This is a genomic window from Herbaspirillum sp. Her4, assembly GCF_057961335.1.
Genome location: NZ_CM176330.1, coordinates 4,972,723 through 5,030,393, shown reverse-complemented (window position 1 = coordinate 5,030,393; position 57,671 = coordinate 4,972,723). Strand labels below are relative to the sequence as shown.

The 57,671-nt window shown below is 63.2% G+C and carries 47 protein-coding genes (2 of these 47 only partly in view); 33 read left to right on the top strand and 14 right to left on the bottom strand.

Annotated elements, in window-relative coordinates:
• The 18 genes from aroC to ACWFUC_RS22685 form a co-directional block, all read left to right on the top strand.
• Positions 1-861 carry the 3' portion of a chorismate synthase gene (gene aroC, locus ACWFUC_RS22770; protein ID WP_209534444.1) on the top strand. The gene continues 228 nt to the left of window position 1, outside the view, so 861 of the gene's 1,089 nt are visible here — the last part of the coding sequence; its start codon lies beyond the left edge, outside the window; the stop codon is at positions 859-861.
• 175 nt (positions 862-1,036) lie between these two features.
• Positions 1,037-1,858 (top strand): M48 family metallopeptidase, encoded by an 822-nt coding sequence (locus ACWFUC_RS22765; protein WP_205703693.1) that lies wholly within the window; start codon positions 1,037-1,039, stop codon positions 1,856-1,858.
• Between the two features lie 233 nt (positions 1,859-2,091).
• A complete protein-coding gene (leuC, locus tag ACWFUC_RS22760; protein ID WP_034333111.1) occupies positions 2,092-3,492 on the top strand; it encodes a 3-isopropylmalate dehydratase large subunit in 1,401 nt (466 codons plus the stop codon).
• A gap of 36 nt (positions 3,493-3,528) precedes the next feature.
• Positions 3,529-3,660: an entericidin A/B family lipoprotein gene (locus tag ACWFUC_RS22755; protein ID WP_008330868.1), complete on the top strand. Its 132-nt coding sequence runs from the start codon at positions 3,529-3,531 to the stop codon at positions 3,658-3,660.
• Positions 3,661-3,775: 115 nt separating this feature from the next.
• Positions 3,776-4,423 (top strand): 3-isopropylmalate dehydratase small subunit, encoded by a 648-nt coding sequence (leuD, locus tag ACWFUC_RS22750; RefSeq protein ID WP_034333116.1) that lies wholly within the window; start codon positions 3,776-3,778, stop codon positions 4,421-4,423.
• A 116-nt stretch (positions 4,424-4,539) separates the two neighbouring features.
• On the top strand, positions 4,540-5,610 hold the full coding sequence (gene leuB, locus ACWFUC_RS22745) for a 3-isopropylmalate dehydrogenase (RefSeq protein WP_017452965.1): 1,071 nt from the start codon (positions 4,540-4,542) through the stop codon (positions 5,608-5,610).
• A gap of 121 nt (positions 5,611-5,731) precedes the next feature.
• On the top strand, positions 5,732-6,844 hold the full coding sequence (asd, locus tag ACWFUC_RS22740; protein WP_039784953.1) for an aspartate-semialdehyde dehydrogenase: 1,113 nt from the start codon (positions 5,732-5,734) through the stop codon (positions 6,842-6,844).
• Between the two features lie 499 nt (positions 6,845-7,343).
• Positions 7,344-10,058: a motility hub landmark protein FimV gene (locus ACWFUC_RS22735; RefSeq protein WP_489637367.1), complete on the top strand. Its 2,715-nt coding sequence runs from the start codon at positions 7,344-7,346 to the stop codon at positions 10,056-10,058.
• A gap of 163 nt (positions 10,059-10,221) precedes the next feature.
• A complete protein-coding gene (locus tag ACWFUC_RS22730) occupies positions 10,222-11,130 on the top strand; it encodes a tRNA pseudouridine synthase A (RefSeq protein ID WP_489623436.1) in 909 nt (302 codons plus the stop codon).
• A 50-nt stretch (positions 11,131-11,180) separates the two neighbouring features.
• Positions 11,181-11,849, top strand: a complete 669-nt coding sequence (locus tag ACWFUC_RS22725) for a phosphoribosylanthranilate isomerase (RefSeq protein ID WP_489623435.1) — start codon at positions 11,181-11,183, stop codon at positions 11,847-11,849.
• 30 nt (positions 11,850-11,879) lie between these two features.
• Positions 11,880-13,139: a tryptophan synthase subunit beta gene (trpB, locus tag ACWFUC_RS22720; RefSeq protein ID WP_489623434.1), complete on the top strand. Its 1,260-nt coding sequence runs from the start codon at positions 11,880-11,882 to the stop codon at positions 13,137-13,139.
• A 75-nt stretch (positions 13,140-13,214) separates the two neighbouring features.
• On the top strand, positions 13,215-14,012 hold the full coding sequence (gene trpA / locus ACWFUC_RS22715) for a tryptophan synthase subunit alpha (RefSeq protein ID WP_209534439.1): 798 nt from the start codon (positions 13,215-13,217) through the stop codon (positions 14,010-14,012).
• Positions 14,013-14,211: 199 nt separating this feature from the next.
• Positions 14,212-15,081, top strand: coding sequence for an acetyl-CoA carboxylase, carboxyltransferase subunit beta (gene accD, locus ACWFUC_RS22710; RefSeq protein WP_034331674.1), 870 nt, complete (start codon positions 14,212-14,214; stop codon positions 15,079-15,081).
• Positions 15,082-15,362: 281 nt separating this feature from the next.
• Positions 15,363-16,676: a bifunctional tetrahydrofolate synthase/dihydrofolate synthase gene (gene folC, locus ACWFUC_RS22705; protein WP_134222964.1), complete on the top strand. Its 1,314-nt coding sequence runs from the start codon at positions 15,363-15,365 to the stop codon at positions 16,674-16,676.
• 106 nt (positions 16,677-16,782) lie between these two features.
• Positions 16,783-17,766, top strand: coding sequence for an SPOR domain-containing protein (locus ACWFUC_RS22700; RefSeq protein WP_489623433.1), 984 nt, complete (start codon positions 16,783-16,785; stop codon positions 17,764-17,766).
• A gap of 34 nt (positions 17,767-17,800) precedes the next feature.
• Positions 17,801-18,301 (top strand): CvpA family protein, encoded by a 501-nt coding sequence (locus ACWFUC_RS22695; protein ID WP_489623432.1) that lies wholly within the window; start codon positions 17,801-17,803, stop codon positions 18,299-18,301.
• Between the two features lie 95 nt (positions 18,302-18,396).
• Entirely contained in the window at positions 18,397-19,917 is a 1,521-nt protein-coding gene (purF, locus tag ACWFUC_RS22690) for an amidophosphoribosyltransferase (RefSeq protein ID WP_088754955.1), read from the top strand.
• Positions 19,918-20,085: 168 nt separating this feature from the next.
• Positions 20,086-21,327 carry a cystathionine gamma-synthase family protein gene (locus ACWFUC_RS22685; protein WP_489623431.1) on the top strand — a complete coding sequence of 414 codons (1,242 nt, stop codon included), beginning with the start codon at positions 20,086-20,088 and terminating at the stop codon, positions 21,325-21,327.
• A 111-nt stretch (positions 21,328-21,438) separates the two neighbouring features.
• Here ACWFUC_RS22685 and ACWFUC_RS22680 read toward each other — a convergent pair whose 3' ends face one another.
• Positions 21,439-22,035: an LOG family protein gene (locus ACWFUC_RS22680; RefSeq protein ID WP_088754957.1), complete on the bottom strand. Its 597-nt coding sequence runs from the start codon at positions 22,033-22,035 to the stop codon at positions 21,439-21,441.
• A 251-nt stretch (positions 22,036-22,286) separates the two neighbouring features.
• Between ACWFUC_RS22680 and ACWFUC_RS22675 the strand changes: the two genes are divergently transcribed.
• The 10 genes from ACWFUC_RS22675 (at position 22,287) to ACWFUC_RS22630 (ending at position 32,050) form a co-directional block, all read left to right on the top strand.
• Entirely contained in the window at positions 22,287-23,303 is a 1,017-nt protein-coding gene (locus tag ACWFUC_RS22675) for a patatin-like phospholipase family protein (RefSeq protein ID WP_134222960.1), read from the top strand.
• A gap of 103 nt (positions 23,304-23,406) precedes the next feature.
• Complete coding sequence (locus ACWFUC_RS22670) at positions 23,407-24,309, top strand: alpha/beta fold hydrolase (RefSeq protein WP_489623430.1); 903 nt, start codon at positions 23,407-23,409, stop codon at positions 24,307-24,309.
• 136 nt (positions 24,310-24,445) lie between these two features.
• Positions 24,446-25,288, top strand: coding sequence for a 3',5'-nucleoside bisphosphate phosphatase (locus ACWFUC_RS22665; protein ID WP_489623429.1), 843 nt, complete (start codon positions 24,446-24,448; stop codon positions 25,286-25,288).
• 64 nt (positions 25,289-25,352) lie between these two features.
• Positions 25,353-26,228, top strand: coding sequence for a protease HtpX (gene htpX, locus ACWFUC_RS22660; protein ID WP_121044989.1), 876 nt, complete (start codon positions 25,353-25,355; stop codon positions 26,226-26,228).
• An 86-nt stretch (positions 26,229-26,314) separates the two neighbouring features.
• Positions 26,315-26,950: an L-threonylcarbamoyladenylate synthase gene (locus ACWFUC_RS22655; RefSeq protein ID WP_121044987.1), complete on the top strand. Its 636-nt coding sequence runs from the start codon at positions 26,315-26,317 to the stop codon at positions 26,948-26,950.
• Between the two features lie 90 nt (positions 26,951-27,040).
• Positions 27,041-27,700, top strand: a complete 660-nt coding sequence (locus ACWFUC_RS22650) for a site-2 protease family protein (protein ID WP_489623428.1) — start codon at positions 27,041-27,043, stop codon at positions 27,698-27,700.
• Positions 27,701-27,761: 61 nt separating this feature from the next.
• A complete protein-coding gene (locus ACWFUC_RS22645; RefSeq protein WP_489623427.1) occupies positions 27,762-28,961 on the top strand; it encodes a tryptophan--tRNA ligase in 1,200 nt (399 codons plus the stop codon).
• A gap of 163 nt (positions 28,962-29,124) precedes the next feature.
• Positions 29,125-30,003: a 4-hydroxy-tetrahydrodipicolinate synthase gene (gene dapA, locus ACWFUC_RS22640; RefSeq protein ID WP_489623426.1), complete on the top strand. Its 879-nt coding sequence runs from the start codon at positions 29,125-29,127 to the stop codon at positions 30,001-30,003.
• 61 nt (positions 30,004-30,064) lie between these two features.
• Complete coding sequence (gene bamC / locus ACWFUC_RS22635) at positions 30,065-31,246, top strand: NlpB/DapX family lipoprotein (protein WP_134222957.1); 1,182 nt, start codon at positions 30,065-30,067, stop codon at positions 31,244-31,246.
• Positions 31,247-31,264: 18 nt separating this feature from the next.
• On the top strand, positions 31,265-32,050 hold the full coding sequence (locus ACWFUC_RS22630; protein ID WP_121044979.1) for an MBL fold metallo-hydrolase: 786 nt from the start codon (positions 31,265-31,267) through the stop codon (positions 32,048-32,050).
• A gap of 439 nt (positions 32,051-32,489) precedes the next feature.
• Here the strand turns inward: ACWFUC_RS22630 and ACWFUC_RS22625 are convergent, their stop codons facing one another.
• Together ACWFUC_RS22625 and ACWFUC_RS22620 are read right to left on the bottom strand one after the other, a co-directional pair.
• Positions 32,490-32,762: a hypothetical protein gene (locus ACWFUC_RS22625; protein ID WP_075259113.1), complete on the bottom strand. Its 273-nt coding sequence runs from the start codon at positions 32,760-32,762 to the stop codon at positions 32,490-32,492.
• 322 nt (positions 32,763-33,084) lie between these two features.
• The gene (locus tag ACWFUC_RS22620) at positions 33,085-34,212 is read right to left on the bottom strand and encodes a JmjC domain-containing protein (RefSeq protein WP_489623425.1); all 1,128 of its coding nucleotides are present in this window, start codon (positions 34,210-34,212) and stop codon (positions 33,085-33,087) included.
• A 225-nt stretch (positions 34,213-34,437) separates the two neighbouring features.
• On the opposite strand from ACWFUC_RS22620, the gene ACWFUC_RS22615 reads away from it, so the two are divergent.
• Complete coding sequence (locus ACWFUC_RS22615) at positions 34,438-34,980, top strand: FKBP-type peptidyl-prolyl cis-trans isomerase (protein WP_088754969.1); 543 nt, start codon at positions 34,438-34,440, stop codon at positions 34,978-34,980.
• Between the two features lie 164 nt (positions 34,981-35,144).
• Here ACWFUC_RS22615 and ACWFUC_RS22610 read toward each other — a convergent pair whose 3' ends face one another.
• The 5 genes from ACWFUC_RS22610 to ACWFUC_RS22590 all read right to left on the bottom strand — a co-directional run bounded on the left by ACWFUC_RS22610 (position 35,145) and on the right by ACWFUC_RS22590 (position 43,611).
• Positions 35,145-36,086 carry a hypothetical protein gene (locus ACWFUC_RS22610; protein WP_489623424.1) on the bottom strand — a complete coding sequence of 314 codons (942 nt, stop codon included), beginning with the start codon at positions 36,084-36,086 and terminating at the stop codon, positions 35,145-35,147.
• A 54-nt stretch (positions 36,087-36,140) separates the two neighbouring features.
• Entirely contained in the window at positions 36,141-38,822 is a 2,682-nt protein-coding gene (mutS, locus tag ACWFUC_RS22605) for a DNA mismatch repair protein MutS (RefSeq protein WP_489637366.1), read from the bottom strand.
• A 380-nt stretch (positions 38,823-39,202) separates the two neighbouring features.
• On the bottom strand, positions 39,203-40,786 hold the full coding sequence (locus ACWFUC_RS22600; protein ID WP_489623374.1) for a DHA2 family efflux MFS transporter permease subunit: 1,584 nt from the start codon (positions 40,784-40,786) through the stop codon (positions 39,203-39,205).
• A 27-nt stretch (positions 40,787-40,813) separates the two neighbouring features.
• A complete protein-coding gene (locus ACWFUC_RS22595) occupies positions 40,814-42,046 on the bottom strand; it encodes an HlyD family efflux transporter periplasmic adaptor subunit (protein WP_209567201.1) in 1,233 nt (410 codons plus the stop codon).
• 5 nt (positions 42,047-42,051) lie between these two features.
• Positions 42,052-43,611 (bottom strand): efflux transporter outer membrane subunit, encoded by a 1,560-nt coding sequence (locus ACWFUC_RS22590; protein WP_489623373.1) that lies wholly within the window; start codon positions 43,609-43,611, stop codon positions 42,052-42,054.
• Between the two features lie 241 nt (positions 43,612-43,852).
• On the opposite strand from ACWFUC_RS22590, the gene ACWFUC_RS22585 reads away from it, so the two are divergent.
• Positions 43,853-44,455, top strand: a complete 603-nt coding sequence (locus ACWFUC_RS22585; RefSeq protein ID WP_311433549.1) for a TetR/AcrR family transcriptional regulator C-terminal domain-containing protein — start codon at positions 43,853-43,855, stop codon at positions 44,453-44,455.
• Between the two features lie 120 nt (positions 44,456-44,575).
• Here the strand turns inward: ACWFUC_RS22585 and guaD are convergent, their stop codons facing one another.
• The 6 genes from guaD to ACWFUC_RS22555 all read right to left on the bottom strand — a co-directional run bounded on the left by guaD (position 44,576) and on the right by ACWFUC_RS22555 (position 54,461).
• Positions 44,576-45,874 (bottom strand): guanine deaminase, encoded by a 1,299-nt coding sequence (guaD, locus tag ACWFUC_RS22580; RefSeq protein WP_489623372.1) that lies wholly within the window; start codon positions 45,872-45,874, stop codon positions 44,576-44,578.
• A 188-nt stretch (positions 45,875-46,062) separates the two neighbouring features.
• A complete protein-coding gene (xdhC, locus tag ACWFUC_RS22575) occupies positions 46,063-47,130 on the bottom strand; it encodes a xanthine dehydrogenase accessory protein XdhC (RefSeq protein ID WP_489623371.1) in 1,068 nt (355 codons plus the stop codon).
• A 19-nt stretch (positions 47,131-47,149) separates the two neighbouring features.
• Positions 47,150-49,519 (bottom strand): xanthine dehydrogenase molybdopterin binding subunit, encoded by a 2,370-nt coding sequence (xdhB, locus tag ACWFUC_RS22570; protein WP_489623370.1) that lies wholly within the window; start codon positions 49,517-49,519, stop codon positions 47,150-47,152.
• Positions 49,520-49,550: 31 nt separating this feature from the next.
• A complete protein-coding gene (gene xdhA, locus ACWFUC_RS22565; protein ID WP_489623369.1) occupies positions 49,551-51,035 on the bottom strand; it encodes a xanthine dehydrogenase small subunit in 1,485 nt (494 codons plus the stop codon).
• 326 nt (positions 51,036-51,361) lie between these two features.
• Positions 51,362-52,663 (bottom strand): NCS2 family permease, encoded by a 1,302-nt coding sequence (locus tag ACWFUC_RS22560; protein WP_039784743.1) that lies wholly within the window; start codon positions 52,661-52,663, stop codon positions 51,362-51,364.
• An 880-nt stretch (positions 52,664-53,543) separates the two neighbouring features.
• Positions 53,544-54,461 (bottom strand): LysR family transcriptional regulator, encoded by a 918-nt coding sequence (locus ACWFUC_RS22555; protein WP_489623368.1) that lies wholly within the window; start codon positions 54,459-54,461, stop codon positions 53,544-53,546.
• Positions 54,462-54,622: 161 nt separating this feature from the next.
• Between ACWFUC_RS22555 and gcl the strand changes: the two genes are divergently transcribed.
• The 3 genes in view from gcl to ACWFUC_RS22540 are tightly spaced (at most 42 nt apart) and all read left to right on the top strand, a layout consistent with a single transcriptional unit that may run on beyond the window.
• A complete protein-coding gene (gcl, locus tag ACWFUC_RS22550) occupies positions 54,623-56,398 on the top strand; it encodes a glyoxylate carboligase (RefSeq protein WP_489623367.1) in 1,776 nt (591 codons plus the stop codon).
• Between the two features lie 17 nt (positions 56,399-56,415).
• Positions 56,416-57,204 carry a hydroxypyruvate isomerase gene (gene hyi / locus ACWFUC_RS22545; protein ID WP_489623366.1) on the top strand — a complete coding sequence of 263 codons (789 nt, stop codon included), beginning with the start codon at positions 56,416-56,418 and terminating at the stop codon, positions 57,202-57,204.
• Positions 57,205-57,246: 42 nt separating this feature from the next.
• Positions 57,247-57,671: the beginning of a 2-hydroxy-3-oxopropionate reductase gene (locus ACWFUC_RS22540; protein ID WP_343724619.1), read on the top strand. It continues 463 nt past the right edge of the window; only the first 425 of its 888 coding nucleotides appear in the window; it begins with the start codon at positions 57,247-57,249; its stop codon lies off the right edge, out of view.

Below are 57,671 nucleotides of genomic sequence, written 5' to 3'. Positions count from 1 at the left end.
ACCGGCACGCCGATTGCGCTCTTGATCCGCAACCAGGACCAGCGCAGCAAGGATTACGGCAACATCCTCGATACCTTCCGTCCCGGCCATGCCGACTACACCTACTGGCACAAGTACGGCATCCGCGATCCGCGCGGCGGCGGCCGTTCCTCGGCGCGCCTGACCGCCCCGGTAGTGGGCGCGGCGGCCATCGCCAAGAAGTGGCTGTTCGAGAAATACGGCACCACCTTCAAGGGCTGCATGAGCCAGCTGGGCGAGATCGCGATTCCCTTCGAATCCTGGGAGCACGTGCCCAACAACCCCTTCTTCGCCGCCAACGCCAGCATCATCGAACGACTGGAAGACTACATGGATGGCCTGCGCAAGGAGGGCGATTCCATCGGCGCGCGCATCGACGTGGTGGCGCAGAACGTGCCGGTGGGTTTGGGCGAACCACTGTATGACAAGCTCGATGCCGAGATCGCCTACGCGCTCATGGGCATCAATGCCGTCAAGGGGGTGGAGATTGGTGCAGGTTTCGCTGCGGTGGCGCAGAAGGGTTCCGAGCACGGCGATGCGCTGACCCCGGAAGGTTTCGTCGGCAACAACGCCGGCGGCATTCTGGGCGGCATCTCGACCGGGCAGGACATCACGGCGTCCATCGCCATCAAGCCGACCTCCAGCATCCGCACGCCGCGCCCGTCCATCGACAAGAACGGCGAGCCAATCTCGGTGGAAACCTTCGGCCGCCACGATCCCTGCGTGGGCATTCGCGCGACTCCCATTGCCGAAGCCATGCTGGCCCTTGTGCTGATGGATCACGCCCTGCGTCATCGCGCACAATGCGGCGATGTGAAGGTTGAGACGCCGGCCCTGCGCTGAGCGGCCGGAAAGTCCTGCCAGGAAGCCGGCCATCGCACATGCGGTCGCCGGTTTTTTCTTGTCTGAAACAATTTGCAAAGAGCCGGGTCGAAGCGGCTCACGGCTGACTGACGGCAACACGCACGCCAGCAGACCGGGACCCGAGATCAATATCAATTACTCAATGGAGGCGGGCATGGTGCTTAAACCTATCATCAAGAACAGTCTGCTGGCTGCAGCCCTGGTGGGGCTGGTGGCTTGCGAAACCGTACAAACCACGCAGGGCGGTGCCGTCGGCATCGATCGCAAGCAGCAGATGCTGGTGTCCTCGGCCGAGATGGAAGCCTCCTCGGCCAAGGAATACGCCCAGGTACTGGCCGAAGCCAAGAGCAAGGGCCTGCTCAACCGCAATGCCGCCCAGGCGCAGCGCGTGCGTACCATCGCCAACCGCCTGATCCCGCAGACCGGCGTGTTCCGCCCGGATGCGCTGAAGTGGAACTGGGAAGTCAACGTGCTGACCTCGGATGAGACCAATGCCTGGTGCATGCCGGGCGGCAAGATCGCGGTCTATACCGGCCTGATCGACAAGCTCAAGATCACCGACGACGAACTGGCGGCCGTGATGGGTCACGAGATCGCCCACGCCCTGCGCGAGCACGCCCGCGAGCGCGCTTCGCAGCAGGTGGTGGCCAATTCCGCCATTTCCATCGGTGCCGCGCTGCTGGGCCTGGGCGATGTCGGCAAGCAGGGCGGCCAATACCTGTACATGGGCCTGATGGGCTTGCCCAATTCGCGCGCCAACGAAACCGAAGCCGATCGCATCGGCGTGGAACTGGCCGCGCGCGGCGGCTATGACCCCAAGGCCGCCGTCACGCTGTGGCAGAAGATGGCCAGCCTGGGCGGCGATGAGCCGATGAAGTTCATGTCCACCCACCCCTCCAGCAGCGAGCGCATCGCCGACCTGACGGTCTACGCCCAGCGTGTGGAGCCGCTGTACCAGCAGACCCGCAAGCGCTGATCCCGGCGTTTTCGGGAAAGACCGAACCGGCATCGCTTCCTGCACGGAAGAAATGCCGGTTTTTTCATGTCGGCCGCAAGTTCTGCGCTTTTTCTGCTGCCTTGCAGCATTATTCCCTGTTGCTGCGACGCGGCGGAAAACACGGCAGGGAGGTCAGACCTGTCGCTTTATGGCATAATCAAACGCTATTTTTCCCGTTCAGCATCCCTTTCTCGTTTCCGCCGGACCGCAACATGCTCAAGACGCTTTACGACAAACTCTGGGAGTCGCACGTCGTTCATACGGAAGATGACGGTACCGCCATCCTGTATATCGACCGCCACCTGCTCCATGAAGTGACCAGCCCGCAAGCCTTCGAAGGCCTCAAGCTAGCCGGTCGCCAACCCTGGCGGAACTCGGCCAACCTGATGGTGGCGGACCATAACGTCCCCACCACTGACCGCGCCCAAGGCATCGCCGACCCGATCTCGCGCCTGCAGGTCGAAACGCTGGATGGCAATGCAAAAGAATTCAGCCTGACGTACTTCGGCATGAACGACAAGCGTCAAGGCATCGTGCACGTGATCGGCCCTGAGCAAGGTGCCACGCTGCCGGGCATGACGGTGGTCTGCGGCGACTCGCACACCTCCACCCACGGCGCGTTTGCCGCGCTGGCCCATGGCATCGGCACCTCCGAAGTCGAACACGTGCTGGCCACGCAGACTTTGCTGGCGCGCAAGTCCAAGGCCATGCTGGTGCAGGTCGACGGCGCGCTGCCGGCCGGCGTCACCGCCAAGGACATCGTGCTGGCCGTGATCGGCAAGATCGGTACCGCAGGCGGTACCGGCTACGCCATCGAATTCGCCGGGTCGACCATCCGTTCGCTGTCCATGGAAGGCCGCATGACGGTCTGCAACATGGCCATCGAAGCGGGTGCCCGTGCCGGCATGGTGGCCTTCGACGACACCACCCTGGAATACCTGAAGGGCCGTCCCTTCTCGCCCTCCGGTCCGCACTGGGAGCGCGCCGTGTCGTACTGGCGCACCCTGCATTCGGACCAGGGCGCCAAGTTCGACTTGGTCGTCACGCTCAACGCCGCCGAGATCAAGCCGCAAGTCACCTGGGGCACCTCGCCCGAGATGGTGGTGGCAGTCGACGCCCGCGTTCCCGATCCCGACAAGGAAAAGGACCCGACCAAGCGCGACGGCATGGAAAAGGCCTTGGCCTACATGGCCCTCAAGCCCAACACCCCCATTGAAGACATCCGCATCGACAAGGTCTTCATCGGTTCCTGTACCAATTCCCGCATCGAAGACCTGCGCGAAGCGGCCAAGGTGGTGCGTGGCAAGTTCCGCGCTTCCAACGTCAAGCTGGCGATGGTGGTGCCGGGTTCGGGCCTGGTGAAGGAACAGGCAGAACGTGAAGGTCTGGACAAGATCTTCCGCGATGCCGGCTTCGAATGGCGTGAACCGGGCTGCTCCATGTGCCTGGCCATGAATGCCGACCGCCTGGAACCGGGCGAGCGCTGCGCCTCGACCTCGAACCGCAATTTCGAAGGCCGCCAGGGCGCCGGTGGCCGTACTCACCTGGTGAGCCCGGCCATGGCCGCGGCGGCTGGCATTGCCGGTCACTTCGTGGACGTGCGTTCTCTGTAAGCACGGGCTTGTGAATCTTTTCGAGAGAATACAACCATGAAAAAAATCTCCGCTCTGGTTCTGCTGGCCGTCACCCTGGGTGCGCTGGCCGGTTGCAATACCGTCAACGGCTTCGGCAAGGATGTCGAAAAGGTTGGCGAGAAGATGCAGGACGCCAGCAAGAAGTAAGCAGGACAGTGCAACAGGCTGCGGCCAGCGTGTCGCAGCTTCAGTTTTTGAACAGGAAACAGGAAGGGCAGGGCAGAGCAATCAGCAATCGCCCCGCCGACCCGAGGTCAAGCTCATGAATAAATTTATCGTGCATGAAGGACTGGTAGCGCCGCTGGATCGCGCCAACGTCGATACCGATGCGATCATCCCCAAGCAATTCCTGAAGTCGATCAAGCGCAGCGGCTTCGGCCCCAACCTGTTCGACGAATGGCGTTACCTGGACCATGGCGAGCCGGGCATGGACAACAGCAAGCGTCCGCTCAATCCCGATTTCGTGCTCAACCAGGAGCGTTATCAGGGTTCGTCCATCCTGTTGTCGCGCAAGAACTTCGGCTGCGGCTCCTCGCGCGAACATGCGCCCTGGGCGCTGGACCAGTACGGCTTCCGCGCCGTGATCGCGCCCAGCTTTGCCGACATCTTCTTCAACAACTGCTACAAGAACGGCCTGCTGCCCATCGTCCTGACCGAACAACAGGTCGATCACCTGTTCAATGAAGTCAAGGCCTTCCCGGGTTATCGCCTGGTCATCGACCTGGAAAAGCAGGTCGTCAGCACCACCAATGGCAGCGAAGTCTATCCGTTCGACATCAGCGAATTCCGCAAGTACTGCCTGCTGAACGGTTTCGATGACATTGGCCTGACCCTACGCAAAGCCGACACCATTCGTGCCTACGAAGAGAAACACCTGCACGAACAGCCCTGGCTGAGCAACACGATCTGAAGAGGATCGTCGAGACAACAGCAAAGGGCGGTCAGATGGCCGCCCTTGTCGTTACTGTCGTTACTTATTCCAAGAACGTCTTCCAGCACGGCTGGAAACACTGAGAAAGAGAAACCATGAAGATTGCTATCCTGCCGGGTGACGGCATCGGTCCCGAGATCGTCGACGAAGCCGTCCGCGTGCTCAATGCCCTGGACGAGAAGTTCGAGATGGAAACCGCCCCCGTCGGCGGCGCTGGCTATGAAGCGCACGGCCATCCGCTGCCGGACGGCACCCTGAAGCTGGCCAAGGAAGCCGACGCCATTCTCTTCGGTGCGGTGGGCGACTGGAAGTACGACAAGCTGGAACGCGCCCTGCGCCCCGAGCAAGCCATCCTTGGCCTGCGCAAGCACCTGCAGCTGTTCGCCAACTTCCGTCCGGCGATCTGCTATCCGGAACTGACCGGTGCTTCTTCCCTGAAGCCCGAGCTGGTGGCCAACCTGGACATCCTGATCGTGCGCGAACTGAACGGCGACATCTATTTCGGCCAGCCGCGCGGCATGCGCGAAGCGCCGGACGGTCCGTTCAAGGGCGCACGTGAAGGTTTTGATACCATGCGCTATTCGGAACCGGAAATCCGCCGCATCGCCCACGTCGCATTCCAGGCCGCCGCCAAGCGCGGCAAGCGCCTGTGCAGCGTGGACAAGGCCAACGTGCTGGAAACCTTCCAGTTCTGGAAAGACATCGTCACCGAAGTCGGCAAGGAATACCCGGACGTCGAGCTGTCGCACATGTACGTGGACAACGCCGCCATGCAGCTGGTGAAGGCACCGAAGAACTTCGACGTCATCGTCACCGGCAACATGTTCGGCGACATCCTCTCGGACGCCGCCGCCATGCTGACCGGTTCGATCGGCATGCTGCCCTCGGCCTCGCTGGATGCCAACAACAAGGGCCTGTATGAACCTTCACACGGCTCGGCCCCGGACATCGCTGGCAAGGGCATCGCCAATCCGCTGGCGACCATCCTGTCGGCAGCGATGATGCTGCGCTTCTCCTTGAACCGTGCCGAGCAGGCCGACCGCATCGAGAACGCCGTGAAGAAAGTGCTTGCGCAAGGTTTGCGCACCGCCGATATTTATGAAGAAGGCTGCACCAAGGTCAACACCCAGCAGATGGGTGAAGCCGTGGTCAAGGCCCTCGCCTGAGATCAACGTCGCCTGGCCGCGCCCCAACCGGTGCGGCCAGGCGCTTGAAATGCCGGATGGTCCGGCGCAAATGGGTTCAATCTGATTTGTTCACCATGGAAGTTCTAAATAGGGAAAGATGATGAAACTGGTTGGTTTGGTTGGCTGGCGTGGAATGGTGGGTTCGGTCCTGATGCAACGCATGCAGGATGAAGGTGATTTCGATCACATCGAACCGGTGTTTTTCTCGACTTCGAATGCGGGCGGCAAGGCGCCGTCGTTTGCCAAAACGGCAACGACCCTGAAAGACGCCAACAGCATTGAAGAACTGAAGAAATGCGACATCATCATCACCGCACAGGGCGGCGACTACACCAATGAGATCTTCCCCAAGCTGCGCGCCGCTGGCTGGGATGGCTACTGGATCGACGCCGCTTCCTCGCTGCGCATGAAGGACGACGCCGTGATCGTGCTGGATCCGGTCAACAACAACGTCATCAAGGATGCGCTGGCCAAGGGCGTGAAGAACTACATCGGCGGCAACTGCACCAACTCCATCCTGCTGATGGGCGTGGGCGGCCTGTTCAAGGAAGGCCTGGTCGAGTGGGTCAGTTCCATGACCTACCAGGCCGCTTCCGGCGGCGGCGCCAACCACATGCGCGAGCTGTTGAAGGGCATGGGCGTCATCAACGCGGCGGTGGCCGATGAGCTGGCAACCCCGTCTTCGGCCATCCTGGACATCGACCGCAAGGTTGCCAAGACCATCCGTGAAGACGTGCCGACCGAATTCTTCGGCGCGCCGCTGGCTGGCGGCCTGATCCCCTGGATCGACGCCCAGCTGGAAAACGGCCAGTCCAAGGAAGAGTGGAAGGGCCAGGCTGAAGTCAACAAGATCCTGGGCAACGAGCAGATCATCCCGGTGGACGGCCTGTGCGTGCGTATCGGCGCGATGCGCTGCCATAGCCTGGCGCTGACCATCAAGCTCAAGCGCGACCTGCCCCTGGCCGAGATCGAGTCCATCATCCGTGCCGGCAACCAGTGGGTGAAGTGGGTGCCCAATGACCGCGCCGTCACGGTCAAGGAACTGACCCCGGCGTCCATCACCGGCGGCCTGGAAATCGGCGTGGGCCGCGTGCGCAAGCTGAACCAGGGGCCGGAATACATCTCCGCCTTCGTCATCGGCGACCAGCTGCTGTGGGGCGCGGCCGAGCCGCTGCGCCGCATGCTGCGCATCATCCTGGGCAACCTGGAGTGATGTCGGCGGCCGGGATTCATCCCGGTCACTGCACCCGCTGCGTTGCTGCAATGCGAATAGGACTTGCCTTTCGCGTTGTCAGTCTGCAACAATAGCCCGCCAGCGTCCATGCGAGTGGATGCTGGCGGGTTTTTCTCATCTTGAGAAAGTAAGTACACTTGCGGGTGTAAGTTCTTGATGTTAATTTGAAAAGCCAATCCATTTCATGAAAGCCAACATGTGGCAGCGCCCCGGACGGACGCCTGCTGGATTTGATGAAATGGATCTGCTCCGTCCGCTGGCCTGCAAGAAAAGCCGTGAAAACAGCAAGCCGGCACGGACAAGGAGTGGCGCAGGCCGGGTTGCAGGCCGCGCGGCATCTGCCCCATTCACGGAGTGGTACGGCATTCCCAGGCCAGCACCGGGTTGAACGCCAGCGTGACGGGTTTGAAGCGGAACGTTTCTCTAAGCCAAACAAAACATGCCTGTACATACCAACAAGAAGCTTCCCCTGTCCCAGATGAAGACACTCAGCGCTGCCATCGCGCTGGCCATGGCCTTGCCGCTGGGGGCGCAGGCCGCGGCCCTGGGCAAGCTGACCGTGCTCTCGTCGCTGGGCCAGCCGCTGCGCGCGGAGATCGAGGTCACCGCCGTCGGTGCCGACGAGGCCGGCAAGCTTACGGCGCGCCTGGCACCGGCGGAAGCCTTCCGCCGCGCCAACATGGACTACAACCCGGTGTTGAGTTCGCTGTCCATCGTGCTGGAGCAGCGGCAGGGACGTCATGTCATCCGCATCAGTTCGTCCCAGCCGGTCAGCGATCCCTTCGTCGACCTGTTGCTGGAACTGGGTTCGGGCGAAGCGCGGCAGTTGCGCGAATATACTTTCCTGCTCGATCCTCCGGACAGCAAGACCCCGCGCAACGCCCAGGTCGCGCCGCTGACACCGGGCAATGCCCAGGCCGCCACGGCGGCTGCGGCCGCGTCACCGGCCACACCGGCCACACCGGCCACACCGGCCGCCACCCTTGCGCCGGCCCCTGCTGCAGCTCCTGCGGCGGCTGCCGAAGCGCCGGCAGCTGCGATGGCGGCACCTGCTGCGGCTGCACCCGCCGCAGCGCCTGCACCGGCTGCTGCGCCTGCCGCAGTTGCGCCGATGGCCAGTGCGTCGATCCCGGTCAGCGGCGAAGAGCCGGCCACCAGCATCGTGCAGCGTCCTGCTCCTTCGCCGCTGGCCGAAGAACTGATCCGCCGCCAGCAGGCCGCCCCCGAAAATACCCCGGCTTCGGCCAGCCCGGATGCCATGGCGACCGCGCCGGCCGCCGGTCCTGCCGCCTCCGGCAGCGTGGCCGCCCCCGCAACAGCCCCGGCCGCGGGCAGTGGCGGCAAGAGCGCCGATTATCGCGTCAAGCCCGGTGATACGCTGGGGAGCATTGCCAACCGCAACCAGCAGCCCAATGTCTCGCTGGATCAGATGCTGATTGCGCTGTACCGCGCCAATCCGGACGCATTCCAGGGCAACAACATCAACCGTCTGCGGGCGGGCAAGATCCTGTCGATCCCCGACCAGCCCACGGCTGCCGCCGTCGACCGCGACGAAGCGCGCGGCATGGTCGTTGCGCAGGCCCAGGACTTCAACGCTTACCGCAACAAGCTGGCAGGACAGGTCGCCAATGCACCGGCCGGCAAGGCGGGCAGCAATCGCCAGAGCGGCGGGGGCAAGATCACCGCGCGGGTAGAGGAGCGTTCCGGCACCCAGGATGCACGGGACCGCCTGGAGCTCTCGCGCGCCAACAAGGGCCGTGGCAAGACTGGCAACGCGGGCGCCGCTGCCGAGGACAAGGCGGCCAGCGAACGTGCGCTGGCCGAAGCCAATGACCGCGTCAAGGATCTGGAAAAGAACGTCGACAACCTCCAGAAACTGCTGGAGCTGAAGAACAAGACCATCGCCGACCTGACCGCACAGCAGCAGAAGGAGGCGGAGGCCGCCAAGCCGGCAGCTGCTGCGGCGGCAACGGCCGCGCCTGCCGCCGACAAGCCGGCCGAGGGTGGCGACACCAAGCCCGAGGACAAGCCGATGCCGGCCGCTGCGCCTGCCCCGGCTCCCGTTGCTGCGCCGGCCACTGCGGCGGCTCCGGCGGACAAGTCCGCCAAGTCCGGTGGTTTCGTCGACAAGATCAAGGAAAATCCCTACATCGTGGCCGGTGCGGGCGTGCTGGTCGCGCTGCTGGCAGTCGGTGGCGGCGTGCTGGCCATGCGCCGCCGCAAGAAGAAGTCCGAGGACGGACCGGCTGAACCTGCCATCGAGCCTGAGCCTGCGCCTTCACCTGAACCCGTGGCGGCGGTGGCTGCCGTTGCACCCGAGCCCGAGCCTGAATCTGAGCCCGCTCCGGTGGCCGAGCCTGAGCCCGCCGCCGAAGCGGTCGTGGCACCGGTGGTGGCGGCACCTGTCGAAGAGCCGCCGGTCGACCCGATCGCCGAGGCCGACATGTACATCGCCTATGGCCGCGACGAACAGGCCGAGGACATCCTCAAGCTGGCCCTGCAGACGCAGCCCGAGCGCCAGGCCCTGCACGCCAAGCTGCTGGAGATTTATGCCAAGCGCGGCGACGTGGACAATTTCAACCGCGTGGCGCTGAACCTGCATGCCCTTAGCGGTGGCCTCAACGAAGCTTGGGTCAAGGCAGCTGCGCTGGGCCTCACCATCGATCCGACCAATCCGCTGTATGGTGGCACGCCGGCCGAGCCGGAGCCTGAGCCGGAAGAAGCCGCGGGCATGGAATTCGACCTGTCCGACTTCAAGGCGGCCGAGGTACAGCCGGAAGCCACGCCGGCGCCGGCGGCCACCATGGACTTGGGCAAGGACATCGATTTCGACCTGGATCTGGAAAATGGCGCCAAGCCGGATGCCGACGAGCCCATCCTGCCGGCCTCCAGCGGCGCGGCCTCGGCCTCGATGCTGCTGGACAGCCTGGAGGATGCGCCGGCTGGCACGACCCTGGCCGACCTCGACCTGAGCCTGCCAGAAGACACCCCGGCCCCGTCGGCGGCCAACATCCTGGAAGAGGACGAGGAATCGGCCTTCGAGCAGGAAATGACCACCAAGCTGGACCTGGCCGCCGCCTATGAAGAAATCGGCGACAAGGACGGCGCCCGCGAATTGCTGGAAGAAGTGATGCGCGGCGGCAACGACGCCCAGGTGGCGCGCGCCAAGTCCATGATCGCCGCCCTGGGCTGATCCCGGCATCAGGAGCGATTACAATAGCTTCATCTCGCGGGCAGCTCGCATGAGCTGCCCGTTCGTTTTTTATCGTGCCGCCAGACCGTGGTGTGCGGGCTGTATGAAGCTTTCTGCAGGCTTGCGCAGGAACCCGGCCGCTTGCGGCAGGCAGTGAACATCCATGACAGAACTTTCTTCCCCGTCCGAGGGCCTGCGCCGTGTGGTGCTGGGCGTGCAATACGACGGCGCCAGCTGGCAGGGCTGGCAGACCCAGCCGCACCGCCAGACCGTGCAGGACCAGCTGGAAACCGCCCTGCGGCGCTTCAGCACGACCCCGATTGCGACCACCTGCGCCGGCCGCACCGATTCGGGCGTGCATGCGCTGGAGCAGGTCGTGCATTTCGACACGGCCATTGCCCGCGACAGCTTCTCCTGGGTACGTGGCACCAATGCGTTTTTGCCGCCCACGATCGCGGTGCGCTGGGCTTGCGAACTGCCCTGGGTGGATGACGCGGCCATCGCCGGCGCCAGCGCTGCGGCCCAGGCGGCCGAGTTGCACGGGGCCGAGCGGGAAGGGGCGGAGAGCCTTGCGCAGTTCGGCTTCCATGCACGTTTTTCGGCCATCGCCCGTACTTATCACTACGTGCTCTACAACCACGCGGTGCGCTCGCCGCTGCTGGCCGGCAAGGCTGGCTGGACTTTCCGCCCGCTGGACGCTGACCGCATGCACCGCGCCGCGCAATACCTGATCGGTGAACATGACTTCACCAGCTTCCGCGCCGTGGAGTGCCAGGCCAAGTCGCCGGTGCGCAAGATGGAAAGCATCGCCGTGCGCCGCCATGGCGACATGATCGTTTTCACCCTCAAGGCCAATGCCTTCCTGCACCACATGGTGCGCAACATCGTCGGTTCGCTGATCGTGGTCGGCAGCGGCAAGCACGGACCGGAATGGATGGGGGAGGTGCTGGCCCTGCGCGATCGCAGCCGCGCCGCGCCCACCTTCATGCCCGATGGCTTGTACTTGGCGCGGGTCGACTACCCGGATAGCTGGGCGCTGCCGCAGGAGGCCCGTTCCTGGCCCTGGCTGTAAGCCCGTCAGCCGCCAGACCAGTAGAAGTTTTCACCCATGAGGCAATCTCCATGAGCTTTCGTACCCGCATCAAGATCTGTGGCCTGACCCGTGAAGAAGATGTCCGTGCCACCGTGGCCGCTGGCGCCGATGCGCTGGGCCTGGTGTTCTATCCGAAGAGTCCGCGCTACGTGACGCCGCTGCGCGCCGGCGACCTGGCTGCAGCAGTCCCGCCCTTCGTGAGCATCGTCGGCCTGTTCGTCAACCCGACGCTGGAGGAGGTGCAGGAGGTGCTGCTTGAGGCACCGCTGACGGTACTGCAGTTCCACGGTGACGAGACGCCCGAGCAGTGCGCTGCCATCGCCGAAGCTGTTGTCAGACCCTTCATACGCGCGGCCAGAATAGGAAGTTCGACGCAGCCCGCAGATTTGTTAGAATACGAGCAGGCATATCGCTCCGCCAGTCCCTTATTTACCGGACTGCTGCTCGACACCCTGGTCGAGGAGTATGGCGGCAGCGGAAAGGTTTTCGATTGGTCTCTCATTCCAAAAGAACTCGCGCCTCGGGCCGTTTTGAGTGGTGGCTTGAGCGTACACAACGTCACTGAGGCGGTGGCTGGCGTTCGCCCTTACGCGGTCGACATCAGCAGTGGCGTCGAAGCCGCCAAGGGCATCAAGGATGCCGCCAGGATCGAGGCCTTCATCCAGGCCGTGCGTCTGGCGGATGCTACCCCTGCGTAGCACACCCCCACAGAGTTTCAGAGGAACACCATGAAAGAATTGAATCCCCTCGACGGTTTCGCCGAGCGTCAAGCCATTCCCGCCGCCGCCCTGCACCAGACGGCCCATTACAACCTGCCCGACGCCCGTGGCCACTTCGGCCCCTACGGCGGCAGCTTCGTCTCCGAGACGCTGACCCTGGCCTTGAACGAGCTGCGCGATGCCTATGCGAAATATCAGCACGATGAACAGTTCCTGGCCGAATTCCATACCGAACTGAAACATTTCGTCGGCCGCCCCAGCCCGGTGTATCACGCCAAGCGTTGGTCCGAGATCGCCGGTGGCGCGCAGATCTACTTCAAGCGCGAAGACCTGAACCACACCGGTGCCCACAAGATCAACAACGTGATCGGCCAGGCCTTGCTGGCCAAGCGCATGGGCAAGAAGCGCATCATCGCCGAGACCGGCGCCGGCCAGCACGGTGTGGCCACCGCCACCATCTGCGCGCGCTTCGGCATGGAATGCATCGTCTACATGGGTAGCGAAGACGTGAAGCGCCAGCTGCAGAACGTCTATCGCATGAACCTGTTGGGTGCCAAGGTGGTGCCCGTGGAATCCGGCTCCAAGACCTTGAAGGATGCGCTCAATGAAGCCATGCGTGACTGGGTCACCAACGTCGAGACCACCTTCTACATCATCGGTACCGTCGCCGGTCCGCACCCCTATCCGATGATGGTGCGCGACTTCCAGTCGGTGATTGGCAACGAGTGCATCCAGCAGATGCCGGAAATCGCCTCGCGCCAGCCGGATTATGTGGTGGCCTGCGTCGGTGGCGGTTCCAACGCCATGGGCATCTTCTATCCCTACATCGACTATCCGGATGTCAAGCTGGTCGGCGTGGAAGCCGCCGGCGATGGCCTGGACACCGGCCGTCACTCGGCTTCGCTGACCCTGGGCTCGCCCGGCGTGCTGCACGGCAACCGCACTTACCTGCTGCAGGATGCCAACGGCCAGATCATCGAGACCCATTCGGTCTCGGCCGGCCTGGATTATCCGGGCGTGGGTCCGGAACACGCTTGGCTGAAGGACAGCGCCCGCGCCAGCTACGCCTGCATCACCGATGAAGAAGCGCTGGAAGCCTTCCATAACTGCTGCCGCATCGAAGGCATCATCCCGGCGCTGGAGTCCAGCCATGCCCTGGCCCATGCGGCCAAGCTGGCGGCCACCTTGCCCAAGGATCAGATCGTGCTGGTCAACCTGTCCGGCCGTGGGGACAAGGACATGCATACCGTGCAACAGCATCAGGGTTGATCCCCGGCCTGCCCGCACGTGCCGACCGGCTCTGTGGAGCCGATCGGCAGTTTCGACAAAAAACTTCATATCATCATGTCCAGAATCCAGACCACCTTCTCCCAACTGGCCGAGCAGAAGCGCAAGGCGCTCATTACCTTCATTACGGCCGGTGACCCGGCCCCCGAGCTGACCGTACCGCTGCTGCACGCGCTGGTGGCCGGCGGCGTCGACATCCTCGAACTGGGTGTGCCGTTCTCCGACCCGATGGCCGAAGGACCGGTGATCCAGCGCGCCTGCGAACGCGCCTTGAAATTCGGCATCAGCACCCACGACGTGCTGGGCTACGTGCGTGAATTCCGCAAGACCAACAGCCACACGCCCATCGTGCTGATGGGTTATGCCAATCCCATCGAACGCTTTGGCGTCGATGCCTTCATCGCAGCGGCCAGCGAGGCGGGCGTGGATGGCACCATCGTGGTGGACTATCCGCCCGAGGAATGTGAAGAATTCTCCCAAAAGATGCAGGCCAAGGGCATGGACCCGATCTTCCTGCTGGCCCCGACCTCTTCGGAAGAACGTATCCGCCAGGTGGCGGCCGTCAGCAGCGGCTTCTGCTATTACGTTTCGTTGAAGGGCGTCACCGGTGCCGGCCACATCGACACGGCCGAAGTGGCCGAGCGTATAGCCGCCATCCGCCAGCACGTGAAGCTGCCCATCGCGGTGGGCTTCGGCATTCGTGATGGCGCAACCGCCCGCACCGTCGGCAGCGTGGCCGATGCGGTCGTGATCGGCAGCCGCATCATTGCCGAACTGGAAAACACCCCGCATGACCAGGCCTGCGCAGCGGTGCAAGCCTTCGTCACCGATATCCGCCAGGCGCTGGACGCCTGAGCGGCAGCGTCCCCGGTCCGGCAGGGCGGGGGGAGCGCAATAAGGAGCCTCCGGCAGCGTCCGGGGGCTTTGTTTTTTGATACGGCGCAAGCGGGCAGCGTGAATTTACTTGCTCGCCGGAAAGCATGACCGTGCTTTACGTCCGCCGCCGGTGGGCTCTGGTACAATGCGCGCCACCGGAAACATCTATGAGGTCTCTATGAGCTGGCTCGAGAAGTTATTGCCACCCCAGATTCAACGCGGCTCCACCAGCCGCAAAGCCATCCCGGAAGGTTTGTGGGTCAAGTGCCCCTCCTGCGAGGCCGTGCTGTACCGTACCGACCTGGAATCGAACCTGCATGTCTGCCCCAAGTGCAGCCACCACATGCGCATCCGCGCCCGCGCTCGTCTCGATGCCCTGCTCGACGAAGGCGGCCGCTATGAGATCGGCCAGGAAGCCCTGCCGGTCGATACCCTGAAGTTCAAGGACAGCAAGAAGTACCCCGATCGCCTGAAGGACGCCATGGAATCCACCGGCGAAACCGACGCCATGGTGGTCATGGGCGGTGCCATCATGACCCTGCCGGTCGTGGTCGCCTGCTTCGAGTTCGAATTCATGGGCGGTTCCATGGGCTCCGTGGTCGGCGAGCGCTTTGCGCGCGGTGCCCAGGCGGCATTGGAACAGAAGGTCCCCTTCATCTGCATCACCGCCACGGGTGGCGCGCGCATGCAGGAAGGCCTGCTGTCGCTGATGCAGATGGCCAAGACCACCGCCATGCTGACCAAGCTGTCGGAAAAGAAGCTGCCCTTCATCAGCGTGCTGACCGACCCGACCATGGGCGGCGTCTCGGCGTCCTTCGCCTTCATGGGCGACGTGGTGATGGCCGAACCCAAGGCCCTGATCGGCTTTGCCGGTCCGCGCGTGATCGAGAACACGGTGCGCGAGAAGCTGCCGGAAGGCTTCCAGCGTGCTGAATTCCTGGTCACCAAGGGCGCCATCGACATGATCGTCGACCGCCGCAAGATGCGCGAGGAAATCGCCCATCTGCTGGCCCTGCTGCAAAATCAGTCCGCCGAAACGGTTTCCTGATTAGCCGCTATACTTCAGGCCCGGATTTGCAGAAGTGCAAATCCGGGCTTTGTTTTTGACGCTTGTTTCGAATTGCCAAACTACCGTTCGACCTGAGTAGGCCCGCAGGGCCGTATCGAAGGCGCAGCGGATTGTGCAAGCGCAACCGGACGGAGCGCCTTCGATACGCGGCGGTGCCGCTACTCAGTACGAACGGTGACCTGTGCCGCCCGCATTTCGAAACGGTTTCCCGCAATTTGTATTTCGTTTTTGTGCAGCAGCTTCACCGACCGAGACGCGCCATGACTTCCCAAGCCTCCCCGACTCCCGCCACCCTCAATGAATGGCTGGCCCTGCTGGAACAACGCCACTTCAAGCAGATCGACATGGGCCTGGACCGCGTGCAGGCGGTGAAGGAAAAGCTCGACATCCGCTTCGACTGCCCCGTCATCATGGTGGCCGGCACCAATGGCAAGGGTTCCACCTGCGCCATGCTGGAATCCATCCTGCTGCGCGCCGGTTATCGTGTGGGCCTGTACATCAAGCCGCATTTCCTGCATTTCAATGAACGCGCCCGCCTGTCCGGCGACATGGCCAGCGATGCCCAGCTGATCGCCGCCTTCGAGGCGGTGGAGGCCCAGCGCGGCGACATCTCGCTGACCTATTTCGAATTCACCACCCTGGCCATCATGAAGCTGCTGGCCGATGCCCGGCAGGATGTGGTGATCCTGGAAGTCGGCCTGGGCGGCCGCCTGGATGCAGTCAACGTGATCGATGCCGATGTGGCCATCGTCACCAGCATCGACATCGACCACACCGAATACCTGGGCGAGACCCGCGAAGAGATCGGTTTCGAGAAGGCCGGCATCTTCCGTCCCGGCAAGGTGGCCGTGTGCGGCGACCCGGTGCCGCCCAAGTCGCTCATTGCCCACGCCGAGAAGATTGGTGCCGACCTGTGGCTGATGGGCCGTGATTTCAATTACCAGGGTGACAAGCAGCAATGGGCCTACGGCGGACGCGGCATGCGCCGCAATTCGCTGGCCTATCCCAGCCTGCGCGGCGCCAACCAGATCTTGAACGCCTCGGCCGCCTTGGCCGCGCTGGAAGCCCTGCGTGAAGTGCTGCCCGTGGGTGCCCAGGAAGTGCGTACTGGCCTGGCCACGGTGGAGCTGCCGGGCCGCTTCCAGGTGCTGCCGGGCCAGCCGCTGGTGATCCTGGACGTGGCGCACAATCCGCATGCGGCCGCCACGCTGGCGCAGAACCTGGACAACATGGGCTTCCACCCTTATACCTATGCGGTGTTCGGCTCCATGCTGGACAAGGACATCGAAGGCGTCATCGGCCACCTCAAGGACAAGATCGACCACTGGTGCGTGACCGACCTGCCGCTGCCGCGCGCGGCCAGCGCGCAACAGCTCAAGGAAGCCCTGCTGGGGGCCGGCGTGCAGCCGGAATTCAGGCGGGACGCGGCACGCAGCGTAGAAACCTTCACTACACCGGCCGAGGCGTATGCAAATGCATTAAGCAGAGCAGGGGAGAATGATAGAATTGTGGTTTTCGGGTCCTTCCTGACCGTAGCCGGCGTCATGCAGGCGCGCCGCCCCGGTCTGCACTGATTCCGAACCCGCGTTCCGGAGCCGGCCGTCCTTGCCAGACGGTGCCAGGACCTGAGTGGCCAGGCAGGTTTTCCACGATTTCCAGATCAATTCAAGACGACTCCGCATGGGCTTGTTCTCGTTTTTCCGTAAAAACAAGCAGGATTCTTCTGCTGACCAAGGGTCCTTCCGTTCACGTTCCGAGGAGCAATCTTCCGTCATCCGCAGCCGTAGCAGCCGCAGTGCGGCCGGTGGTGCCGCCGGTTCTGCCCGCAGCAGCCGCAGCAAGGCCGGCAAGGATGCCGCCGCCGATCCGCTGTTGCCGGAAAAGAAACGCGCCCGCCGCCGCCTGATCGGTGCCGTCGCGCTGACGCTGGCCGTGGTGATCGTGTTGCCGATGATCCTCGATTCCGAGCCCAAGCCGCTCAACGACGACATCGCCATCCAGATCCCGTCCAAGGACCAGCCGGCTTCCGGCGTGGCCCAGCCGGGTGGCCGTGATGCCAAGCAGGCTTCGCTGGACCAGAAGGAAGAGATCGTCGAGCCGTCCAGCATCGCCCCTGAGCCCGCAGCAGCGGCCACGCCGGCTGCCCCGGCCCAGCCGGTGACGCCGCCGGTGGCTGCCGTGGCACCCAAGGTGGTCGAGAAGCCGGCTGACAAGCCGGTGGAAAAGCATACTGAAAAGCCCGCCCCCAAGGCCGAGGAAAAGAAGCCGGCCGTGGCCGAGCACAAGGAAGAACCGAAGAAGGAAGCCGCCAAGCCCAAGTCGCCTGCGCACACTGCCGACGACGATGCCGCACGTGCGCTGGCCATTCTGGAAGGCAAGCCCGCCAGTGCGGCTGCAGCTCCGGCCCCGGCGGAAAAGAAACCGGCTGCGGCCGGTGGCAAGTTCGTCATCCAGGTGGCTGCGCTGGCCACCCAGGACAAGGTCAATGAATTGCGCAACAAGCTCAGCGCCGCCGGCATCCATTCGTACACGCAAAAGATCGCAACCGAGGCAGGAGAGCGCACGCGCATTCGCGTCGGCCCCTTCGCCAGCCGCGAGGAAGCCGAACGCATGGGCGGCCGAATCAAGAAGCTGGGCCTGAATGCCACGATTGTTCCTGCTTGAATTTGGCTACAGATAGCCGCATATTGTTGTCATCGTGACGATATTTGACTACCTGGTGCTGCTGATCCTGGCCTGTTCGGTGATCATCGGCACCCTGCGCGGACTGGTGCGCGAGGTGTTGTCCCTGGCCGGCTGGATTGTCGCGCTGGTGGTGGCCAATACCTATGGCGAGGCGTTATCGACGATGCTGCCGGATGTGGTGCCGGGTGAACTGACGCGCTTGATCGTGGCCTTCATTGCGCTCTTCATCGGCACGCGCCTGTTGATGGCGCTGGTGGCCAAGACGCTGGGCGAGCTGGTCAAGGCGACCGGCCTGGGTTTACTCGATCGCACGCTGGGCAGCATTTTCGGTGTGGCGCGCGGGGTATTGCTGGTGGTGGCGGTGGCCTTGCTGTGCGGTACCACGGCCATTCCGCAACAGGATTTCTGGAAGCAGGCGCGCTTCAGTCCCTGGGTCGAGCAGGCCGCCGAGGCGGTGCTGCCCTACCTGCCGGGCAAGCTGGCCGAGCATGTGAGTTTTTCCACTCCGGTGTGAGCGGATGGGCGCCCCGTGGCGGGGACCATAGTATCGCGGGAGTGGCGTGGCAGTCGTGGTTCATTTTCGTTTTCGTTTTTCGTTAGGAGTCCACCATGTGTGGCATCGTCGGTATCGTCTCTCATAGTCCCGTCAACCAGATGCTGTATGACGCGCTGCTGCTGCTGCAGCACCGCGGCCAGGATGCGGCGGGGATCGCAACCAACCACAGCAACGGTTTCTCGATGCACAAGGCCAATGGCCTGGTGCGCGACGTGTTCCGTACCCGCAACATGCGCTCGCTGCCCGGCAACACCGGCATCGGCCAGGTGCGCTATCCGACCGCAGGCAGCTCGTCCTCGGAAGAAGAAGCGCAGCCCTTCTACGTCAATGCCCCCTTCGGCATCATCCTGGCGCACAACGGCAACCTGACCAATGCGGAACAGTTGAAGATCGAGATGTTCAAGAACGATCGCCGCCACATCAACACCGATTCCGATACCGAAGTGCTGCTGAACGTGCTGGCCCACGAGATCCAGCAAGCCACCACCGGTTACTCGCTGGACCCGGCTGCGCTCTTCAAGGCCGTGGCCATGGTGCACAAGCGCGTGCGCGGCTCCTACGCCGTGGTGGCGCAGATCGCCGGTTACGGTCTGCTGGGCTTCCGCGATCCGTACGGCATCCGTCCGATGTGCCTGGGCTTCAACGAGAGCGACAAGGGCATCGAATACATGATGGCCAGCGAATCGGTGGCCCTGGAAGGCATGGGCTTCCGCTTCCTGCGCGACGTCAACCCGGGTGAAGCGATCTTCATCGACAACGACGGCAAGCTGTACAACCAGCAATGCGCCGAAAACCCGACGCTGAACCCCTGTGCCTTCGAATACGTCTACCTGGCCCGTCCGGACTCCATCATCGATGGCGCCTCGGTCTACGCCACCCGCCTGAAGATGGGCGAGTTCCTGGCCGACAAGATTCGTAGCCAGTTCAAGCATGGCGAGATTGACGTGGTCATGCCGATTCCCGATTCCTCGCGTCCGGCGGCCATGGAACTGGCGTTGAAGCTGGGCATCGAGTACCGCGAAGGCTTCATCAAGAACCGCTACATCGGCCGCACTTTCATCATGCCGGGCCAGGCGCTGCGCAAGAAGTCGGTGCGCCAGAAGCTCAACGCCATCGGCAGCGAATTCAAGGGCAAGAACGTGCTGCTGGTGGATGACTCCATCGTGCGCGGCACCACCAGCCGTGAAATCGTGCAGATGGCCCGCGAGTCGGGCGCCAAGAACGTGATCTTCGCGTCGGCCGCGCCGCCGGTGAAGTTCCCCAACGTGTACGGCATCGACATGCCGACCCGTGACGAACTGATCGCCTTCGGCCGCAGCGACGAAGAAGTCTGCCGCGAGATCACCGCCGACGCCCTGGTGTACCAGGATGTGGAAGCCCTGAAGCGCGCCATCTCCGACGCCAACCCGGCCCTGAAGCAATTCGAGGCCTCCTGCTTCGATGGTCACTACATCACCGGCGACATCACCCAGGAATACCTGGACCGCATCGAATACGCCCGCAAGAATCCCAAGCCGGCGCTGGAAGATGTGGTGCGTTCCCAGCTGAACCTGAACCTGGCGCGCGTGGACTGATCCCCGCCGTCTGATTCAAGGCTGGAACAGGACGCCGGTGGCCGCTTTGGCGGCACCGGCGTTTTGCGTTGAGGTGCCACGCAAACCAGCCGACGGGAATCTGGCTTATCATTTTGCCTTTGGCCGTGCGCCGGCCTTGCTCATTTCTTCTGCTTTTCCGATCACGCGATGAACGATAAAAAGACCTACGGCTTCACCACCACCATCCTCCACAGCGACCGCCAGAAGGGCATCGAACACGGCTCGCTGCACAAGCCCATCCACACCTCCGTGACCTTCGGCTATGAAGATGCGCGCCAGCTGGCCGAAGTGTTCCAGGGCAAGCAGCCCGGCTATCGCTATGGCCGCCAGGGCAACCCGACGGTGTCGGCGCTGGAAGACAAGATCACCAAGATGGAAGACGGCAAATCCACCATCTGTTTTGCCACCGGCATGGCCGCCATTGGTGCCATCGTCCAGGGCTTGCTGCGCGAGGGCGATCATGTGGTGTCGTCGGCTTTCCTGTTCGGTAATACCAATAGCCTCTGGATGACGGTGGGCGCGCAGGGTGCCAAGGTCTCCATGGTGGATGCTACCGATGTGAAAAATGTGGAAGCGGCCATCACACCGCAGACCCGCGTGGTCTTTGTGGAAACCATCGCCAACCCGCGCACCCAGGTGGCGGACTTGAAGCGCATCGGCGAGCTGTGCCGCGAGCGGGGCATCCTCTACGTGGTGGACAACACCATGACCTCGCCTTACCTGTTCCGTCCCAAGACGGTCGGTGCGGGCCTGGTGGTCAATTCGCTGACCAAGTCCATCGGTGGCCACGGCAATGCCCTCGGTGGCGCGCTGACCGATACCGGTGAATACGACTGGACGCGCTACCCGCACATCGCCGACAGCTACAAGAAGAACCCGGCCCCGCAATGGGGCATGGCGCAGATCCGCGCCAAGGCGCTGCGCGACTTCGGCGCCACGCTGGGCCCGGAAGCGGCGCACCACATCGCCGTTGGCGCCGAGACCATGGCCCTGCGCCAGGAACGTGAATGCAAGAATGCGCTGGCGCTGGCCCAGATGCTGGAAGCGGATCCGCGCGTGGCAGCGGTCCACTATCCGGGGCTGGAGTCGCATCCCCAGCACGCCTTGTGCAAGCAGCTGTTCCGCGCTTTCGGCAGCCTGATGTCCTTCGAGCTGAAGGACAGCATCGATTGCTTCGATTACCTCAACCGGCTGAACCTGGCCGTGGCCGCCAGCAACCTGGGTGACACCCGTACGCTGGTGATCCCGGTGGCGCACACCATCTTCTACGAGATGGGGGCTGAGCGCCGCGCCAGCATGGGCATCGCCGAGTCGCTCATTCGTGTGTCCGTGGGGCTGGAAGATACCGATGACCTGGTGGCCGATTTCCGCCAGGCGCTGGAGGCCTGATCTACGCTGGTTTCAAGCCGAAGTGAAGAAAACAACACGCCCGTCGCCTCGCAAGAGGGACGGGCGTTGTTCTTGGTGCTGCCAGGTGAACGCTTGTGTAAAAAACCGGTGTCAGGGCACCAGGTTGGCCACCGCTTCCCGATCGGCCCACTTGGTCTTGTAGGTCGGCTTGAAAGTCTGGAAGCGTTCGATCAGCTTGACCGGATCGGCCTCATGCATCATCAGCCCGGACTGGTCGCTGCTGACGAAGCGCTGCGAGACCAGGTGGTCGACGAAGGCGATCAGGTTGTTGTAGAAGCCGTCCACGTTGTACAGGCTGATCGGCTTGTAATGGAAGCCCAGCTGGGCCCAGGTCAGCACTTCGAACAGTTCTTCCAGGGTGCCCATGCCGCCGGGCATGGCCACGAAGCCATCGGAGAGTTCTGCCATCATGGCCTTGCGTTCGTGCATGTCCTTGACGATGTGCAGGCGGGTCAGGCCGTCGTGGCCCAGTTCCTTGTCCAGCAAGGCTTTGGGGATGACGCCGGTGGCTTCGCCGCCCAGCTTCATGACTTCACTGGCGATGATGCCCATCAGGCCCACATTGCCGCCGCCATAGACCAGGGCGATGTTGTTCTTCACCATCTCCTGGGCCAGCTTGCGCGCCGCCTCGGCATAGGCCGGGGAAGCGCCGGGGGAAGAACCGCAATATACGCAAATCGATTTCATGTGTCCTCTGCTGTGTCCGTCGTTACGTCAGTACATGGTTACAATGGCTGAGCTGGATAGCCAGATGTTTCCTGCTGGAACCAGAATGTCTCTCCAAGCTGCCACTATCTCCAGCCGCGTTCCTGTTATACCATGATAGTGCAGTGCAGCATAAGCTGAAGTGGTGACGCCGGCGTGACAGCGCGGCACTGCGCATGCGCCCGGCCACATTGTGCGGGTCTGTCACGCGGCACGTGAAGATAAAGGACATCATGTCGAACAAGATCGTCAGTCTGGCCCTGCAAGGCGGGGGCTCGCATGGCGCCTTCACCTGGGGCGTGCTGGATCGTTTGCTGGAGGATGGCCGGCTGGACCTGGAAGGCATCAGCGGTGCCTCGGCCGGGGCCATGAATGCGGCGGTGATGGCCCAGGGTTACGTGCAGGACGGCCGCGACGGTGCCCGCGCCGCGCTGGAGCGCTTCTGGACTGCGCTCTCCAATGGCGTGCCGCTGGACCATGTGACGGCCGAAGGCGCGCCCGTCATCGCCAACCCCGCACCACTGCCCGGCATGCAGGCACTGCTGGCGATGACGCGCTTCTTCTCGCCCACGCAATTGAATCCGCTGGATATCAATCCGCTGCGCGACATCCTGGTGGAGCAGGTCGATTTCGAACGCTTGCGCAGCCAGCGTGAACTGAAATTGTTCATTGCGGCCACCCAGGTCAGCACCGGCACGTTGAAGATCTTCCGCAACCCCGATCTGTCGGTGGAAGTGCTGTTGGCCTCGGCCTGCCTGCCTTCGCTGCACCGGCCCATCGAGATCGATGGCGAAGCCTATTGGGATGGCGGCCTGACCGCCAATCCGCCGATTTTCCCGCTCTTGCATTCCTGTGCCGCACGTGACGTGATGGTGGTGCTGCTGCATCCCAGCCGTCGCGCCGGCACGCCCACTTCCAGCCACGACATCGGCCAGCGGCTCTCGGAAATCAGCTTCAGCTCGGCCTTCTTCACCGAGCTGAGCGGACTGGCCCTGGCCAAGCGCGAGGCCGAGAATTCCACTCTGGCCTTCGGCTCGCTGGAACGGCGGCTGCGCCAGCTCAACATCCACATGATCGATGCCAATGAGCTCATGGAGCAGCTGACCAACCTCTCCAAGCTCAATACCCAGGCCAGTTTCATCGGCAGCCTGTTCCAACAGGGCCGCGAGCGGGCCTCGGAATGGCTGGAGCAGAACTTCGCCCAGATCGGTCATACCTCCACCTTCGACCTCGGACGTTTCCTGCCCTGAGGCGGTTCGCGGGGCAGGGCTGACGCACGATCGTTCACTTTTGTCTATACTTTGCGGCTTGATCCTTCGTTCCGCCCCGCAGTACCGACAAAAAAGACAAGCCATGCGCCAAACCATCGCCCAGAAAATCTCCCGTTCCGAATTCCTCGACGTGCGCGGCCTGCGCTACCACGTGCGCCACTGGGGCGACCCCCAGGCCCCCAAGATATTCATGATGCATGGCTGGATGGATATGTCGGCGTCGTTCCAGTTCATGGTCGATGCCCTGCAAGGGGAATGGCACGTAATTGCTCCCGACTGGCGCGGTTTCGGCCTGACCGAGCGGGCCCCGGCGCAGTCCTACTGGTTCCCCGATTACCTGGCCGACCTCGATGCCATCCTCGACCACTACGCCGGTGAGGAGGCCATCAACTTGCTTGGCCACAGCATGGGCGGCAATGTGGTGAACTTGTATGCGGGCGTGCGCCCCCAGCGCATCAAGCGGCTGGTCAACCTGGAAGGTATCGGCCTGCCCACGGCCAAGCCGGAGCAGGCGCCGGGACGCTTCACGCAATGGCTGGACGAGATGAAGAATCGTCCCGTATTGCGCGGCTACGAGACGCTCGAAGAGGTCGCGGCGCGGCTGCAGAAGAACAATGCGCGCCTCTCGGACGAGCGCGCCGGTTTCCTGGCCCAGCATTGGGCGCAGCAGGATGAGAGCGGCCTGTGGCAGATCCTGGGGGATCCGGCCCACAAGCAGGTCAGCCCCATCCTGTACCGGGTCGATGAAATGATGGCCTGCTGGAGCCGCATTACCGCCCCGGTGCTGTGGATCGAGGCGATAGACAGCGATATCTGGCGTTTCTTCGGTCCGGCCTCGTTGAAACGTGAAGAAATCGACCGCCGCATCGCCTGTATCCCCAAGACGCAGGTGGAGATGATCGCCGACGCCGGCCACATGCTGCATCACGACCAGCCCGAGCGGCTGGCACAACTGATCGAGGCTTTTCTGCAGCAGCCGGCCTGAGACTGGCCGCATCGTGCGGTGCAGTGCGGGGTTGGCATCAAGCGCGTAAAATGGACGCATTCCAATCACCCGGACCTCCCTGACCGACGGCAGCCACAAGCGACCGGCGCGGTCGCTGAGGTCATTGCGACTTCCTATGTCTGAACTCAAGTTCGATCTGCATTGCCATTCCAACGTCTCCGACGGCCTGCTGCCGCCGGAGGAGGTGGCCGCGCGCGCCAAGGCCAATGGCGTGGGCGTGTGGGCGCTGACCGACCACGATGAAGTGGGCGGCGTGGCGCGCGCCCGGGCGGCTGCGCGCGCGCTGGGCATGGAGCATGTGGCCGGCGTGGAAATTTCGGTCACCTGGGCCGGGCATACGGTGCATATCGTGGGCTTGTGTATCGACGAGACCAACCAGGCCCTGGTCGACGGCCTGGCCGCCACCCGCAACGGCCGCGAACGGCGCGCCCGCGAGATCGCCGAGGCGCTGGATCGTCACGGCATTGGCGGCGCGTATGAAGGCGCGTTGAAGCACGTGGGCAATCCCGACCTGATCTCGCGCACGCACTTCGCGCGCTACCTGGTCGAATGCGGTACCTGCTGCGATACCAAGGAAGTCTTCGCCAACTACCTCACCGAAGGCAAGCCCGGCTACGTGCCGCATCGCTGGGCTACGCTGGAAGAGTCGGTGCGCTGGATCCGCGGGGCCGGCGGGGTGGCGGTGATCGCCCATCCGGGGCGCTACAAGTACACCCAGACCCAGTTCGGCGCATTGTTCGACGAGTTCAAGCAACTGGGCGGCGCGGCCATCGAAGTCAATACCGGCAGCCATACGCCGGAGCAGTACCAGGAATACGCCCAGGTAGCGCGCAGCTATGGCTTTCTGGCCTCGATGGGCTCGGATTTCCACGGTCCGGGCGAGTCGCGCATGGACCTCGGGGGATTGCCGCCTCTGCCCACCGGAGTCAAGCCGGTCTGGCATGACTGGGGGCTGTGAAGCTCTTGAATTCAGCAGGGCGATTCCTATCTAATAACCACTTTTCCGATAGGAGTTTTCCCCGATGAAACGCATCCTGCTGTTTATCGCCACCAACATCGCCGTGCTGGTGGTGATGAGCGTGATCCTCTCCCTGCTGGGCGTGGACCGCTTCCTCACTCGTTCCGGCCTGAACCTGCCGATGCTGATGGTGTTCTCGCTGGTGGTCGGCTTCACCGGATCGATCATCTCCTTGCTGATGAGCAAGAGCATGGCCAAGTGGTCCACCGGCGCGCGCGTGATCGAAACGCCCATGAACGGTACCGAAGCCTGGCTGCTGCAGACCGTGGGCAAGCTGGCCCAGCGCGCCGGCATCGGCATGCCGGAAGTGGCGGTCTATGACGGCGAACCCAATGCCTTTGCCACCGGTGCCTTCCGGGATTCGGCCCTGGTGGCAGTCTCCACCGGCCTGCTGCAGGGCATGACGCAGGACGAGGTGGAAGCCGTACTCGGCCACGAGGTGGCTCACATCGCCAACGGCGACATGGTCACCATGACCCTGATCCAGGGCGTGGTGAACACCTTCGTGGTGTTCCTGTCGCGGGTAGTCGGCTATTTCGTGGATTCGGCCCTGCGCCGCAACAACGAGTCTTCCGGCCCCGGCATCGGCTACATGGTGACGGTGATGGTGTGCCAGATCGTCTTCGGTATCGGTGCCTCGATCATCGTGGCCTGGTTCTCGCGCCATCGTGAATTCCGGGCTGATGCCGGTGCGGCGCGCCTCTTGGGCACGCCTCAGCCGATGATCAATGCCCTGGCGCGCCTGGGCGGCTTTTCGCCGGAAGGCCTGCCGCAGAACATGGCGGCCCTGGGCATCAGCGACAAGCCCGGCATCATGGCGCTGTTCTCGACACACCCGCCGCTGGAACAGCGCATCGCCGCCCTGCGCGGCCAGCGCTAAGCCCGGCGGGCAGCGACAACGGCGGTGGCGACACCGCCGTTGTGCTTTTTACGATTTGGATTTGGATTGGAAACGGAAACCGCATCATGAGCCAGTTTTTCGAGATTCACCCCGACAACCCGCAACTGCGCCTGATCAAGCAAGCCGCGCAGATCATCCACAAGGGCGGCCTGGTGGCTTTGCCCACCGACTCCTGCTACGCGCTGGTCTGCCAGCTGGACAACAAGGATGCCGTGGAGCGTGTGCGCCGCATCCGTGGCGTGGACGACAAGCACCATTTGACCCTGCTGTGCCGCGACCTCTCCGAGATCGCCCAGTACGCCAAGGTGGACAACCGCCAGTACCGCCTGCTGAAGGCCGCCACCCCCGGTGCCTATACCTTCATCCTGGAAGCCACCAAGGAAGTGCCGCGCCGCCTCTCGCACCCCTCGCGCAAGACCATCGGCCTGCGCGTGCCGGAGAACCGCATCGCCCACATGCTGCTGGAAGAACTGGGCCAGCCGCTGCTGGGTACCACCCTGATCCTGCCGGACGAAGATCTGCCGCTGACCAGCGCCGAAGACATCCGCAGCCATCTGGAAAAGCAGATCGAACTGGTCATCGACAGCGGTGCCTGCAGCCTGGAGCCGACCACCGTGATTGATCTCACCGATGACAATGAACCCGTGCTGGTACGCCAGGGCAGGGGAGATGCAGGCATCTTCGGCTTGCAGGCTGCCTGAGCGAGTTTTTGTTCACCCACATCCGGCCAGCGGAAGCGGCCCCGAGCGAATCCGGGGCAGTTCGTTGTCCCTCTGCTAAAATCCCCGCCCATGAATGAACTCATCCAGACCGTCGCGGTTTACGCGCTGCCCGTGCTCTTCGCCATCACCCTGCACGAGGCGGCCCATGCCTATGCGGCCAAGTTTTTCGGGGATACCACGGCGTATTCGATGGGGCGCATGAGCCTCAATCCGCTCAAGCACATCGATCCCTTCGGCACCATCCTCATTCCCATCATGCTGTACTTCGCCACCAATGGCGCTTTCCTGTTCGGCTACGCCAAACCGGTGCCGATCAACTTCGGCCACCTGCGCCAGCCCAAGCGCGACATGGCCTGGGTCTCGCTGGCTGGTCCCGCTGCCAATTTCTTCATGGCACTGCTGTGGATGCTGGCCATCTATGCCCTGGCGCTGGGCGGGGTGCAGGAAGAATTCTTCACACTGATGGCCAGGGCAGGGGTGCTGACCAACCTGGTGATGTTCGCCTTCAACCTGTTCCCGATTCCGCCGCTGGATGGCGGGCGCATCCTCACCAGCTTGTTGCCGAACAAATATGCGTATAAATTCGCCCAGATCGAGCCCTATGGCTTCTTCATCGTCATGGCGCTGGTGCTGCTCAAGGTGATTTACGCCTGGTGGATGGCCCCCGTGATGTATGTGGCCGGCAAGCTGCTGCAGCTCATTACCTTCCCCATTACCTTGCTGTTCTGATCCTTCATGTCGCTGATCCTGTTCATGTCGAACCGCCACCTGCCAACCAACGTCAAACGCCATGTATCCTGACCGCGTCGTCTCCGGCATGCGCCCCACGGGCGCGCTGCACCTGGGCCACTATCACGGTGCCCTGAAGAACTGGGTCAAGCTGCAATCCGAGCTGCCCTGCCTGTTCTTCGTGGCCGACTGGCACGCGCTGACCACCCATTACGACGATCCCTCCGTGATCGAGACCAGCACCTGGGAAATGGTGATCGACTGGCTCGCCGCCGGGGTTGATCCCTCCCAGGCCACGCTGTTCATCCAGTCGCGCGTGCCCGAGCATGCCGAGCTGCATCTGCTGCTGTCCATGGCCACCCCGCTGGGCTGGCTGGAACGCGTGCCGACCTACAAGGACCAGCAGGAAAAGCTGGCCGACCGCGACCTGGCCACCTACGGCTTCCTGGGCTACCCGCTGCTGCAGGCGGCTGACGTGCTGATCTACCGCGCCAGCCAGGTGCCGGTAGGTGAAGACCAGGTGCCGCACATCGAGATCATGCGCGAGATCGCGCGCCGCTTTAACCACCTGTACGGCAAGGAAAAAGGCTTCGAGGAAAAGGCCCTGGCCGCCACCAAAAAGCTGGGCAGCAAGCGCGCCAAGCTGTACCTGGAACTGCGTACGCAATTCCAGGAAAAGGGCGACGATGAAGCGTTGGAACAGGCCAAGGCCATGCTGGACGATGCCCAGAACCTGTCGATGATCGATCGTGAACGTTTGTTCGGCTACCTCGAAGGCAGCCGCAAATTGATCCTCACTGAGCCGCAGGCCATGCTGACCGAGGCCTCGCGCCTGCCGGGGCTGGATGGGGCCAAGATGTCCAAGAGCTACGGCAACGCCATCGCCCTGCGTGAAGATGCCGCTTCGGTCACCAAGAAGGTCAAGACCATGCCGACCGACCCGCAGCGCGTGCGTCGCAGCGATCCGGGCGATCCGGACAAATGCCCGGTCTGGCAATTCCACCAGGTTTATTCCACCCCGGAAGTGAAGGAATGGGCCGCCAAGGGCTGCCGTTCGGCCGGGATCGGTTGCCTGGAGTGCAAGCAACCGGTGATCGATGCCATCCTGCAGGAGCAGCAGCCGATGCTGGAACGTGCGCAGCCTTACCTGGACGATCCTTCGCTGGTGCGCGCCATCGTCGCCGATGGCTGCGAGAAGGCGCGCAAGCTGGCCCAGGACACCATGCGCGACGTGCGCGAAGCCATGGGGCTGGGTTATTGACCAGCGGCAAGCGGGTTGCAGGCCGTCGCGGGGCCCGCAGGGGCGGGCTCTCCGGTTTTTTTTACGTCCGCTTTCATCTCTGGCAGCCGCAAATTGACCTGATGAGGCGTCTATCCGCTACAATCAGGCCTTTATTCTGACCACCACCTTACATACGCACACCATGATCAAGGGTAGCATTGTTGCAATCGTCACTCCCATGCATCCGGACGGCAGCCTCGACTTCGATGGCCTGCGCAAGCTGATCGACTGGCATATCGCCGAGGGAACCGACAGCATCGTCATCGTCGGTACCACCGGCGAATCGCCCACCGTCTCGATGGAAGAGCACTGCGAACTGATCAAGGTCGCGGTCGAGCACACGGCCAAACGCATCCCCATCATCGCCGGTACCGGCGGCAATTCCACCGCCGAAGCCATCGAGCTGACCGCCTTCGCCAAGAAGGTCGGCGCCGACGCCTCGCTGCAGGTGGTGCCCTACTACAACCGTCCGACCCAGGAAGGCATGTACCTGCACTTCAAGACCATCGCCGAAGCGGTGGATCTGCCGGTGATCCTGTACAACGTGCCCGGCCGGACGGTCGCAGACATGAGCAACGAGACCATCCTGCGCCTGGCGCAGGTCAAGGGCATCGTGGGCGTGAAGGATGCTACCGGCAACATCGGCCGCGGCACCGACCTGATCCGCCTGGCCCCCAAGGACTTCGCGGTCTACTCCGGTGACGACGCCACCGCCATCGCCTTGATGCTGTATGGCGGCGCCGGCAACATCTCGGTGACGGCCAACGTCGCCCCGCGCGACATGCACGAGCTGTGCGTGGCTGCCATGAGCGGCAACATCGCTCGTGCCGTGGAACTGAACAACAAGCTGCTGCCGCTGCACAACAAGCTCTTCGTCGAACCCAACCCGGTGCCGGTCAAGTGGGCCATGCAGGAGATGGGTCTGATCCCGTCGGGCATGCGCCTGCCGCTGGCGCCGCTGGGCGAGTCCTTCCACGACACCGTGCGCGCTGCCCTGCGCGAGTCCGGCGTCTTAAACTGATCGGCTTGGCCGTTTTGGCGCAGGTCTCCTGAAATCCGATTCCGCTTTCACTAGTAACGATATGACTAATAGCAATAACGTTCGTCCGGTCTCCCGCTCCGCGTACACACTTACCCAACGCAGCATCGTCGTCGCACTGGCGCTGGCCGGACTGGCAGGATGCTCGTCCATCGGCAACATGCTCGAAGGCGACCGTATCGATTACAAGAGCGCCGAAAAGGCCCGTGGCCCGCGCCTGGAAGTGCCGCCCGACCTCACCCAGCTGCAGCGCGACAACCGCTACGCCATCCCTGAAGCCAACAAGGGTGTGGCCACTGCCTCCGGCTACCAGCTGGAACAGCAGAACAAGCCGACCACCGATGTCACCTCCGTGGCACCGACGTCCAAGGGCAACGAAATCCGTATCGAGCGCGATGGTTCGCAGCGCTGGCTGGTGGTCAAGCAGACCCCGGAACAGCTGTGGCCGCAGATCAAGGACTTCTGGCAGGACAGCGGATTTCTGATCAATATCGAATCGCCCGAGACCGGCGTGATGGAAACCGACTGGGCCGAGAACCGTGCCAAGATCCCGCAGGACTTCATCCGCAATACCTTGGGCAAGGTGTTTGATTCCCTGTACTCCACCGGCGAGCGCGACAAGTTCCGCACCCGTCTGGAACGCGGCCCGAACGGCACCACCGAAATCTTCATCAGCCATCGCGGTGCCGAAGAAGTGCTGACCGGTTCGGCCAAGGAAACCTCGGTCTGGACTGCACGTCCCTCCGATCCTGGCCTGGAAGCTGAATTCCTGTCGCGCCTGATGGTGCGCCTGGGTGCAGAAGAAACCAAGGCCAAGGCAGCCGTGGCCAATGCTCCCTCGCTGCAGGCCCGTTCGCGCCTGCAGAAGACCGCCACCGGCACCAGCGTGCAAGTGGATGAGGGCTTCGACCGCGCATGGCGTCGCGTCGGCCTGGCACTGGACCGCGTGGGCTTCACCGTGGAAGACCGCGACCGCAGCCAGGGCATCTACTTCGTGCGCTACGTGGACCAGAACCAGGATGCCAAGGACAAGAAGGATGACGGTTTCTTCTCGCGCATCTTCAGCTCCAAGGACAAGGACAAGAAGGCTGCCAAGTACCGCATCGTGGTCAAGGGTGCCGGTTCCGACAGCAGCAACATCGTCGTGCAGAACGGCGAGGGTGGTCCGGATACCTCGGGTATCTCCGACAAGATCCTCGGTCTGCTCAACGAACAGCTGAAGTAAGCAGGACCCGGGGCTCAGATGAAGTTCGCGAGCCTCGGTAGCGGCAGCGAAGGCAATGCGCTGCTGATCTCGGCCGCAGCCGGCGACCAGCGTCCCTCCTCGGGGACCACGGTCATGCTGGACTGCGGCTTTACTTTGCGCGAAGCCGAGAAGCGCATGCTGCGCCTGGGCCTGGATCCTTCCGATGTCTCGGCCATCGTGGTCACGCATGAACATTCGGACCACGTCAGCGGCGTCTTCAAGTTCGCGCGGCGCTATCGCATTCCGGTCTGGCTCAGTTACGGCACCTGGCAGGCGGTGGCCGAGCAGGCCAACGATGTCGATGTACGTTTCTGCGCCGATGGCCAGAAGCTTGCCATCGGCGATCTCGAACTCTCTCCCTATACCGTTCCGCACGATGCCCGCGAGCCGGTGCAGTACGTGGCCAGCGATGGTGATCGTCGCCTGGGCGTGTTGACCGATGCCGGCCAGCCGACCGCGCATTTGGTGCAAGCCCTCGATGCCTGCGATGCGCTGCTGCTGGAATGCAATCACGACCGCGACATGCTGGATCGCTCGCCTTATCCCGCCTTCCTCAAGCGCCGCATCGGCGGCGACTACGGCCATCTGGCCAACGACGCCAGCGCCGAGATCCTGCGGCTGCTCGACAAAAGCCGGCTCAAGCGCGTCATCGGCGCTCACCTGAGCCAGCAGAACAACACGCCCGAACTGGCCCGCGCGGCCATCGAAAGCGTACTCGGCACCACTTTTGGCGAGATCGGCATCGCCTGTCAGGAAGAAGGCTTCGCCTGGCTGGACGTCTGATCGCAAACGCGAGTGGTTCAGCCCTTTGTCAGGCTGTCTGTGTCTTGGGTGCGCTGCGTCAGAAACAATTTGTTTCTCTTTTTCTTCAGCTTGAAGGGCCTTGATTTGATCCCGGTCCGCGGTTCCGTCTCGTCTGCTGCGATATTGTGTCTTCGATAAGAAATGCGGCTTCTGCGGGCTTGTCAGGTCCTTGTCAGTGGGCGAGCCAGGATTGAATGCGGCGATGCGTTCCTGGGCCGTTCTGAGCGGTTTGCGCTGGATCAAACGAGGGCAATGTCCGGGAGATCTGAAGTGAAGGCTGCTTCACGTGCCAAGTGAAGAGAAAAGACAGTGATATGAAGTTTCGGACTGGAACGCCCGGCAAAAACAAAACGACAACAAAACTCGGGACGAAAAAAAACCGGTCTTGCGACCGGTTTTTTCGAAAATAATCCGAAGATTACTTGGCCGGAGCGGCTTCAGCCGGCTTTGCATCAGCGGCCGGAGCGGCAGCGTCAGCAGGCTTCGCATCAGCAGCCGGAGCAGCGGCGTCAGCCGGCTTGGCAGCGTCAGCAGCAGGAGCGGCGTCAGCCGGCTTTGCATCAGCAGCCGGAGCAGCAGCGGCCGGAGCTTCAGCAGCAGGAGCAGCAGCAGGTGCCGGTGCTTCTTCCTTCTTGCCGCAAGCAGCCAGGGCAACAGCCAACAACGAAGCGATCAACAGAGTCTTTTTCATGAATATTCCTTCAATATTTAAAAATTGTGCGATGAATAATTACCGGTAATTATCGCTCTACTGGGAGGCTTTCGCCGCGGGTAAGACCTCACGGTCGGGCTTCGGTTCTTGCTTCTTTTTTACTGCCGAAACAACGCCTGACAACGAAAACTTTCCAGCCCATCATTATAGCTATTTTTTTCCGGAATCACATCGCCACTATGGGAATTCGTAAGAATTTGTAAGAACTTACATCCCTTTTCAGCGGCCCGGAAAGTCTTGGCGCAAGCCGCTCTCCGGGATTTTCTAAAGTAATTTCGAGAAGTGTCCGCAATAAATTTCATTAATCTCGAATGATGTCGAGCCAGCCACTTTCATGCCATTGGTGCAATGCTTCCAGCAGGTCTTCGGAGGCCAGGTCGAGGTCGGATTTCTCCAGCACACGCGAGTCTGCCAATCGCGCCAGGATCGCCTTGTCGCCGCGATTGACCTGGAAGGATTCGCCATTGATGAAGACGTGAGAGCCACGGTACAGCATGCGCGTCTTGCGATGCAGCGCCAGACCGCGTTTCTTCGCGCCCTGGAAAAAGCGAGCAAAAGATAATTCCTCGGTCCGTGCTTCGAAGAAAACGCTGGGTTTGGGCTCTGACAGATGCTCGCCCAGGAAGATGGTGATGTCGTCGTCGGTGAAGCGGATCTTGTTGAGCTCGTCGCGGATGCGCGCCACCATGTCCAGTGGCAATTCGGCGGGCTTGGCGGTGGCTTTCAGGTCAGGATCTTCATAGCGGCCGGACAGGTCGATGGTATCCATCATGAATTCAAGGAAGGATTCGCCCAGTTCCTGGTAGGCCGGCGAGCGGAAGCCGACCGAATAGGTCATGCATTCGCCGATGGCCACGCCGTCGTGCGCGTATTGCGGCGGCAGGTAGAGCATGTCGCCCGGTTCCAGCACGAATTCCTGTTCGGCTTGGAAGTGGCTGAGGATCTTCAGCGGCACGCCTTCTTCCAGCGTCAGGTCGTCTTGCGCGCTGATGCGCCAGCGGCGTTGTCCGTGGGCCTGCAGCAGGAAAACATCATAGGAATCGAAGTGCGGACCGACGCCGCCGCCATCGGTGGCGTAGCTGATCATCAGGTCGTCCAGGCGTGCATCGGGCACGAAGCGGAACTGGCGCAGCAGGGCATCGGCGGCCGGATGGTGCAGGTTCACGCCCTGCACCAGCAGGGTCCAGGCCTTTTGCTTCAGGGGCGGCAGCTTGTTGAAGGGGCCGTGCTGCATGTCCCAGCCATCGGTGCGATGGGTGATGAGGCGGGATTCGACATCATCGCGGCGGGCCAGGTCGAACAGTTCCTGGCGCGGCAGCGGCGCGGTGAAACCGGGGATGGCGTTGCGGATCAGGAGCGGCTTCTTGTGCCAGTAGTCACGCAGGAATTGGGCGGGCGTGATGCCGCCGAGCAGATCGAGTTTTTTCATGGTCGCCATTATAGAGGTGCCAGCGCAGCCGTACGCCATTGGCGGCGGCCAAGTTTGATGCAGGTATAATCGCGGAGTCGAGATACCGTTTTTGAAAGCGTCCTTGCCTCGCGGGAATGGCAAGGGGATGGTTCTTAGGCCCCAACCCGGGTGGCAGGTGTCCCGCGCGACGCTTCCGCAGCAGCTGCCGCTCCCGCACCACTATCGATACAAAGGACCCTTACGATGAAGATCGCGAAGAATACCGTCGTTTCCGTCAACTACAAGCTGTCGGATGCCCAGAACAACCTGATCGAGCAAAGCAGCGAGCCGATGGTCTACCTGCACGGCGGCTATCACAACACCCTGCCCAAGATCGAAGAAGCGCTGGACGGCAAGGAAGTCGGCTACAGCACCACCATTCAGGTCGAACCGGAAGATGCCTTCGGCGAATACGATTCCGAACTGGTCAAGATCGAGCCGGTCGAGCGCCTGCCGCAACCGCTGGAAGTGGGCATGCAGTTCGAAGGTTCGCCCGATGACGACAGCGAAGAGTCGGTCATCTTCACCGTCACCGAAGTGGCGGACGGCAAGGCCGTGCTCGATGGCAACCACCCGCTGGCCGGCATCGCGCTGCGCTTTGAACTGGCGGTCACCGAAGTGCGCGCCGCCTCCGAAGAAGAAGTGGCCCACGGTCACGTCCACGGTGCCCACGGCCACCATCACCACCACGATGATGAAGATGAAGGCGACGCCGGCGACCACTTCCGCAGCCAGCCGCTGAACTGATCGCTGAATTCTGATCGCAGCGCCGCAAGCCGATCCCGGAAATCGGGATTTTCCTTCCGGCGACCATGCAAAAACGCCCGCAGATGCGCTCTGCGGGCGTTTTTCTTCATTTAAACCGTAAAAATCCGTTTACCGGCAAGGATCTTGTACCTGGCATCGGGCAGCTAGCGCCGTTCTCCATCCGCATCGGCCACCGCAAACAGCTGTGGCAGATGGTCATCCACCACCACCTTGAGCCAGCGCTCACCGACGCCCACGCTGCCCAGGTTGCCGGTCCAGAGGATATGGGCGGGTGCCTTGTTCTTGCCGCCCTGGGCATGTACCACCAGTACCCGCCCCGGGAACTTGCCGGCAAGCTCGGAGAACAGCTTGCGCGTCTCGGCAAAGCCATCCCGCTGAGTGCGGAAGAAGGAACGCTTGGGCGGCGGACCGAAGGGATTGCCATCACTGAAGAAGACGATGGCCGCGCTCTTCTTCAAGGCGGCAAAGGCGAACAGGTGCTGCAGCCAGTTGCGGTTGGCGATGAGGCGGTCCTCGAACTCATTGTTGCGGCCGCCATCGAGCAGGAAGTGATTGTTGGCCGCCGGCAGGTTCACGGTGGCAAAGAGCACGTTGCCGATTTCCCAGCGGGTGTTCTCGGCATAGCTGCGGAACTTGGGCGTGAGCGATTGGCGCAGCATCGGCAGCCGGCTCGCGCCCAGCGAGAATTCACTGGCATAGAAGATCTCGCGCATGCGGGCCAAGCGTTCGATGGCGTCCGAGCGGTTCTCGCGGTCGCGGCAGGTGATCCAGTCGCTGCCAGCCAGCGACACGAAGATGCCGTTCTGTGCCTGCGAGAGCATCTCGTGGCGCTCGGCATAGAGCGCGTCATCACAGCTTTCGGAGGGGGATTTGATGCCATTGACCACCACGAAGGCGAGGTTGTCGGCATCGGTCTCGGTCAGGGCCTGGCGCAGCGCCTGGTCGCCCTTGACGCCGGGCGCGGCATGGTTGATCACGCCGAACGAGAAATCCTGCCCGGCGGCCTGCGCCGCACCGCCCGCCATCAGGATGGCAGCGGTGAAGCAGGTGCATAGCAGGATGCGTCGGATCGGGCGGATCGGCATGCAGTCTCTCTGCGGTTCAAAAGGCGGCACGAAGCCGGCGTCCCCGTGGTGTTGTTATTGTCCCCGGCTCAGGGCCTTCAACTGGTAGAGCGCATCCAGCGCCTGGCGCGGCGTCAGGGCATCGGGATCGATGCCGTCCAGCAATTGCAGCAGCGCTTGGGCCAGCGGATCGGGTTCGACCGCGCCGGCGGGATTGCGTTCATGGTCCGCTTCTTCAGTTTCCGCTTGCGTTTCCATGAAGGAAGGGGCGCTGAACAGGTCGAACTGTGGCGTCGGCTGCATGGACTGGCTTTCCAGCGCCGACAGATGCTTGCGCGCCGCGCGGATCACCGGGGCCGGCACCCCCGCCAGCTGCGCCACCTGCAGCCCGTAGCTCTGCGAGGCCGGGCCGCTCTGCACGGCATGCAGGAACACGATGCTGTCCTTGTGCTCCACGGCCGAGAGGTGCACGTTGGCCGCCGTCGGGTGGATCTCGGGCAGTTGCGTCAGTTCGAAGTAGTGGGTCGCAAACAGCGTGAAGCTGCGCGTCACGTCGATGAGGTGCTTGGCAATCGCCCAGGCCAGGGCCAGGCCGTCGAAGGTCGAGGTGCCGCGTCCGACTTCATCCATCAGCACCAGCGAATGTTCGGTGGCGTTGTTGAGGATGGAGGCTGATTCGGTCATCTCCACCATGAAGGTGGAGCGGCCGCCGGCCAGGTCATCAGCGGCGCCGATGCGGGTGAAGATGCGGTCGATCGGTCCGATCACCGCGCTGGTGGCGGGCACGAAGCTGCCTACGTAGGCCAGCAGCGTGATCAGCGCCACCTGGCGCATGAAGGTCGATTTACCACCCATGTTGGGACCGGTGATGAGCAGCAGCTTGCGCTCGGCGGCGAGCTGGCAGTCATTGGCGATGAAGCGTTCGATCTGGTTTTCCACCACCGGATGGCGGCCTTGCTCGATCTGGATGCAGGGCTCATCGACCAGTTGCGGCGCGCACCAGTTGTTGCGCACGGCATGGTCGGCCAGGGCCACCAGGGTGTCGAGCTGGGCCAGCGCATGGGCGATGGATTGCAGGCGCACGATGTGCGCGCCCATGTCATTGAGGAGCTGCTCGTAGAGGAATTTCTCGCGCGACAGTGAGCGTTCCTGCGCGGAGAGCGCCTTGTCCTCGAAGGCTTTCAGCTCGGGGATGATGTAGCGTTCGGCATTCTTCAGGGTCTGGCGGCGGCGATAATCTTCCGGCACCTTGTCGGTCTGGCCGTGGGTGACCTCGATGTAGAAGCCATGCACCTTGTTGTATTCCACCCGCAGGTTGGCGATGCCGGTGCGTTCACGCTCGCGTGCTTCCAGTTCCAGCAGGTACTGGCCGGCGTTTTCCGACAGGCCGCGCAGTTCATCGAGTTCAGCGTCATAGCCGCGCGCGATCACGCCGCCGTCGCGCACCATGGCGGCTGGCTCCAGCATGATGGCGCGTTCCAGCAGGTCCAGGCATTCCACGGGCGTGGCCAGGTCTTCGTGCAGCTGGCCCAGCAGCGGTGCTTCGGCGTCGCGGGCGCACATTTCCACGTAAGCACGCAATGAACCCAGCTGCTGCAGGCCGCTGCGCAAGCCCGCCAGGTCGCGCGGACGGGCCGAGAGCAGGGCGATGCGGGTGGTGATGCGTTCGATGTCGGGAACGGCTGCCAGCGTGGCCGACAGGCCCGAGCAGGCATCCGTGCGCATCAGTGCATTGATGGCGGCATGGCGTTCGCGCGCGACTTGCTGGTCGCGCAGGGCGTGATGCAGCCAGTGGCGCAGCAGGCGTGAGCCCATCGCGGTACGGCAGTGGTCCAGCGTGGAGAACAGCGTCGGGGCCAGGGCATTGGCATCCTGCGCGCGGATGGTTTCGGTCAGTTCCAGGTTGCGGCGGGTGGCGGCATCCAGGCCGATGAATTCATTTTCGGATTCGACCGTGAGCGTGCGCACGTGCTGCAGGCCGCGTCCCTGGGTCGATTGCGCATAGCGCAGCAGGGCACCGGCGGCACAGATGGCCGGGCCCAGGCCATCGGCACCGAAGCCGTGCAGGGTGGCCACGCCCAGTTGATCGAGCAGGGCCTTCTCGCTGCTGGGCTGGTCGAAATGCCAGTCCGGCACTGTCACGGCGCGGTTGGGCAGGAGCGGCTCGCACTGCTCCAGCTGACCATCGGCCACCAGCACCTCGGCGGCCGAGATGCGTTCCAGTTCCTGCTTCACGCGGCCATCTAGCAAGCTGCTCTCGACCGTGAATTCCATCATCTTCAGCGCGCCGCTGGCCATGGACAGCCAGGCCAGGCCGACCTGCATCTGCTTGCGCGACTTGGAGGGCAGCAGCTGCATGGCCAGCAGGCAGCGCTCGGATTTCTCGGGCAAGAGGTCGGAATCGGTCAGGGTGCCGGGCGTGACGACCCGCACCACCTTGCGCTCCACCGGGCCCTTGCTGGTGGCCGGGTCGCCGATCTGTTCGCAGATCGCCACCGATTCGCCGAGCTTGATCAGGCGCGCCAGGTATTGCTCCACCGAATGGAAGGGGACACCTGCCATCTTGATCGGGTTGCCGTTGGAGGAGCCGCGCTGGGTGAGGGTGACGCCCATCAGACGCGAGGCTTTTTCGGCATCCTCGAAGAAAAGTTCATAGAAATCGCCCATGCGGTAGAACACCAGCGTGTTGGGATGGTCGGCCTTGATGCGCAGGTATTGCTGCATCATTGGCGTGTGAGCGGCGAGGTCTTTGGTCATGAGTCTGGGTGGCGATGCGGGGATCGCTTCTTGCAAGTTCGGGAATGCAGGGCCGCGCGGGCGGGCCACGGTGTCATCAGGCCACGGCGGGCGGCGGGAAGTCAGCCTGGCGGCCGCGCCGGGCGGGCCACCATAAATCAAAAATGCGGACCTTGGTCCGCATGCTTGAGCCGGGATTGTACGCGCATTGGGGGAGTGCAGCCAAGGGTAGCGCCCTGCATGGGGCTGAAGCAGGACAAAGAAGCGAGCGCATGTCCAGAAAGTTCGATTTTTTTGACTGTTCAATCAAGCCTTGGGCCCAAAAAAACAGGCGGCCACCGAAGTGGCCGCCTGCCCAGTCCGCAGGGGGGGACGGACTGTGGGGGGGGGGAGCTTGTGGATCAGTGCGCCGAGGTCGTGTCGGCCACCCGCGTCGGTTTCGGTGCCAGCCACACCGCCAGCGCTGCCAGCGAGAAGGACACCGCCGCCATCATGAAGATGTGGTTGGTGGCCAGCATCACGGCCTGGTTCTGCACCGTCTGCGCCAGCGAGCCCGTGGCCTGTTCAGCGCTCATGCCCGAGGCCATCATGGCATTGACCGCATCGCCGCTGCGATCCACCAGGCCGGACAGTTCGGCGTGGAAGTAGGTGGCGTCGTTTTCCCAGCTGGTATTGACGATGGAGGTCGCAATCGCCCCGGCCATGGTGCGGCAGAAACTCATCAGGCCGGCCGCCGATGCGGTCTCTTCCTCGTTCACGCTGGAGAGCGCCAGGCCGGTGAGTGGCACGAAGAACAGCGGCAGTCCGATCCCCTGCAGGAACAGCGGCCAGCCGATCTGGAAGAACGACATGTCGGTGTTGTTGAAGGCCCGCAGGAAGGTGATGAGGCCCAGCCAGGTCACGCCGATGCAGACCAGCTTGCGCGCATCGACGGTAGTGGACATCTTGGCCACCATGGGGGCGGTCAACACGGCCAGGATGCCGGTCAGCGCCGAAATGCAGCCCGACCAGGTGGCGGTGTAGCCCATGTAGCCCTGCAGCCAGAGGGGTGTCAACACCACCGAGCCGAAGAAGGCACCGAAGGCCAGGCAGATGGTGGTCACGCTGGCGGTGAAGCCGCGGTGGCGGAATACCCGCAGGTCGACGATGGGATTGTGCTCGGTCAGCTCCCAGATCAGGAAGGCAATGAAGAACACCACGGCGGTCACGGCCAGCAGCACGATCTCGGTGGAGGCGAACCAGTCCTTCTCCTTGCCTTCATCGAGCATCAGCTGCAGGGCGGCCACCCAGACCACCATCAGGATCAGCCCCACGCGGTCGATGGGCAGCTTGCTGGTTTTGGTCTCGAAGCGCTTGAGCATGCGCCAGCCGAGATAGCCGCAGATCAGCGCCACCGGTACGTTGATCCAGAAGATGTAGGGCCAGCTGTACTGGTCGCACAGCACCCCGCCCAGGATCGGGCCGGCAATCGGTGCCACCAGCGTGGTCATGGCCCACAGCCCCACGGCCGCCGGCGCTTTTTCCTTGGGGAAGATGCGCAGCAGCAGGGTTTGTGACAGCGGCATCAGCGGACCACCGGCCAGGCCCTGCATGACGCGGAAGGCGATCAGCATGCCCAGCGAATTGGCCAGGCCGCACAGGGCCGAGAACAGCCCGAACATGACCATCGAGAGGATGAACACGCGTACCGTGCCGAAGCGATTGGCCAGCCAGCCGGTCAGGGGCACGGTGATGGCTTCGGCCACCGCATAGGAGGTGATGACGTAGGTGCCCTGGCTGGTCGAGGCGCCCAGCGCCCCGGCGATGGTCGAGACCGAGACGTTGGCAATGGTGGTGTCGAGCACCGCGATGAAGTTGGCGGCGGCCAGCAGGATGCCGGCGCCCACCAGCTGGCCGCCGGTCAGCGGGGCCTCGAAGAGGCCGGGCTGGGCGGCAGGCTTGGGGGAGGGCAGGTCGCCCGCCGCTGCGCTTGTTGTGGATGACATGATGAGTCTTTCCTTGTGCTCGCCGGTTTACAGCGCGCCGGCCCTGGTCTCGGTGCTGGCCGACTTGGGCTGAGCGTCACCGGCCTGCATCTGGCCGCGCGTATCGATCTCCACCACCATCGACAGGCCCACCGACAGCGGACGCTGCGCCAGTTCCTTGGGATCCAGCGAGATGCGCACCGGCAGGCGCTGCACCACCTTGATCCAGTTGCCGGTGGCGTTCTGCGCCGGGATCACCGCAAAGGCCGAACCGGTCCCACCGGAGAGGCCCGTGACCACGCCGTGGTATTCCACCGAGCCGCCATAAATGTCCGCCTTCATGGTCACCGGCTGGCCGATGCGCACCTTGGTCAGTTGTCCTTCCTTGAAGTTGGCATCCACGTGCATCTGCTGCAGCGGCACCACCGACAGCAGGCTGGCGCCGCTCTGCACGCGCTGGCCGACCTGCACCTGGCGGCGGGCAATGACGCCGTCCACCGGGGCGCGCAGCACGGTGCGTTCGAGATCCAGCTTGGCCTGATCCAGCTTGGCGCGGGCCAGGACCACTTCCGGGTTGTCGTCCACGGTGGTATTGGCCGTCAGTACGGTACTGGCCTTTTGCGCACCCTGGGTCGCCTTGATGTTGGCGCGGGACTGCACTTCGGCAGCTTCAGCGGCTTTCAGGTTGGCCTGGGCGGTCAGCAGGGCAGTGCGCGCATTGCTCAATTCTTCACCTGACACCGAACCCGACTTGGCCAGCGCCTCGCGGCGCTGCAGGTCGATCTCGGCGCGCTTCATATCGGCCTGCGCCGACAGCAACTGGGCACTGGCACGCTTCTGCTCGGCCTCACGGGCCAGCACCTGGGCGGCCAGGCCGGCATCGTTGGCGAAGTAGCCCTTGACCTTGCGCTCGGTGCGGTCCAGGTCGGCGGCGGCCTGGTCCACGGCCAGCTTGGCATCGGCGTCGTCGATGCGCACCAGCACGTCGCCCTTCTTGACGGCCTGGGTATCGACCACGTCGACGGCGGCCACGATGCCATTGATGGCTGGGGTGACGGTGGCCACTTCGGTGGCGGTGTAGGCATTGTCGGTCTCGACGTAGCGCGAGCCGATCAGGTACCAGTAGCTGCCATAGCCGATGGCGGCGATGGCGACCACGCCGCCGAAGATGGCAAAGAGCTTCTTGCGCTTTTGCGCAGCGGCGGCCTTGGTGGCCGCTTCATTGCGCTGACGGGTTTCTTCGGCCAGGGTATGGGCCGCTTGGGAATCGCTGTGGGACATGATGTTCAACCTTTCGCTTGCTGTTCGGTGTGGGGCGCGGTGGCGCTGTCTTGGCTCTTGCTGTCGTCGGCGGCGCGGTAGCCGCCGCCCAGGGCGCGCACCAGCGCGACATCCAGGGTGAACAGGCGCGAGCGCAGGTCGGAGAGCTGGCGCAGGTTGCTGATGAGCGTGTCCTGCGCATTGAGCACGTCGAGGTAGGTGTTGAGGCCGCCGTTGTAGCGGTTGCTGACGATGCGATAGGCCTCTTCGGCAGCGTCGGCTGCGGCCTGTACGTCCTGCAGTCGTCCGGCCAGGGCCTTCTCGCTCACGCCGACGTCGGCCACATCCTGCAGGGCCTGGGTGACGGCCTGGTCATAGTTGGCCACGGCTTCGTCATAGCTGGCGCTGGCCGAGCGGAACTGACCGCGCAGGCGGCCGCCATTGAAGATGGGCAGCGAGATCGCCGGGCCGAAGCTGCCGATGTCGGAGCCGCTGCGGGTGAGCATGTCGATGCCCAGCGACTGGAAGCCAAAGTAGGCCGACAGGTTCACATTCGGATAGAAGGCAGCACGCGCCACCTTGATCTGCTTGCCGGCCGCTTCGGCACGCAGGCGTGCGGCCACGATGTCGGGACGGCGGCCCAGCAGTTCCACCGGCAGTTGCGCGGGCAAGCCAAAGGGTTTGGACAGATCGATCTGCGGACGCGCCAGCTGCAGGCCGCGATCCGGGCCGGCCCCGGCCAGTGCGGCCAGCTTGTTGCGTTGCAGGGCGATGGATTCGTCGGTGGCTTTGAGGTCGGCCTGGGCAATGGCGCGGCGCGCTTCCATCTGCTTGACCGAGCCGCGTGTCTCCAGGCCGTTGGTGAAGCGCTGGTTGAACAGGTCCAGCGTTTCTTCACGCACCTTGAGCGCGGCTTCATTGGTATCGCGCTGGGCGTAGAGCTGGGCCAGGTCGGCGTAGGCAGAGGCAATCGAGGTGGCCAGGGTGATGCGCGCCTGGGCGGCATCGGCCCGGCTGGCTTCCAGTTCGGAGGTGGCCGCCGCCAGCGCGGCGCGGTTCTTGCCCCAGAAATCGATTTCGTAGCTGAAATCCAGCGTGGCGCGAGTTTCGTTGTTGTAGCCCTTGGGCACGAAGTCCGGCGGCACGCCATTGTTGTAGGACTGCTTCATGCGATCCAGCGAGGCATTGCCGCTCACCTGCGGATAGAGCGCCGCGCCTTGCTGCTGGGCCGTGCCCTCGGCCTTCATCAGGCGGGCCTTGGCCACCGCCATGGAGGGCGCGCTTTGCAGGGCTTCGGCGATGAGGCCGTTGAGTTGGGTGTCACCGTAGACCGTCCACCACTGGTCGCTCGGCCAGGCGGTCTGCACGGCCGTGGCGGCCAGGGTCTGGGTGCTCTGGTATTGGTCGATGGACTTGGGTTCGGCGCGCGCACCGAGATCGGTGAAGGAAGCACAGCCGGCCATGAGCGCCGCTGTCAGCACGGCCGCCGAGACCGCCGCCGTCCGCCGCCACGGCAGGGTAGGCCGCTCGGACCGCAGCGCCGGATAGGGCGCGCGCTGGTCGGGGAGAGATGAGTTCTTGTTCATTTGCGTGGAGAGTGGAGTGAACGACTGAATCTGAATTTTGATGTTTAAAAACTGTACAGTTCAGTATAGTATTCGCTTTCATGAAGTGTCAAGGCGCTTTGCGATAAATTGCTCGTCTTTTCGCGGCATTGCCGCAACAGTTTTTTTGGCCGCGATTTGATGGCAATCAGGCGGCTTTCGGCGGCATCGTCGCCTATAATTCGGGATTGGCCGGTTTTCTGGCCGGCATTACAGGACAATCATGCGCAAGAAGAGTGAAGAACGGCGGCAGCAGATGATCGACATCGCTGCCGAGGTATTCAACGAAATCGGGTTCGAAGGCGCCTCCATGGCGGAAATCTCGGCCCGTATCGGGGGCTCCAAGGCCACGCTGTACAACTATTTCAGCTCCAAGGAAGAGATCTTCGTGGAGGTGATGATCAAGCAGGTGGGTTGCCAGTTTGAAGAATTGTTCATGGCCTTGCGTAACGAAGACGAAGTACGCGCAGGTTTATTGCGGCTGGCGAATCATTATCTGGGCGTGGTGTTCCGGCCGGAGATTGTGGCGGTGAAGCGGCTGGGGATGTATTACGCCGGCAAGTCGGAACTGGGGCCGCTCTTGTACGAGCGCGGACCCAAACGTGGCTGGACGCGCATTGCCGATTTTCTGAAGGTCAAGATGGACGAGGGCAAGCTGCATGTGGGCGATCCCTGGATTGCCGCCATGCAGTTCCGCGCGCTGATCGAAGCAGAATGGATGGACGTGCGCATGCTCAATGTGGTCACCGAGATCCCGCCGGATCAGCTGCGGACTTCGGCGGAGCGGGCGGTGGAGGCTTTCCTTTATCTTTATCAGCCGCGCTGAGGGGATTCAGACGTGCAAGGTGGCTTGACGGTAAATCGCCTGCCGATCAAGTCCAAAAAAAACGGGCTCACCACTACGGCAAGCCCGGCTTTCCCCGCGATGGGGCCGATATGAACGATTTCAGCGTTGATGCACCCGCACCCCCGCCGAATACGTCGCAGCGATGGCACGGTCGTCACCCAGGATGGCCAGTGCGAACAATTGTTCCTCCAGGCTGTCGGTGGTAGCACTGCGGCGCGCCAGCAAGGGTGTGGCCTGCGGATCCAGCACGATGAAGTCGGCGTCACAGCCCGGCGTGAAGCTGCCGATGGTACCTTCCAGCTGAAGCGCGCGGGCACCGCCCAGCGTAGCCAGATAGAACATGCGCTGCGCCGGCAGGTAGGTGCCGCCCATGCGGGCGACCTTGTAGAGCTCGTTCATGGTCTGCAGCATCGAGAAGCTGGTGCCGCCCCCAACGTCAGTGGCCAGCGACAGCGGCACGCGCGCCGCATCGGCACGGGCAAAATCGAACAGGCCGCTGCCCAGGAACAGGTTGGACGTCGGGCACAAGGTGGCGGCCGACTGCGTGGCCGCCATGCGGGCGCGATCCTGGTCGTCCAGCCAGATGCAGTGCGCATACAGCGCACGCTGGCGCATCAGGCCGTAGCCGTCATACACGTCCAGGTAGCTGCGGGCATCGGGATAGAGCTCCTTCACCCATTTCACTTCGTCCGTATTTTCGGCCACGTGGGTTTGTATATACGTGTCCGGATATTGCGCTGCCAGCTCGCCGGCCAGCTTCATCTGTTCATGCGTGGAGGTCGGTGCAAAGCGCACGGTGATGGCGTAATGCTGGCGGCCCTTGTTGTGCCAGCGCCCGATCAGCTCCTCGCTCTCGCGCACACCCGACTCGGCCGTATCTCGCAGGAAATCCGGCGCATTGCGATCCATCAGGCACTTGCCGGCCACCATGCGCAGGTTGCGTGCATGGCTGGCGGCGAAGAAGGCATCCACCGACTGCGGATGCACCGTGCAATACACGGCCGCACTGGTGGTGCCGTTGCGCAGCAGTTCGGCCAGGAAGAAATCGGCCACCTCGGAGGCGTGTTCCGGCTGCTCGAAGCGGCGCTCGGCCGGGAAGGTGTAGTTGTCCAGCCAGGGCAACAAGCCCGGTGCGGGCGAACCGATGATGTCGGTCTGCGGATAGTGGATGTGGGTGTCGATGAAGCCGGGGCAAAGGATCTTGCCGCGCAGGTCTTCGATGACGGTGCCGGGCGGCAGGGTGGCGGCCAGCGTGGCGTAGTCGCCGGCGGCCTGGATCTTGCCGTCTTGTACCAGCAGCAGGCCATCGCTGTGCCATTGCGTGGCGTGTTCGTCGAAGGCGGGATCGTTGGTGAAATACAGCAGGCTGGCGCGGTAGGCTTGCAGGGATGGGCTCATGGTGTTTCCTCGATGCAGGCGGCGCCGCGCGCACGGGCGCGGGCCGTCGATTCAGTGGTCATCATACTGGAAGGCATGGTCGTGACGATGCTTTCCGTGTTGCGAGAGTGGAATCGAAGGGGAATCCGGTGCGATCAGCCAAAACGTGTCGACAGGATTCCCGGAAGGGGTGACGGCAGGGTGTTCCTTCAGCCTCTGCCGTCCAGAGCGTGTGTGGCCAGACTCAGTGGCCATGCCTTGGGTTTGGGTTGGGTAAAGCGCAGTTCCCACAGTTGCATCAGTTGTGCCACCACCGCAATGGCGATGCTGGCCGGTTCCTTGCCATAGATGCCGGGGATGCCGATGGGGCAGGTGATACGTTCCAGCTGCGCCGCCGAGAAACCGCGCTCCGAGAGGCGATGCTCGAACTGCTTGCGCTTGGTGATGGACCCGATCAGCCCGAACCACGCCGCATCTTCACGCTTGAGGATGCGTTCGCTCAGTTGCTGGTCGAGGGCGTGGCTGTGGGTCATCACGAGATAATACGCGCCGGGTTCGGCCATGTCGACCGCGGCATTGGGCACGTCGGTGGCCTCGATGCGGATCTGCGGCGGCAGGCCGGGCGGGAACATGTCCTCGCGCTCATCCACCCACAGCACCCGGCAAGGCAGGGTCGACAAGACCTTGACGATGGCCGCTCCCACATGCCCGGCGCCGAACAGCACCACCTGCGGCTGATGTGCCCGGCACAGGTCTAGCAGCCAGCGGCGGCCCTGGTCATCGCGCACCAGTTGTGTCTGGCGCGCGTGACGAATGACCTGCGGCGGCAGGCCGAGGTCAGATGCATCGTTCTCCAGCAGTTGCTGGGGCGCGTCGTGATCCAGCGGCAAGGCGCGCCAGCGGTCAGTGCCGCTGCACCACGCCTGCTCCAGCGCCTGCCAGGTATGCAGGGAGGTAGCCTCGGTATCGATGCGCTCGAAACAGAGAAACACCACACCGCCGCAACACTGTCCCAGGCTCGGCCCGAGCGCGATGCGTTCCAGCCGTCGCTGATCGGCCAGCGCGTCGGAATCCGCCGCCAGCATGGCCCGCGCGATCTGCGCCGCACGCCATTCGAGGTGGCCACCGCCGATGGTGTCGAACTGGCCCTCGGCGGTGTAGAGCATGCGCGCCCCCGGCTCGCGCGGCGTTGATCCCTGGATCTGCGCCACCGTCACCAGCACTGCCGGGATGCTGTCCTGCTGCATCAGACGTAATGCGCTCAACCATGTGCTCATGATGTTTCTCCGGCGCGTATTACTGGGTCAGCGTGGCCGCGCGCACGGCATCGACCGCATCGAGGATGGCCTCGCTGGTGGCCGGTGCGCGCAGCGGCGGATTGATGCGATGCGCGCCTACCGACGAGACCGCATCGCGGATCGCCAGGAACACCGAGAACGGCAGCAGCAGCGGCGGCTCACCGACCGCCTTGGAGCGGTGGATGGTGTCGGACACATTGCTGTTGGCATACAGTTCCGTGCGGAAGGCTTCCGGACAATCCGAGATGGCCGGGATCTTGTAGGTGGAAGGGGCATGCGTCATCAGCTTGCCGTCCTTGTTCCACCACAGTTCCTCGGTGGTCAGCCAGCCCATGCCCTGGATGAAACCGCCTTCGACCTGGCCGATGTCCAGCGCCGGGTTCAGGCTTTCGCCGGCGTCATACAGCAGGTCGGCCTGCAGCAGTTTCCATTCGCCGGTGAGGGTGTCGATCACCACTTCCGACACCGCCGCCGCATAGGCGAAATAGAAGAAGGGATGGCCGTGCATGCGCTTGGCATCCCAATGCACCTTGGGTGTGGAATAGAAACCGTCGGACCACAGCTGCACCCGTTGCAGGTAAGCCTTCATCACCAGCTCGACGAAGGGCAGGGATTGCTCTCCCGCCAGCACCAGGCCATCTGCAAAGCGCACTGTTGCGGCCTCCACGCCAAAATGACGAGCCGCCACATCGGCCAGCCGCGCGCGGATCTGCAGGGCGGCGTCCTGCGCGGCCTTGCCGTTGAGATCGCTGCCGGTGGAGGCGGCGGTGGCCGAGGTGTTGGCGATCTTGCTGGTATCGGTGGCGGTGCAGCGCACCTGCTCCAGCGGCACGCCCAGGGCATTGGCCACTACCTGCGCGACCTTGGTGTTCAAGCCCTGGCCCATCTCGGTACCACCGTGATTGACCAGCACCGAGCCATCGGTATAGACGTGCACCAGCGAGCCGGCCTGGTTCAGGTGCGGCACGTTGAAGGAAATGCCGAACTTCACCGGCGTGAGCGCCAGGCCCTTCTTCAATACCGTGCTGCCCGCATTGAACTCGGCCACGGCGCGGCGGCGTTCCTGGTAGCGGCTGCTGCGTTCGAGCTGATCAACCAGGCCGTGGATGACGTTGTCTTCCACTTTCTGGCCATAGTGGGTCACGTTGCGTGCCTCCGGTCCCTCGGCATCGCTGGGTCCGTAGAAATTGTTGCGGCGGATCTCCAGCGGATCGCGCCCGAGATTGCGGGCGATGTCGTCGAGGATGTATTCGATGGCCAGCGCACCCTGCGGTCCGCCGAAGCCACGGAAGGCGGTATTGGATTGCGTGTTGGTCTTGCCGCACATGGCGTGGATTTCCACGTCCGAGAGATAGTAGGCATTGTCGAAGTGGCAGACTGCGCGCGTGGCCACCGGGCCGGAGAGGTCGGCCGAGAAACCGGCTCGCGAGATCATGTCGATCTTGGCCGCGACGATGCGCCCGTCGTCGTCATACCCGATCTCGTAGTCATAGGCAAAGCAGTGGCGCTTGCCGGTGACCATCATGTCGTCGTCACGGTCGGCGCGCAGTTTCACCGGGCGCCGCAGCTTGGCCGCTGCAACGGCCGCAGCGCAAGCCCACAGCGCCGATTGCGATTCCTTGCCGCCGAAGCCGCCGCCCATGCGCCGGCATTCCACCAGCACATCGTGCGAAGCCAGCTTCAGGACGGTGGCAATGTGGTGCTGCATTTCGCTCGGGTGCTGGGTCGAGCAATACACGTGCATGCCGCGTCCCTCCTTGGGGATGGCATAGGAGATCTGTCCTTCCAGATAGAACTGTTCCTGCCCGCCCACATCGAACTGCCCGCGCAGCTTGTGCGGTGCCAGCGCCAGCGCCACCGCCGGTTCGCCACGCGAGAGATGCATCGGCGGCAGCACGTAGGATTGCGCCGCATGGGCATCACGCGGGGTCAGGATGGGCGGCAGTTCTTCGTAGTCGATCACGGCCAGGCGCGCCGCGCGGCGGGCCTGGTCATGGCTGTCGGCCACCACGATGAAGACCGGCTGGCCCACGTATTGCACCAGCCCATCGGCCAGTACCGGGTCGTCGTGGATGATGGCACCGCATTCGTTCTCGCCCGGAATATCGGCGGCGGTGAAGACGGCACGCACACCCGGCGCGGCCTTGACCTTCTCCAGGTCGATGCCGCGCACCCGCGCGTGGGCCTTCTGCGACAGGCCCAGCGCGGCATGCAGGGTGCCGTGCAGTTCGGCGATGTCGTCGGTGTAGGTGGCTTCGCCGGTCACGTGCAGGATCGCCGATTCATGCGGATGCGGCTTGCCCACGGTGGCCCAGTCCTTGGGCGGCTGCACCAAGGTGTTGAGGAATTGTTCGGTTTGCTTGTTCATGCGGTTCTCCTGCAGGTTCGGTCCAGGGGCTTCACGCGGCGCTGACCGCGAAGGCGCGCACATCCTGGCGTGCCAGGGGCGCATCGGTGCGCGTTTCCAGCCAATAGCGATAGAGCAGGTTTTGCGCCGTGCGCAAGCGATAGGCGGCGCTGGCCCGCATGTCCGACAGCGGTGCGTAATCCTGTGCCAGTGCGGTCATGGCCGCCTGCACTTGCGCTTCGCTCCAGGCGCCGCCCTGCAGCAGCGCTTCCGCGTGGGCCGCGCGCTTGGGGGTGGCGGCCATGCCGCCGAAGGCGATGCGCGCCTCGGCGATGGTGTCGCCCTCCATGCGCAGCGCGAAGGCGGCACAGACTGCAGAGATGTCCTGGTCGAAGCGCTTGGAGAGTTTGTAAACCCGGAAGCGCAGGTCCTTGCGCGGCAGCGGGATGCGCACGGCCTGCACCACTTCATCGGGCTGCAGGGCCGACTTCTGGTAAGCCAGGTAGAAATCTTCCAGCGGCATGACGCGCTGGCCACGTACGCTGGCCAGCACGATCTGCGCGCCCAGAGCGATCAGCCAGGGCATGGAGTCGCCGATGGGCGAACCGTTGGCGACGTTGCCGCCCAGCGTGCCGGCATTGCGCACGGGCAGGGAGGCGAAGCGCTGCCAGAGTTCCGACAGCTCTTGCGGATAGTGGCGCGCGGCTTCAGCATAGGCCTCTTCCAGCGAGACGCCGGCCCCGATCTCCAGCATGCCGTCCTGCACCTGCATGGCGCGCAGTTCTTCCACGCGGCCAATATAGACGATATCGCCCAGCTCGCGCATCTGCTTGGTCACCCACAGGCCCACGTCGGTGGAGCCGGCCAGGATGCGCGCCTTGGGCAGGTCGGCGCGCAGTTGCACCAGCTGTGCCAGGGTGCGCGGGGCGTGGAAGGTCTGGCCGGCATGCGTGACGGCCAGCGGCGTGTCCTGGTCGATGGCGCGCAGGGCGGACTTGACGGCCTCGCGGTCGAACTCGACCTTGGGCAGTTCGCCCATGCGGCGCGCTGCATCGATGATGGGACGATAGCCGGTGCAGCGGCACAGGTTGCCGGAGAGGGCATCGTCGATCTCGCGCTTGTCGGGCGTGATGCCGTCCTTGTCATGCTTCAGGTACAGGCCCCACAGCGACATCACGAAGCCCGGCGTGCAGAAGCCGCATTGCGAGCCATGGCATTCCACCATGGCCTGCTGCACCGGATGCAGGCAGCCGTCGGACTGCTTCAGGTCTTCCACGGTGAACAAGGCGCGGCCGTCCAGCGTCGGCAGGAATTGGATGCAGGCATTGACCGTCTTCAGTTCCAGCTGGTCATCGCGCAGTTCACCCACGACCACGGTGCAGGCCCCGCAATCGCCTTCGGCACAGCCTTCCTTGGTGCCGGTGCAATGCAGGTCCTCGCGCAGATGCTGCAGAACGGTGCGGGTCGTGGGTTGGCCTGCTACTTCGTGGGTCTGGCCGCGAAAGTAGAACTGGATGGGGCGGGTGGTCTCTGGCATTTGGCTTTACTCGAATTTGGATTGTCTACAAAACAGACTGCTTTATGGCGCGCTCCAGGGCGTATCGTGGGGCGTGCTTCTTGTTGTTGGATCTGCTTTCAGGCGGCACCTCCGCTTGGGGCGGTGGCCGGCCTGTGGTGTCTCCCGTGGCCAGATGGCATTCAAGAAACGTGCCGGGGTCGTCAAAAGAGGAAACCGATTGTCCGCGGATGATTGTTGCGAACGATTGTCGGGCTCCCTCTTGTCACGATCCCGAAGAGGCGGCCGGTTTGTTACCGGGCTGCCTCTTCGATTTTTCCTTTTACTTCATGAGGCCGCTTGGCCGCTCATTCACCGCCGAGGTAGATGATCTTGAACAGGAAGATCGCGGCGATGATCCAGATTACCACTGATACATCCTTCATACGACCCGTCAGCAGCTTCAATCCGGCATAGCTGATGAAGCCCAGTGCCAGGCCATTGGCAATGGAGTAGGTGAAGGGCATCACCAGTGCGGTGATCACGGCCGGTACGCATTCGGTGGTGTCTTCCCAGTCGATGTGCACCAGTTCGCGCAGCATCAGGCAGGCCACGAAGAACAGCGCCGGTGCCGTGGCATAAGCCGGGACCACGCCGGCCAGCGGGGCGATGAACAGGCACAGCAGGAACAGCACGGCAATGGCGACCGCAGTCAGGCCGGTGCGGCCACCGGCCTGCACGCCGGCAGCGCTTTCGATGTAGGCGGTGGTGGAGGAGGTGCCCAGCAGGGAGCCGGCGACAATGGCGGTGCTGTCGGCCATGAGGGCCTTGTTCAGGCGTTCCATCTTGCCGTCCTTCATCAGGCCGGCACGGGTGGCCACGCCCATCAGCGTGCCGGTGGCGTCAAACAGCTCGACCAGGAAGAACACCAGCACCACATTCAACAGGCCCATGGAAATGGCACCCTTGATGTCCAGCTGCAGGAAGGTCGGGGCGATCGAGGGCGGGGCGGCGAAGATGCCGGAGAAATGGTTGCCGCCAAAGACGAAGGACAGCACCGTCACCAGCAGGATGCCGATCAGCAGTGCGCCACGCACCTTCAATCGGTCCAGCGCCACGATGACCAGGAAGCCGATGATGGCCATCACCGGGGCCGGCTGGTGCAGGTCGCCGAGGGTGACGAAGGTGGCCGGGTTGGCAGCGACGATGCCGGCGCTCTTCAGGGAAATGATCGCCAGGAACAGTCCGATGCCGGCCGGGATGGCCGTGCGCAAGGACTGCGGGATGCTCTTGATGATCAGCTCACGTACCCGCAGCACGCTCACCAGCAAGAACAGGCAGCCCGAAATCAGCACCGCGCCCAGCGCAGCCTGCCACGGGAAACCCATGCCCTTGACCACGGCATAGGCAAAGTAGGCATTCAAGCCCATGCCAGGGGCCAGGCCAATCGGATAGTTGGCATACAGGCCCATGATCAGCGTGCCCACCGCCGCCGCCACACAGGTGGCCACAAACACCGAGTCCTTGGGCATGCCGGCATCGCCCAAAATGCTGGGGTTGACGAAGATGATGTAAGCCATCGTCAAAAAGGTGGTCAGGCCGGCCAGCAACTCCGTGCGGACGGTGGTGCCGTTCTCTTCCAGGCGGAAGAACTTGTTCAAGGCGTTCATTGTGGGTTGTCTCCGTTTGGTCCGTTTTTATGCGCCGGAAAACTTGCCTGGCATTGGCGCTGTGCATGCGCTTGAGCATGCGTCAGGGCCGGGGGCAGGCAAAAAATGGGCGGTGCTGGTGGGGGTGCTTTTCGCATTGTTTTGGCAGCGTTGCTAATGTCGTTGAATTTCATCTGAGGGATGTAAGGGATGGCACATAGCCATTATTAACCTGGAGTTATAAGTGGGATTTTCGGCGGAAATCAGCGCTGGCGCTGGAGATTGTTGCTGCGCATTGGTGACACGGAGGTATGGAATCTTGTGTTTCGCAGGCGAGATTTTGCCAGTTTTATCTTGCGGGGGCTTTTTGGGGTGGGGTTTGTTGTTTTGGGGAAATTATTTACTTGCTTGCTTGTTTGTTTGATTGCTTGCTTGCTTGGGTAGTCTGCACGGAATGCTTTCCTGCGCTCTAGCTTAATTATTTCCTCTCTCCGGGCGGAACGGAGCGCCGGGGGCGGCCCGGCAGCCGCTCACTTTTCTTGTCTCGCCAAGAAAAGTAAGCAAAAGAAGGCGACCCCCAAAGAGCCAGCCCTCCTGCGGAGGGTCCCCGCCGCAGCGAAGCGAAAAGTGGGAAGGATAGAGTCGCTTCGCTCCCACTATCCTTCTGATCCACTTTTCGCTCCGCTGCGGCGGCTGGCTCTATGGGGACACCCCCCCACGGGCTCGCCTTCGGCCTCGCCTTTTCTCGCTCGCCTGCGGCCTCGCCCTTTCTCGCTCGCCTGCGGCCTCGGCCGTACTCGCCTGCGGCTTCGTCGGCTTTGGTTTTGCCCTTGTTTTATCGACGCCCGTTCGTCCTGAGTAGGCCCGTCAGGGCCGTATCGAAGGCGCACCGTCCCCTGTTTCACACCTTCCGCGCCCGATTCCAGTAATCCTGTTGCCCGTAAACGTCCTTCAAGTAATCAATGAAAAACCGCGTCTTCGCCGGCAAATGCCGCTGCTGCGGATACACCGCCATGATGTCGTAATGCGGCAAAGCATACTCATCCAACACCGTCACCAACTCCCCCGACGCCAATTGCGCCTGGATCTCCCACGTCGACCGCCACGCCAGCCCCAATCCCTCACTGGCCCAACGATGCAGCAATTCTCCATCGTTGCAATCAAGATTACCCTGTACCTTGGCAATCACCGGCTTGCCGTTCTGCTGGAAATACCATCCGCGCTGCTGCCCACCCTGCAAATTGAACGCCAGGCAGTTGTGCTGCGCCAGATCATCCAGCGTGCGCGGAACACCATGACGATGCAAATACTCCGGCGCCGCACACACCACCCGCCGGTTGCTCGCCAACCGCACCGCCACAAAACTCGGCTCAATCGCCCCCCCAATGCGGATGCCCAGGTCATACCCCTCGCGCACCAGATCGACCACGCGATCCGTCAGATTGAATGAAATCTGCACCTCCGGATGCGCCGCCAAAAACGCCGGCGCATGCGGCGCCACATGCAGCCGCCCGTACGCCGCCGGCGTCGAGACCACCAGATGGCCCGTGGCCTTGTGCCGGCCCTCGGCAATGCTCTTCTCGGCCGTGTCCATCTGCTCCAGCAACTTGCGGCAATGATCCAGGAACACGCTGCCCTGCTCGGTCAACGTCAAATGCCGCGTCGTGCGATGCATGAGCTTGGTGCCCAAACGCTTCTCCAACGCATCAATGCGCCGCCCCATCATCACCGGCGTCACCTTGTCTTCCAGTGCCGCCGCCGCCAGGCTGCCCTTGTCCACCACCAGCACGAATGCTTCGATCTGCTTGAGTTTGTCCATCAATCCCTCCCGGCCTGAGTGTAATTCAATACTTTTTGGATGTTTCCATACTTTTTCTCAGTAATCAGTGGACTGTGATGATACTTATCATCCGGATTTGTAATGACTAGCATGGCCTCCAGCGATCACACATCCACCAACGGACATCCTGGAGAACGAGCATGGCAAAGATGAGAGCAGTCGACGCGGCAGTGCACGTATTGGTCAAGGAAGGCTGCCTGCAAGCCTTCGGCGTGCCCGGCGCCGCCATCAATCCCTTCTACTCGGCATTGAAGAAACACGGCGGCATCAGCCACATCCTCGCCCGCCACGTGGAGGGCGCCTCCCACATGGCCGAAGGCTATACCCGCGCCAAGGCCGGCAACATCGGGCTGTGCATCGGTACCTCGGGGCCGGCCGGGACCGACATGATCACCGGGCTCTATTCCGCCCAGGCCGATTCCATCCCCATCCTCTGCGTCACCGGCCAGGCCCCCCGCGCCCGGCTCTACAAGGAAGACTTCCAGGCCGTCGACATCGAATCCATCGCCAAGCCCGTCACCAAATGGGCCGTCACCGTGCGCGAACCAGCCCTGGTGCCGCGCGTGTTCCAGCAAGCCTTCCACCTCATGCGCTCCGGCCGCCCCGGCCCGGTCCTGATCGACCTGCCCTTCGATGTGCAGATGGCCGAGATCGATTTCGATCCCGATACCTACGCGCCGCTCCCGGTCTATCGTCCCGCCGCCACCCGCGCCCAGATCGAGAAGGCCTTCGACATGCTTAACGCGGCCCAGCGTCCGCTGCTGACCATCGGCGGCGGCGTGGTCAACGCCGATGCGGCCGCACTGGCGGTGGAGTTCGCCGAGCTCACCGGCATCCCCGTGATTCCGACCCTCATGGCCTGGGGCGCCATTGCCGACGACCACCCGCAGATGGCCGGCATGGTCGGCCTGCAAACCAGCCACCGCTACGGTAACGCGACCCTGCTGGCCTCGGACTTCGTGCTCGGCATCGGCAACCGCTGGGCCAATCGCCATACCGGTTCCATCGATGTCTTCACCAAGGGCCGTACCTTCGTCCACGTCGATATCGAACCGACCCAGATCGGCCGCGTCTTCGGTCCGGATTACGGCATCGTCAGCGATGCCGGTGCCGCGCTGAAACTCTTCGTCGAAGTGGCCAAGGAGTGGAAGACCGCCGGCCGCCTGCCCGACCGTTCTGCCTGGCTGGCCGAATGCCAGCAGCGCAAGAAGTCGCTGCAGCGGCGCACCCACTTCAATGACACGCCCGTCAAGCCGCAACGCGTGTATGAGGAAATGAACCGCGCCTTCGGCCGTGAGACCTGCTATGTGGCGACCATCGGTCTGTCGCAGATCGCGGCCGCGCAATTCCTGCACGTCTATCGCGATCGCCATTGGATCAACTGCGGCCAGGCCGGGCCGCTGGGCTGGACCATTCCTGCCGCACTGGGTGTGGTGGCGGCCGATCCGCAGAAGAAGGTGGTGGCCATCTCGGGCGACTATGACTTCCAGTTCATGATCGAGGAACTGGCCGTGGGCGCGCAGTTCAAGCTGCCTTACCTGCACGTGCTGGTCAACAACTCCTACCTCGGCCTGATCCGCCAGGCGCAGCGCGGTTTCGACATGGATTACTGCGTGCAGCTGGCCTTCGAGAACATCAACGCCCCCGAACTGAACGGCTATGGCGTGGACCACGTGGCCGTGGTCGAGGGCCTGGGCTGCAAGGCCATCCGCGTCACCGATCCCAATGCCATCCAGGATGCCTTCGCCCAGGCCCGGCGCTGGATGGCCGAATACCGCGTACCAGTGGTGGTGGAAATCATCCTCGAACGTGTCACCAACATCGCCATGGGCACCGAGATCGATGCCATCAATGAATTCGAACCCCTGGCCGAGCGCGCCGACGATGCGCCCACCGCCATCAGCCTGCTCGACTGAAAACGAAGGAGACTCGCATGACCAAACTCGCCGCCAATCTCACCATGCTGTTTACCGAACAGCCTTTCCTGGAACGCTTCCAGGCCGCATCGCAGGCCGGCTTTCGTGCAGTGGAATTCCTCTTCCCCTATGCCTTCGCGCCGGAACAGATTGCCGAACAGTTGCGTACGCATCGCCTGCAACTGGTCCTGCACAACCTCCCGGCCGGCAACTGGGACGCCGGTGAACGCGGCATCGCCTGCCATCCCGATCGCGTGGCGGAGTTTCGTGCCGGGGTCGAGGAGGCGATCCGCTATGCCCGCGCGCTGGAGGTGCCGCAGCTCAATTGCCTGGTCGGCATCCTGCCGCCGGGCGTCTCGCGCGAAGCGGCGCGCGAGGTGCTGGTCGGCAATTTGAAATACGCGGCCACGCGCCTGAAGGAGCAGGGCATCCGTCTGCTGATCGAGCCCATCAATCACTTCGACATTCCCGGCTTCTTCCTCAACACCACGCGCCAGGCGGTGGAACTGATCCTGGCCACGGGCTCGGACAATCTCTTCGTGCAATACGACATCTATCACATGCAGCGCATGGAGGGCGAACTGGCCAACACGCTCAAGGCCAACCTCTCCCTGATCGGCCACGTGCAGCTGGCCGACAACCCCGGCCGCGGTGAACCCGGCAGCGGCGAGATCAATTACCGCTACCTGTTCAACTGGCTGGAGGCCATCGGCTATCGCGGCTGGATCGGCTGCGAATACAAACCGCAGGCCGGGACCGTTGCAGGACTGGGCTGGATCGCGCAACACGGATTGCAGACAGCCTGAACACATGACAGCAGGATTTCATCTTTCTTGAGGAGACACAGCATGGCAAAAGTTGGATTCATCGGCCTGGGCATCATGGGCGCACCCATGGCGGAAAACCTGCAGAAGGGCGGCCACAAGCTCTACCTGCACGACCAGAAAAATCCCCCGGCGCCCTTGCTGGAGGGCGGGGCCACCGTCTGCACGTCGGGTGCGGAAGTAGCGCGGCGCGCTGACATCGTCATCGTCATGGTGCCGGATACGCCCCACGTGCAGGCCGTTCTCTTCGGCGAGAAGGGCGTGGCCGAAGGCCTGTCGCCGGGCAAGATCGTGGTGGACATGAGCTCCATCTCGCCCATCGCCACCAAGGAGTTCGCGCAGAAGATCAATGCGCTCGGTTGCCAATATCTGGACGCGCCGGTCTCGGGCGGTGAAGTGGGCGCCAAGGCGGCCTCGCTCACCATCATGGTCGGCGGTTCGGAATCGGC

Bases quoted from the DNA above. Each gene is read 5' to 3' on its own strand.
- ACWFUC_RS22765 (WP_205703693.1), top strand. From the start codon at position 1,037: ATGGTGCTTAAACCTATCATCAAGAACAGTCTGCTGGCTGCAGCCCTG.
- leuC (WP_034333111.1), top strand. From the start codon at position 2,092: ATGCTCAAGACGCTTTACGACAAACTCTGGGAGTCGCACGTCGTTCAT.
- ACWFUC_RS22755 (WP_008330868.1), top strand. From the start codon at position 3,529: ATGAAAAAAATCTCCGCTCTGGTTCTGCTGGCCGTCACCCTGGGTGCG.
- leuD (WP_034333116.1), top strand. From the start codon at position 3,776: ATGAATAAATTTATCGTGCATGAAGGACTGGTAGCGCCGCTGGATCGC.
- leuB (WP_017452965.1), top strand. From the start codon at position 4,540: ATGAAGATTGCTATCCTGCCGGGTGACGGCATCGGTCCCGAGATCGTC.
- asd (WP_039784953.1), top strand. From the start codon at position 5,732: ATGAAACTGGTTGGTTTGGTTGGCTGGCGTGGAATGGTGGGTTCGGTC.
- ACWFUC_RS22735 (WP_489637367.1), top strand. From the start codon at position 7,344: ATGAAGACACTCAGCGCTGCCATCGCGCTGGCCATGGCCTTGCCGCTG.
- ACWFUC_RS22730 (WP_489623436.1), top strand. From the start codon at position 10,222: ATGACAGAACTTTCTTCCCCGTCCGAGGGCCTGCGCCGTGTGGTGCTG.
- ACWFUC_RS22725 (WP_489623435.1), top strand. From the start codon at position 11,181: ATGAGCTTTCGTACCCGCATCAAGATCTGTGGCCTGACCCGTGAAGAA.
- trpB (WP_489623434.1), top strand. From the start codon at position 11,880: ATGAAAGAATTGAATCCCCTCGACGGTTTCGCCGAGCGTCAAGCCATT.
- trpA (WP_209534439.1), top strand. From the start codon at position 13,215: ATGTCCAGAATCCAGACCACCTTCTCCCAACTGGCCGAGCAGAAGCGC.
- accD (WP_034331674.1), top strand. From the start codon at position 14,212: ATGAGCTGGCTCGAGAAGTTATTGCCACCCCAGATTCAACGCGGCTCC.
- folC (WP_134222964.1), top strand. From the start codon at position 15,363: ATGACTTCCCAAGCCTCCCCGACTCCCGCCACCCTCAATGAATGGCTG.
- ACWFUC_RS22700 (WP_489623433.1), top strand. From the start codon at position 16,783: ATGGGCTTGTTCTCGTTTTTCCGTAAAAACAAGCAGGATTCTTCTGCT.
- purF (WP_088754955.1), top strand. From the start codon at position 18,397: ATGTGTGGCATCGTCGGTATCGTCTCTCATAGTCCCGTCAACCAGATG.
- ACWFUC_RS22685 (WP_489623431.1), top strand. From the start codon at position 20,086: ATGAACGATAAAAAGACCTACGGCTTCACCACCACCATCCTCCACAGC.
- ACWFUC_RS22680 (WP_088754957.1), bottom strand. From the start codon at position 22,035: ATGAAATCGATTTGCGTATATTGCGGTTCTTCCCCCGGCGCTTCCCCG.
- ACWFUC_RS22675 (WP_134222960.1), top strand. From the start codon at position 22,287: ATGTCGAACAAGATCGTCAGTCTGGCCCTGCAAGGCGGGGGCTCGCAT.
- ACWFUC_RS22670 (WP_489623430.1), top strand. From the start codon at position 23,407: ATGCGCCAAACCATCGCCCAGAAAATCTCCCGTTCCGAATTCCTCGAC.
- ACWFUC_RS22665 (WP_489623429.1), top strand. From the start codon at position 24,446: ATGTCTGAACTCAAGTTCGATCTGCATTGCCATTCCAACGTCTCCGAC.
- htpX (WP_121044989.1), top strand. From the start codon at position 25,353: ATGAAACGCATCCTGCTGTTTATCGCCACCAACATCGCCGTGCTGGTG.
- ACWFUC_RS22655 (WP_121044987.1), top strand. From the start codon at position 26,315: ATGAGCCAGTTTTTCGAGATTCACCCCGACAACCCGCAACTGCGCCTG.
- ACWFUC_RS22650 (WP_489623428.1), top strand. From the start codon at position 27,041: ATGAATGAACTCATCCAGACCGTCGCGGTTTACGCGCTGCCCGTGCTC.
- ACWFUC_RS22645 (WP_489623427.1), top strand. From the start codon at position 27,762: ATGTATCCTGACCGCGTCGTCTCCGGCATGCGCCCCACGGGCGCGCTG.
- dapA (WP_489623426.1), top strand. From the start codon at position 29,125: ATGATCAAGGGTAGCATTGTTGCAATCGTCACTCCCATGCATCCGGAC.
- bamC (WP_134222957.1), top strand. From the start codon at position 30,065: ATGACTAATAGCAATAACGTTCGTCCGGTCTCCCGCTCCGCGTACACA.
- ACWFUC_RS22630 (WP_121044979.1), top strand. From the start codon at position 31,265: ATGAAGTTCGCGAGCCTCGGTAGCGGCAGCGAAGGCAATGCGCTGCTG.
- ACWFUC_RS22625 (WP_075259113.1), bottom strand. From the start codon at position 32,762: ATGAAAAAGACTCTGTTGATCGCTTCGTTGTTGGCTGTTGCCCTGGCT.
- ACWFUC_RS22620 (WP_489623425.1), bottom strand. From the start codon at position 34,212: ATGAAAAAACTCGATCTGCTCGGCGGCATCACGCCCGCCCAATTCCTG.
- ACWFUC_RS22615 (WP_088754969.1), top strand. From the start codon at position 34,438: ATGAAGATCGCGAAGAATACCGTCGTTTCCGTCAACTACAAGCTGTCG.
- ACWFUC_RS22610 (WP_489623424.1), bottom strand. From the start codon at position 36,086: ATGCCGATCCGCCCGATCCGACGCATCCTGCTATGCACCTGCTTCACC.
- mutS (WP_489637366.1), bottom strand. From the start codon at position 38,822: ATGACCAAAGACCTCGCCGCTCACACGCCAATGATGCAGCAATACCTG.
- ACWFUC_RS22600 (WP_489623374.1), bottom strand. From the start codon at position 40,786: ATGTCATCCACAACAAGCGCAGCGGCGGGCGACCTGCCCTCCCCCAAG.
- ACWFUC_RS22595 (WP_209567201.1), bottom strand. From the start codon at position 42,046: ATGTCCCACAGCGATTCCCAAGCGGCCCATACCCTGGCCGAAGAAACC.
- ACWFUC_RS22590 (WP_489623373.1), bottom strand. From the start codon at position 43,611: ATGAACAAGAACTCATCTCTCCCCGACCAGCGCGCGCCCTATCCGGCG.
- ACWFUC_RS22585 (WP_311433549.1), top strand. From the start codon at position 43,853: ATGCGCAAGAAGAGTGAAGAACGGCGGCAGCAGATGATCGACATCGCT.
- guaD (WP_489623372.1), bottom strand. From the start codon at position 45,874: ATGAGCCCATCCCTGCAAGCCTACCGCGCCAGCCTGCTGTATTTCACC.
- xdhC (WP_489623371.1), bottom strand. From the start codon at position 47,130: ATGAGCACATGGTTGAGCGCATTACGTCTGATGCAGCAGGACAGCATC.
- xdhB (WP_489623370.1), bottom strand. From the start codon at position 49,519: ATGAACAAGCAAACCGAACAATTCCTCAACACCTTGGTGCAGCCGCCC.
- xdhA (WP_489623369.1), bottom strand. From the start codon at position 51,035: ATGCCAGAGACCACCCGCCCCATCCAGTTCTACTTTCGCGGCCAGACC.
- ACWFUC_RS22560 (WP_039784743.1), bottom strand. From the start codon at position 52,663: ATGAACGCCTTGAACAAGTTCTTCCGCCTGGAAGAGAACGGCACCACC.
- ACWFUC_RS22555 (WP_489623368.1), bottom strand. From the start codon at position 54,461: ATGGACAAACTCAAGCAGATCGAAGCATTCGTGCTGGTGGTGGACAAG.
- gcl (WP_489623367.1), top strand. From the start codon at position 54,623: ATGGCAAAGATGAGAGCAGTCGACGCGGCAGTGCACGTATTGGTCAAG.
- hyi (WP_489623366.1), top strand. From the start codon at position 56,416: ATGACCAAACTCGCCGCCAATCTCACCATGCTGTTTACCGAACAGCCT.